Here is a 53,594-nt window from a genome sequence, read left to right as displayed (position 1 = left end):
AGCGGCCTCCGTCAGCAAGTACAGGCGTGAGCACGAGCTCGCCGGCGCAGGCGCGCGCTGCGCGGCGGGTCGTTCGCAATGTGTGGTTGTACTGGTTCATGTCAAAGCACCGGCTTTTGGTTATTGCGCGGATCCCTCCGCGCGGCGCGAATGCCCGGCCGGGCCGGCTGGGCATTCGCGCGGGGATCCGTTGCTGCTTGTCTGGTTCAGACCCGAAACACGCGCGCTCGCAGGTCTCGCCAGCGCGCGGCGAGTCGCGATTTCCGGCAGGGCGGCGGGGCGCTCGCGCGCTCACGCGCGCCGAGCACATCGGGATGGAGGGTGTGCTGCGTTTGCTGCAGTTTCGACAGGTGCGGCAAAAGAAGGCCGAAGTTCATACTGGTTCTCCTGGCGTCGCGGAGGACGCGTCGGGGAGGAAAGCCAGCAGACCCGGCAGAGCGCAATCTTTCAGCGCGCGGCGGCTCGCGTCTGCCCGCTTTCCTCAGTGCAATTCGAAAGGAAGCGGCATAACGGATAACTGTCACTGTCAGACATCGGAACTCCTTATCGTCACGGCGGCCGACCCGGGGGGCTTGCATCGAGCCGGCGGCTCGAACGCGAAGCGGCTTCAAGGGCCTCGAGGCGCGCAAGTGTCGATCCGCGCGTCGCGCTTGAGGGCGCAACGAACGAACCGTGCCGCAAGCGCGCATCGATCAGGGCGGGCTTACGGCGCGATGTCGGCCATCCGCGGCGCTTGACACGGTCAAAACGACCGTCAAAGCGCTGCGGCGTCGGTCGACGCTATTCAAGAGTGCACGAGGATTTACTGCTGGACGCGCACCATCTGCCTGGCTGGCAAGACGGCGGCTGAAAGAAAGGGAGCGCGGACGTCCTGCCGGTCAGGCAGCGAAACTGTTCGAAGATCGACAACTGCTACTGTCCAAGGCGTCAGCCCCTTTTGTTAAGACGGGCGAATTTTAGGCGCGCCACCTGTCCTAAGTCAACACGATTTGCGTCCCGCGTCAAATCTCGTGCCAATGTCGCCACAACAACCGCTGGCGGCCCGCGTCGGGCTCGTCCGAGGTTCGCTCCGGCGCGTCCCAGGCTCGGCCGGAGCGGCGATGTATTTTTTGGGGATGCATCGCCTGCGGCCTTCCGTCCATCGCCTCGATCCGGCTCGTCTCTCAAAGAGGGATCGTTCACCTCACCATACTGCCTGCCACTCCCTGCCTCTGTGCGACGGCTATCGAACCTGGCCGCAAGGTGCGTACCCGGCATACCTCGCGTCAGGCGCTCTTGCGCAAGGCCTGCTGGCTGGTTTCGCCGGCGCCCATGCGCTCGAGCCGCTCGCTCGCCTCGGTCAGCGCCCACAGCGGCGCGCCTTGCAACTGTCGGTCGTACACATTCACGAGCTGTGCAACAGCCTCGAAGCCCGCTTCGTCCAGCTGCCAGCCGCCGCCCGTGTTGCCGCGCTCGAAGCAGGCGATCAGCGCGGCGTCGGCCGCTCGCACCTGTTCCGGCCCGAGCACGCCATATCCGGCCTCCGCAATCGATTGCGCGAGCACATGAGCATGCAGCAAGGCGCGTGCGTCGTCGCCGGTGCCGCCGCGGCGCAGCGCGGCGAGCGCGAGATGCACCTGCAACGCGAGCTCATTGGCGACCGCGCGCGGGATCGGCAGCAACATCGACTTGCTGCGCCGGGGGCGACCGGCTTGCGAGCGCTGCGGAAAAGGGATGGTCCTGGCCATGGAAGGGCAAGTAAGAGTCTGTTCCGTGCAATAACGGCACGGCGCGCCGAAGGTTAAGCGCCGATCCTCAAATCGAATGTAACGATCAGTGACAGCCATGCGCCGCGCATCGCCTGACGGGCGGGCAACGGGTCGACCGTGGCCGCCTCAGCGCGGCTCGCGCTCGCCTGAGCCCTCTGCGCGCCGCGCGGCCATGAACGCCTCGATGTGGGCGATGGCCTGCTCGCATTGATCGAGACTCAGGAGATGGATCGACGGATTGGGCAGGTCGAAGCCCAGTTCCTCCCCCAGCCAGCGGATGGCCTTGCCGCGCGCCTCGAAGGCGTTGACCTTGTCGCGCCGCATCTTCGCGGCCACTAACGGTTCGAGCGCGTCGTGCAGGCGGCTCTTCGCGTCACGCAGGGCGGCGTTGGCAAGGCGGCCGAGCGGCACGTTGCGCGTGCTGCGCGCAGGCACGCCGATCCACGCCTCACAGGGCGTGCAGACCCAGAGCGGGCCGTGATCGTCGCGATACGGGTAGGCCTCGTCGGCGAAGCGCGCGAGCACCGCTTTCGCGCCGCAGTAGTCGCACAGCGGCTGCGGCAGCGCCTTGACGGGGCGGCCTACGCGCATGCGGCGCTCCTCGGGGCGATGGTCGATGGATGCATGAGTTGATGGATGAACGAGAAAAACGATGGTCCGCCGCTACGAGCGGGTCCTGGAGAAAGGATAACGGCAAACCCCGGCGCATGGCATTTGACGGCACGGGCGTTGCGGGCTGGCCGCGCGCGCGATCAGTTCGCGCTGGCGGCGGCGTGCGCCTCTTCGCGCTCGAGCGAGCGCGTGTCGCGCAGGGCGGGAAAGAGCCGCATCCACAGCAACGCGACGCAGATCGTTGCCACGCCGCCCACGAGCACGGCGCGCTGCGCGCCCCACCAGCCAGCCGTGAGCCCCGATTCGAATTCGCCAAGCTGGTTCGACGTGCCGATGAAAAGCGAATTGACCGCGCTCACGCGGCCGAGCTTTTCGTCGGGCGTGCGCAGCTGCACGAGCGACGTGCGCACGACCACGCTCACCACATCCGAAGCACCCAATATAGCCAGCGCCATGAGCGACACGCCGATGTTGTGCGAAAGCCCGAACGCGATCGTCGCGCAGCCGAACACGATCACGCCGCCGAACATCGCGAGGCCCGGCCGGCGCCGCAGCGGAAAGTGCGCGAGCCAGATCGAGCCCGACAGCGCGCCGGCGGCCGTCGCCGAGCGCAAGAGACCGAGCGCGACGGGTCCGGCGTGCAGGATGTCGCGGGCGAACACGGGCAAGAGCGCCGTCGCGCCGCCGAACAGCACCGCGAACAGATCGAGCGACAGCGCGCCGAGAATGACGGGCTGCGAACGGATGAACGCGATGCCCGAAAACACCGATTCGAGCGTGACAGGCGCCCGCGCGGGCGGTTTGGCGCGCAACGGGATCGTGCCCGAGAGCGTGGCCGCCGCCGCGAACGCGAGCGAGCAGGCCGCGTAGGCCGGCGTCGCGCCGATGCCGTACAGCAGGCCGCCCAGCGCGGGCCCGACGATGTTCGCAGTCTGGTTCGCCGAGGTCGACCACGCGGTCGCATTCGGCAGCTGCGCGCGCGGCACGACGCCCGGCAGCAAGGACGAAATGGCGGGCGACTCGAACGCACGAGCTGCGCCCACGCACGCGGCGAGCGCGTAGATGAGCGGTGCGCTCAGCCAGCCGCCGACCGTGCCGGCCGCGAAGGTCAGCGCAGCGGCGCATTCGATGAGCTGGCAGACGGATGCGATGCGTCTGCGGTCATACCGGTCCGCCACGTGACCGACGACGAGCGTCAGGCAGAACATCGGCAGGAACTGCGCGAGGCCGACGAGACCGAGCGCGAACGCGCTATGCGTGAGCGCGTAGATGTGCCAGCCCATGGCGACGGCGAGCATCTGGAACGCGAGCGACGACAGCACGCGCGCGCCATAGAAGCGCCGGAAACCGCGATTGCGCGAAAGGCTGGGCGGGTCGTCGGACGCCGCCTCCGGAGAAGGTGTGGTCATCGAACAGCGGGAAAAAGCGAAAAATCGGGTGCGCGCGCAACGAGCAGCAAGCGAGCCGCAAAGCGGCAATTTTAGTTCATGCGGCGTGGCGCCACAGGAACACGGGGGCCGCGATTGATGCGCTTTCTCTCCGATTCGTTATATCCTGTAGAATACATCGAACAATCATCCAGCAGATGGAGGCAGCAATTGGCGAGTAGTCGGCGCCTCGTAAGCGCAACACCGATAGCGCTGGTGCATCGCGCCCTCCCGCCGGCCGGCGCAGAGAGCCTGGCGGCCACGATCACCACGCTGCGTCCCGCGTCAGGGCACGAGCGCGCGGAGCTGATCCGCGACGTGATCGACGCGTTCCGGCGGCTGCGCAATAGCATCGAGCGCTTCGAGCGCATGCTCGCGCGTGGCGACGGCGCTGGCGCTGGCGCTGGCGCTGGCGCTGGCGCTGGCGCTGGCGCTGGCGCTGGCGCTGGCGCTGGCGCTGGCGCTGGCGGTAGCCATAGCGCGAGCGGCGCGAACGCGGCACCAGCCGGGGCGTCGCTGCAGCCGCTCCTCGTCGCGCTCTCGCGGCGCATCGATCTGGCCCGCTTCGCCCGACAGCGCGAACTCAAGCGCGCGATTCGCGACGCACGCCGGCTCGACAAGACGCGCGATGCGCTGTTCAGCGACGCGTTTTGCCTCGATACCAAAGCGCTGGGCCGCACCGTCGCTGAACTGGAGCGGCTCGATGCGGCCTTCGTCGGGCTCGGCGTGGAACACATGCTCGCGCAGCACGCAAGCGCGGCCGACACACACGCCGAAGCGCGATCGTCCGGGGCGGCCGCGGGCCACGCCGCCGCCCAAGGCGTCGCCGTCGCAACCACGCTCGTGCGCGAACCCGCCGCCTGAACCGCGTTGCTGGCCGCCATCCGCCCATCGTTATATCCTGTGGTATATTTCGATATCGACGCACGGCCAGCCGGGATCGAGGCACGGTCGCCGCACGCGCCCATGCACCGCCCCGCGTTTCGCAGTGGATCAGAGGTCACCATGCACGCACCGCCGTTCCACCTCGCCCGTCCGCCGGGCGGCACATCTGCCGAAGAGACCACGCTGCGCGTGCGGGCGCGCGCAGACTGCTGCGGCCCTTCGCAAGCCGAACTCGCCCGCGCGCGGCAGCGCACGCGCCTCGTCGATCTCGACGCCCATCTGCACTGCTCGATCATCGGCACCTGCCTGAGCACGCACGAGCTGCGCAAGCTCGTCCCGAAATTTACCCAGCTCGACGCCCAGCGCGCGAGCGATCTCGAGATCCACCACGCCGCGGTCGAACTGGCGATAGAAGGCGGCGCGGGCGGCAAGGCACTGCAAAAGGCCCTCGACACGCGCTATGCAGGCGCGGTGCGCCGTTTCGCCAGTGCGCGCGACACGCAAGCCGTGTTCGCGCTCTGGAACGAAGCGCTCGCGAACGGCGACATCCCGCCCGCATACTGGGCGGTGATGACACATCCGGCCACGACGATGGAAGTGCGCCAGGCCGCGTTCGGCGAGCTGCACATGCTCTCGCACCTGGTTGGCGCGGCCAATCGCGCGGACGTGTGCCGCCTCGTGGCGCTGGAAGCGGAAAACGCCGGATTGCGGGCCAAAATCGAGCGCCAGCAGGCGCGCCTGCACGAGATGAGCCGTGAGCGCGATGCCGCGCGCCACGCCCTCGATGCGCAATGCGCGCAACGGGCGGCGCAGCACGAAACAACGCCGCAGCACGCGCAGCTCGAAGCGCTGCAGGAAGCGCTCGCGGTACGCGACGCGCGGGTTGCGCTGCACACGAGCCGCCGCGAAATCGCCGAGCAGCGCGCGAATGCCGATGCCGCCGCGCTCCACACGCTGCGCGCGCAGCTCGACGAAGCTCACGCGCTGATCGACGTCTTGCGCGCCGAAGTCCATGCGATGGAGCAGACCACGCAAGCGTACGACGATCCGCAAGCCCAACGCGCGCTTCCCGAAAATGCGCTCAAGGGGCGCCGGATCGTCTACGTGGGTGGCCGGCCGGGTTCGAATCATGCGCTCAGGCGCTGGGTGGAGTCGGCGGGAGGCGAGCTGAGCTTGCACGACGGCGGCGTGGGAGATCGCAAGGGCCTGCTCGCCGCGGCGCTCGCCAACGCGGATCTCGCGGTGTTTCCCGTGGACTGCATCGACCACGATTCGATGAGCACGCTCAAGCGCGTGTGCGAACGGCATCAGGTCGCGTGGCACCCATTGCGCACGGCGAGTCTTGCCAGCTTCGTCGAGCTGATGATGCGGCTACATGCGAACGCGACGCCCACGCCCGCGGCGGTGCCCGTCTCGCGTTTCTGCCTGCGCCACGGCTAGGCGCGCGGACGTTGGCGGCAGTGCGCCGCCGCGTCACGTCAGGTCTTCACGAGCTTGACGAGCGCTGCGATCTCGGCCTCGCAGACCGCCGCCGCGCGCGCCTCGATGCTGCGATACAGGCGAACGATCTCCTCGCCCACGGGCGTGAGCATGCTGCCGCCGCCGCTCTGCCCGCCATGCTCCGAAACCGTGGCTGGCGACGCCAGCGCGCGGTTGAGTTCATCCATCAGCAGCCACGCGCGGCGGTACGACATGTTCAGGCTGCGCGCCGCAGCCGAGATCGAGCCATGCTCGCGAACCGCTTCGAGCAGCGACACCTTGCCTGGTCCGAGCGCGATCGTGCCGTCCTGGATGATGCGCATGCGAAAACGCACGTCGGGTCGGGCCGGTTTCTGCGTCTGTGCGGGCGCGGGCGCGTCTGCGCGCGGTTGATCGTGGGGGGACTTGGTCATGCGCGCAAGCATACACGATGCGTGCCGCGTGCCATTTCCCTCTGGACGACTAATGGCCGGCGGGGAAGCAGAAGCCGAAGTCCTCGCAGCCGGGGCAGCCGGGAGCCGGGCCCGGCGCAGCGCCCGACGCCAGCGCAAGTTCGCGCGCCAGCAGCTTCTTCCAGCGCAAGCCTTCCACGTTGCGCGCCACGACCTCGGGAAAGAAACGCTCCAGCGTGCTCGTCACGTCGTCGCGGCCACGCAGGCCGAGATCGCGCCACAGATGATCGGGGCGCAGGCACGCGTGGGCAATGATCGCGGCAAGGCAACGCACGTCGTCGGGGTCGGCTTGCGGCGCGGCAAGCGCAACGAGAAAGGCATGCATTGCCGTGGCAAATGCAGCGTGCGACGCATCCGCCATCACGTGCATGCGCGGCGCTTCACTCATCACCGCGCAGACGAAGTGCCGCGCACCGAGCGCGTCGATCTGCTCGTGCGTTAAACCGAGCAAAGGCAATTCGCCACGCACCTCGCGCGCCGCGACGAGCCGCGCGAAGAGCCACGCGTCAGGCGTGCGCGGCGCCTCCGGCGCCCCCGTCAGGGCGTCGCAGCGCGCGGCGGCCAACGCATCGACATCGCGCGACGGCACCACGCCGGAGTCCCCACTGCCCTGAGTCATCGCGCTCACGTGCACTCGCAGCGCATCAACCGTCTACGCCGACGATCACGCTCGACGCCTTGAAGAGCGCCGCAGCCTGTTTGCCCGCCGCGAGGCCGAGGCGATCGACGCTGTCGTTCGTCACGATGGCCGCGATCTGCGCGCCGCCCGGGGCCGCGAGCACGACTTCCGCATTCACGGCGCCCTTCGTGACCGACGCAACCGTGCCCGCCACGACATTGCGCGTGGACACCTTGCTGGCGTCGCCATCGACCATGAGGATCACCGACGATGCCTTCACGAGCGCGAAGGCCGGCTTGCCAGCGGCAAGACCCAGTGAAGCAGCGCTGCCATGCGTGATGATCGCGACGATCTCGAGACCGCCGTCGGCGCGCAGCGTGACTTCGTCGTTGACAGCACCGGCCTTGACCGCGCTGATCTGGCCGGAGAAATGGTTACGGGCGCTGGTACGCATGAGGGCCTCCACAATTGAACAGAACATTGAGCCGTCAAAAAACTGGACTCACAGTTTAGCCGTGTCAGTGTGACGCGCGCAGGCATTGATCGCCAAAATAGCCATCGGGATAAGCACATGAATACGGCAGTCCATCGTAATATATGGGCCTTTATAACGTACGGGGTATCGAACATGTTTATCCGCAAGCTGGTAGCCTCAGTCGTCGTGATGAGCGGTGTAATGGGTGCAATGGGCGCAAGCGCGAACGCATTCGCCGACGAATCCGATGTCAACGTGCTTTATGCAGGCTCGCTCGTGAACCTCATGGAAAAGAGCGTGGGCCCCGCGTTCGAAAAGGAAACGGGCCTGCATTTCAAGGGCTACGCGGCAGGCTCGAACAAGATCGCCAATGAAATCAAGGGCAAGCTGCGCCGCGGCGATGTGTTCATCAGCGCGAGCCCGAAGGTCAACGCGAGCCTCATGGGCGAGGCCAACGGCAATCACGTGACGTGGTACGTGAATTTCGCCGAATCGCCGCTCCTGATCGGCTACAACCCGAAGAGCCGTTTCGCCAGCGACTTCAGGACGAAGAAGTGGGATCAGGTGCTGCAGGAACCGGGCATCCGCCTTGGCCGAACCGATCCGAAACTCGACCCGAAGGGCGCCTTCACCGTCGAACTCATGACGAAGGCCGCGCAGGCGTATAACCAGCCTGATCTCGTCGAGAAGACGCTCGGCGCGCCGGAAAATCCCGAGCAGGTGCTGCCGGAAGAAACGCTCGTTGGCCGTCTGCAGTCGGGTCAGCTCGACGCGGGCTTCTTCTACTCGACCGAAACTTCGGACCTGAAGATTCCGGCGATCCACCCCGCGCCCGAACTGAAGATCAAGGCGAACTACACGCTCACGATACTCAACGACGCCCCCAACAGCGCCGGCGCCGCGCGCTTCGTGAACTTCCTGCTCTCGGCACAAGGCCGCAAGCTGCTCGCCGGGCACGGCGTGGATGTGACGAGGCCCGCCGTCAACGGTCAGACCCAGGCGATCCCGCCGTCGGTGCAAGCCGTGATCGACGCCGCACAGCCATGACACAAGCCGCCCAGCGTACCGGACAGGTTGCCGTGAAGCGCTCCCAGCCGCTCTGGTGGCTCGGCGCGCTGCTGGCGGTCTATCTGTGCGCGCCGTTCGTTGCAAGCATTCCGCAGATCGGGCAGGCCGACTGGACAGGCGTCGACTGGCACGCCACCTGGTCGGCGGTGGGCGTGTCGGTCGCGAGCGCTAGCGTGGCCGCGCTCATCATCCTGCTGGGCGGTGTGCCGCTCGGCTACTGGCTCGCGCGTTCGCGCGCGCGCGGCATTGCCCTGCTCGGCTTTGTCGTGCAGTTGCCGCTCGCGTTGCCGCCGCTCACGAGCGGCGTGCTGCTGCTGTTTCTCATCGGGCCGTATAGCGGCATCGGCCAGTTGTTCGGCGGCTCGCTCACCGACTCCTTCACGGGTATCGTGCTCGCCGAGACCTTCGTGGCGGCGCCCTTCCTGATCGTCGCGGCGCGCTCGGCGTTCAGCGCCGTCGATCCCGTCTACGACGACGTCGCCGCCACGCTCGGCCATCACGCCGCCAGCCGTTTCTTCCGGGTCACGCTGCCCATCGCATGGCCCGCCATCCGCGCGGGGCTCGCGCTCGCCTGGCTGCGCGCGTTCGGCGAATTCGGCGCGACCGTGATGGTCGCGTATCACCCGTATTCGCTGCCTGTGTATACCTACGTCGTGTTCGGCGGCCAGGGCCTGCCCGCGATGATGCCGCTGCTGCTGCCTACGCTCGGCATTGCGATCATCTGTGCGGTGCTCTCCGTCTATAGCCGCAGCGCACGCTCGACGCCGGCGGTGAACGTGGACAACGGCGACGAACTCACCAGTATTACGCCGGCCGCCACCGCGGCGGAGAACGCCGACCTGCGTCTTGCCTTCGCGGTACGTCGGCGGCTCGGCGCGTTCACGCTCGATGTGGCGTGGCAGCCGCAAACGCGCCGGCTCGCGATCATCGGCCCTTCGGGCTCGGGCAAGTCGCTCGCGCTGCGCATCGTCGCCGGGCTCGAACGCAACGACGCGGGCCGTGTCACGCTCGGGGCGGTCGACCTCGGCGCGCTGCCGCCCGAGCGACGACAGATCGGCTACATGCCGCAGGATTACGGCCTCTTTCCGCACATGACGGTGGCGCAGCAACTCGCGTTTCCCGTCGATGCCGACGCCGCCAGCGCACGCTACTGGCTCGCGCACCTCGGTCTCGACACGCTCACCGGGCGCCTGCCTCGCCAGCTCTCGTTCGGCCAGCGCCAGCGCGTGGCGCTCGCGCGGGCGCTCACGCGGCACACGCAGCTGCTGCTGTTCGACGAACCGTTCGCCGCGCTCGACACGCCTCGGCGGCGCCGTCTGCAGCAGTCGTTGCGGGCGCTGCAACGCGAAATAAGCGCGGTGACGGTGATCGTCACGCACGACCCCGACGAAGCGGCGCTGCTCGCCGACGAAGTGCTCGTGATCGAACAGGGAAACGTGCTGCAGGCGGGCGCCGTGGCCGACGTGTTCCAGCGGCCCGCCACGCTGCGCGTGGCCGAACTGCTCGGCCTGCACAACATCGGCGAAGGGATCGTGCGTGCTGACGGCGAGATCGAAACGCCGACGGGACTGCGCCTGCCCTGCGCCGATACATCGCTCGCGGCAGGCTCGCGCGTGATGTGGCGGGTCTCGCCGCGTGCGCTCGTCGCGACGCAGGAAGGCGCGTGGCAGGGGTGCATCGCGGGCACGTCGCTGCGTCACGGCGACCGCTACGTTACCGTCGAGATCGCTGGAGAAACCTTCGATATCGCCGCAGAAGATGCGCCGGCATCGCCTACCGGCATGCTGCGCTTCTCGATCAAGGCGAACGGGGTGCTCGCCTGGCCTGCGTCGCACGGCTCCTGACTCGCACTTCCTGAAAACGCTCACCCTTCGCGCCGACGTACCAGCACCGGTGTCGCAGCTGATGACAAAAGAGCCCCTGAAACAGGGCCTCTTTACACAAACGGTTAGCGACTGGACACGCAATTCCGCACCGTTTCTCACGGTTCCCGAATACGCTCACCTTTTGGCGTCTCGCGCCCGAGCACGCAAGGTTTCGACTGCCAACACCTGGTAGTCGGCAATATTCGCATCCCTTAACCTGGGACTACCAGGAAAATCTTGCGCGCCGGAACCAGGTTCTCCTGTCCATCGGGATCACGAAACTTCCGCGGTCAATCACGCGCGACGGTGATTTCGGCACGCTTCGTCGACGAACCGTCGTTATGCCACGCACGGGGCTCCCGGATCTTCTCACCCATGAACGCGACGCAGGGCTCAGATCATGAAGCGGCTGTCTTCCACGAGCACGCGCGGCAAGGGTTGAAGGTCGGTGCGCGCGAAGCGCACCAGAGAGAACGCACGCAAACCTTGCGGGCTCGACGGCAGCCGCGCGAGCGGGAACATGATCGAGGCGCTGTTGTCCGGGCCGCCGCTTGCGAGCACGACATTCATCGGACTCAGGCAGATCTCGCGCATTTCGACGTTCGTGTATTGCGCGGGAGCCGCGAGCACCCTGCAAATCACCGTGAGCTGGTGTTCGAGCGCTTCGCTCTTGAGGCCGAGCGCGGCGATCTCACTCTCGTTCTGCGCAATCTGTGCCTCGACCTTGGCCACTTCGGCAACGTTTTGCGCGGCGTGCTCGCCCAGCATGCGTTGCGTCCCCGCGCCTTGACGTGTGAGCAGCTGCAGGCGCGTTCTGAGCAGCGCGCGCTCCTGTTCGAGCAGCTCGCGGCGCGACTCGTCAGCGCCGATCTGCTCGAGGCCTGCCAGCGCGATCTGTTCGACCACGCGCTGCACGATCTGCTCGCGAAGATCGCTTTCGGTTTCGGCGCACACGCGCACCTGATGGTCGTCGAAGCTCAACGTCGTCTGCATGACATCGGTGTGCACCTCGTCGCCATGCTGCTCGGCACCGAAGGCGCGCCGCTCGTTCAGGGCCATGCCGAGCACCGCGTAAGTCTCACGCGCAAGCGGATGACTCTCGAACCAGGCATGCAGTTCAGGCGAGCGGCTCAACACATGGCCGACCTCGTCGGGTGCGGCGAAAAACGCGTGGATATAGGGGTCGCTCGACCACGTGGCGGCGCTCGCTTCGCGCGCGGGCGGCATGCGGTCCACCACGTCGCGCACATACGTGACCGATTGCGCGAGCGCGGGCGCAAGCCGCTCGCGCCACTCGGGCACCAGCTTGAGCGTAGGGGTGAGCACGAGCAGACGCTCGATCAGCGTCTGGATTTGCGGCGATTCCGGCACCTGCTTCGCGCGGGCGCGCGGCCAAAGCCTGTCCAGGATACCCATGGAAAACTCCGTTGCAGACCGCTCGAACGCGGCGGCGGTGAAGTGCAGGGCGCACAACGAGGCCTCTTGTCACGAATGACTATACCGCGAATCACGACCCGCCCGAGGCGACGCTGCCGCGGCGCAGCAATGGAACGCATTGCGTTCATGCTCCCGAAAACACTCACCTCTGGATTGCGTAATGCACGCTACATGGACCTGAACCTGGCCGCCGACGTGCGAAACGGTGCGACGACAAACCGGGCGGTGCACACCGCAGTGAGCCATTCAGCGCTGCCGCACGACGCCCGCTCCCGAATATCCTCACCCTCGAACGGCGCACGCATATTCATCTGTAATCCGAATTAATTGATGGGCCAATGCCAATCCATCCCTGGCTTTCCTCTGCCTTTCAGCGACCGTCGCGCACGCAACGAATCGCGATGACATGTCAACGAGGCGCTTTCAGGCACGCCAATTGCGCACGGGCGCACGGCGCGGGCGCGGCGGCCTCGGGAAAAACCCCGCTTGCTGCGCGCGCAAACCGCGAAGCATCGGGCAGGAGCGGTCTCGTCACGCGTTTTAGACGGTTCGTTCAATTGACAGTGGTCAATGTCATGATCCAATCTTCTGCGCATAAATACGAACAGGGAGGCAGACAAATGTTGGAGAGCATTGTCCGCAGCAGCTTGATGCTGGCCGCGGCCGCGACCCCTTTGCTGGTCGCCTGCGGTGGAGGTACCGCCAGTAATCCGGCACCCATCACCCCGGCGCAATGCTCGGGTTCGTCATGCGCGAACCAGGGCCCGCCCAGCAGCGCACCCACAGCCACGGCGCTGTGTCCCGCCGCTGCGGACATCGCGGCGAACACGTATCTGGGCGGTGCGGGCAGTGGCGAAGTCGTGAGCCTGAACATCGACCCGACGAAGATGACGTACAAGCTCACGTTTCTCGCCTCGCCCATTCCCGTGGCCGCGAGTTCGGTGCAAAACACGCGTGCGGGCCTGACGATCACGGGTGCCGTGCAGCATCCGCCCGCCGGCTCGCTGCCAACCGCGGCGCAGGTCACGTGTGCGTTCCAGCTGCAGGCGGGCACGGGCACGATCAACGGCAGCACCTACACCACGGCGTACAACGCCGGCAACCCGCCCACGATCTATGTCGGCTTTGGCGTGGCAGGCGGCGGCATTCCGGGCGCGACCGTGAACATTGACGGCGACACCACCGCGAATCTGCTCTTCAGCGGCGTCGCGCCGCGCACGTTCGACTTCTATCCGTTCATCGGCTTCTCGTCGGTGAGCACGAGCCTCGCCGATCTCAAAGGCTCGTATAACGCGCTGCTCTATCACATCCTGCCTTCCAGCAGTTTTGCGCCGGCGGCGAAGGTGACACAGGAGCAGTACGACGCAAGCGGCAATTGCAGCGTGCCAGGCGGCGCGACCAACACGAGTTGCGCAACCGCTGCGAAGGTATGGACGGCGAGCACGAGCGGCAACTATTTCGACAGCGCCGACGCACCGCAGATAGAGACGCCGACACCGCTGCCGTTCCCTTTGAGCCTCGGTAACAACGTCATCGTGAGCCGCCAGGGCGGCGTGGGGCACCTCATCCTCGGCAAGCTCAACGGCGCCATCGTGCCCGTGGTCGTACGCACCGGCTATGTGAACGAAACCCTCAGCCTGAGCAACCAGATCGCCGTGGACGACGAGTCCGGCATCGCGCTGCTCGCGCCCGCCACGACGCTCACGTCGGGCGCGTTCGACGGCAGCTACATTGGCGCGGACTCGAATTTCGCCTACACAGCAACGCTGATCAACGGCCAGCAGGCCGGCTTCCTCAAGCCCTCGACGATGACGACGCAAAGCCAGTTCACGCTCGACTACACGCAGACGCACCCCGGCCTGATCGGCGTAACCGATACCCAGGGCAAAGCGGGCAATCTGATTGCGGTGAGCGGCCTTTACGGCATCTTCATCAACGGCGAGGAGAACGGCGGCGTCACGGCCAGTTCGGCGAACAGCGCCACGCCCAATCAGCCTTACTTTGGTGTCGGTGCGCTGATCCAGCCACAGTAGTCCATCACGCGGTCATGGCAGTCCGATTTGTCGCGACCGCCATAACTTCGTACTACGAATGACTAGCTGACGTCATCGGCAACAACAACAGGACTCTGGAGACGCGGTATGAAATGGAAATTTTTCGCGGCGCTCTCGCTTGCCGCACCGATGATCGCAGCGCTCAGCGCATGCGGTGGCGGCAACGGCAGCAGCAGTAGCCCGCCGCTCGTGGAAGCGGCGCTTTGCCCCACCTCGCTCGACTACAGCACGGTGTACACCGGCGGCGGCGGCGACGGCGAACTCGTCAAGCTGCAGCTCGACACGGCCAAAATGACCTGGCAGATCACCTATGTCGAGTCGCCGATCCCGCAGACCACGGGCACCGTGACGCCCACCCGCAAAGGCCAGGTCGCCACCGGCACGCTGACGGCGGAAACCGGCCTCCCCACGGCGAAGCTCAACCAGTGCGCGTTCCGCCTGAATGGCGCGAGTCTCGATCCCAACCGCCCTGCGCGCGTATTCATTGGCGAAGGTGTGGCGGGCGGCACGATTCCGGGTGCCGAGATCGCGTACAAGGGCTCGGGCGGTATTGGCGTCGTGCCGGACACGACGTTCCCGTACTACCCGTTCATCGGCTTCTCGGCGATCGAAACGAATCTCGCGAACGTCGCCGGCACGTACAGCCAGCTCGGCTATCACCAGGTGCCTTCGCAGAACTTCCAGCCCGCTGCGGTCGACGCGAAGATCACGATCAACGCCGACGGCACCTGGACGGAATGCGACAACACGGGCGCAAACGCCGGCAATTGCCAGCAGCCCGGCACAAACTTCGCGCAGTCGGCCGATGGCAGCGGCGCGTTCGAAACCGATCACTTCCAGGGGCAGGTCAAGCCGACGCTCGTCACCACGGAGCCGGCCGCCAAAGGCTTCATGATCGTCGGGAAGCTGCGCGGCCAGCTCGTGCCCGTGCTCGTGCGCACCGGCGTGGCGTATCCGCAGATTGGCGTCGATCCGCAAAGCGGCGCAACGGGCCCGGTGGCCGACGACGAATCGGGCATCTCCGTGCTCGCGCCGCAATCGGCCATCGCGCTGGGCTCGCAGAACGGCGAGTACATCGGCGTGGACAGCCAGTTCGACTATCGCACGCTCGCGCTGGAAGGCACGCAAGCCACGCTGCTCGATCCGTTCAACGCCTCGCAGGCCGCGCTCGCCACGGCGCTCGATCTGAGTTTCGCCCAGACCGTACCGGGCACGGTGACGACCACGCACGTGGGCGCGTCCACCGGCACGACACCCACCGGCAAGATGATCTTCACGGGGGGCGTGTTCGGCTATCTCGACATGACGACGCCATCGAACCCGTACTTCACGGCTGGCGCGTTCGTTCAATAAGGATCACGAAGGGAACCGTCGAACAATAACGGCGCGGCGAACCGCGTCATTCACGAGGTGGCCACTCCCGGCCGTCGCGCAGTGCGGCGACGGCCGGGCCACAAAGGCGCACGCAGCCAAGGCGAACGACGCATGCCGGGCATCCCGAGGCATGCATCGCGCCGCCGCGCGCGGGTAAGGCACACCCGCACCTGGGAGGGACATCATGAGACGCATGGCAATGGCGGCGCTGACCGCCGGGCTGTCGGCGAGCGCGTATGCGCAGCATGCCGGCGACAACGTCGTCGCACTCGGCTGGTTTCACGTCACGACGCAGAATTCGAGCACGCCGCTCACCACGGACGTCGCGCCCGTGCCGATCAACACGCCGCTGCGGCTGCCCAGCTCGTTCACTTCGGCGGGCACGGGGCTTTCGGCATCGGATGCGGATACGGTCGGCCTCGTCATCAGCCACTTCTTCACGGACCATATCGCGCTAACGACCGTGGCGGGCGTACCGCCCACCTTCAAGCTCTACGGTCACGGCACGATCAAGCCGCCGGGACCGGCGGGCGCGCTCGGCAGCCAGAATCTCAGCGATCCGGCGACGAATCCCATTGTCGGCAGCGTGCGCCAGTGGAGCCCGGCGCTGATCTTCCAGTACTACTTTCGCGACGCCGATGCGAAATTCCGCCCATTCCTCGGTATCGGCGTGTCGTACAACTGGTTCTCGGACATCCAGCTCAATCCGAACTTCGTGAAGGCCACCCAGGACGACCTCGGTGCCGTGCTCGCGGCGGGCGCGGGCAAGGCCGGGCAAACGCAGATCAGCGCGAAGGCGTCGTCGTCGTGGTCGCCGGTTTTCAACCTCGGGGCCACCTACAACGTCACGAAGCACCTGGGCATCGTTGCGTCGGTCACCTATATTCCGCTGAAGACGACGTCCTCGGTAATCGTCAAGGCAGCGGACGGCAGCGAGCCTGGCGTGAGCCGGGCCAACCTCAAGGCCGATCCGATCATCTCATTCCTCGCACTTTCCTATCGCTTCTAGGGGCGTGCCGGGCCGGCGCAACGGCGATGCGGCGCATGCGCGTAAGGGCGGGACGCCATACCCGGGTACGGACCTGAGCATGTGCCGAGGCGCGCTCGCGCGTGCCGGGCAGCTCGCGCTAAAATCGCAGCATGCCGAAAACGCCCAAAGCCTCCGTGACCGATTCCGCGCCCGAGCGCGTCACCGACAGCGAATACACCGTCGACGAACTCGCGCGCGTGGCGGGCACGACGGTGCGCAACGTGCGCGCCTATCAGGACCGCGACCTGCTCATGCCGCCCGAGAAGCGCGGGCGCGTAGGTATTTACAACGACTCGCACGTTGCGCGGCTCAAGCTCATTCACCATCTGCTCGCACGCGGCTACACGCTCGCCAACATTCAGGATCTCATCCTGGCGATCGACGACGGCGGCGATCTGCGCTCGATCCTCGGCCTGGAGAATGCGATTGGCGGTCCATGGTCACACGCGCGGCCAAAAACGTATTCGCTGCCGCAGCTGATCAAGCTGTTCGGGCCGCAAGCGCCGAGCAGCCTTTCGCGTCTTGCGGATCTCGGCCTGCTCGAACGCCAGGGGCTGTCGTTCGTCTCGCGCAATCCAGGCATGCTCGACGCAGCGGCCGCAACGGTGCGCGAGGGCATTCCCGCGCGCGAGCTGCTCGATGTGCTCGAAGAAGCGCGTCCGCATTTCGACGCCATTGCGCGCGTGCTGGTGGAAATGGTCGTGCGCCATCTGGACCGCTACGATCGGGGCGCGCTGCCGCCCGCCACGGACATGCCCGCGCTCGTCGACGCAATCTGGCGGCTGCGGCCGCTTTCCACGGTGTTCGTCGAACACGAGATCCTGCGCGCGCTCGAAGAGCAGTCGAGCGACTACCTGGGCGGCCGGGTCGCGACGATCCTCGACAAGACGCTCGGCCGCGAACGTGCGAGCGAAGCCACGCCTTCGGCCGCTCCCGTGCCCGCCGGCGCCGCGAAGAAGCGCGCGCCCAAATCCGCGCCTCGCAAGAGCGCCGCACGCGCGCCGGCTGCGGCAAAATCGGCTCGCCCCGCGAAAAAAACCGCGCTCAAGAAGCGTTAAGCACGCCCGCCCACCCTCCTCGTCTTGCTTCGCAGAGCGCGCGAAAGGCCCCGCCAGGCAGCCTTTCGCGCGCTCGTGTCCCCTTGCGCCCAGACGGGTATTCATCTGTTAGAGCGCGGAGTCTAGCCCCTTGCGTATTGGCGTAGATCCTTCTATGTTTACATCCATCAATGTCACAGTGATAAATGGATCGACAACAGGGAGACGCCCCGGATGAACGCACCCGCCCGTACAAGCGACCCGCTCGGCATCGCCATCATCGGCACTGGCTTTGCGGGCCTTGGCATGGCGATCCGTCTGCTGCAAAGCGGCAACCAGGACTTTGCGGTGTTCGAGAAGGCCGACTCCGTGGGCGGCACCTGGCGCGACAATCATTACCCCGGTTGCGCCTGCGACGTGCAATCGCACGTGTACTCGTTCTCGTTCGCACCCAATCCGCGCTGGACGCGCATGTTCGCGCCGCAGCCCGAGATCCGCGCCTATTTGAACCGCTGCGTGGATGGCTTCCGGCTCGTTCCGTGGCTCAACTTCGGGCACGAACTCACGAACGCGACATGGGACGAGGCGGCGCATTGCTGGCGCATTGCGTTCGCCAACGGCCGGCGCGTCACCGCGCGCGTGCTGATCTCGGGCATGGGCGGGCTTTCGCGCCCCGCGTTGCCGGCGATCGCCGGACTCGACACCTTCGAAGGCAAGACCTTCCACTCGCAGCACTGGGACCACGACTATGCGCTCGAAGGCAAGCGCGTCGCCGTCATTGGCACGGGGGCGAGCGCTATCCAGTTCGTGCCGCAGATCGCGCCGCGCGTGGCGCAACTCTGGCTGTTCCAGCGCACGCCGCCGTGGATCATGCCCAAGCCCGATCGCGCCATTTCGGGTTTCGAACAATGGTTGTTCCGCACGCTGCCCTTCACGCAGGCGCTCGCGCGCGCAGGCCTTTACTGGCTGCTCGAAATGCGCGTGCTCGGCTTCGCGGTGCATCCCGCGCTCATGAAGAACGTGCAAAAGCTCGCGCTGCGCCATATCCGCCACCAGGTGCCCGATCCCGAACTGCGCGCAGCGGTCACGCCCGACTACACGATCGGCTGCAAGCGCGTGCTCATTTCGAACGACTACTATCCGGCGCTCTCGCGCAAGAACGTGCAGGTCGTGACGAACGCCATCGAGCGTGTGGACCGCACCGGCGTCGTGACCGCCGACGGCGTGCATCACGAGGTCGATTGCCTGATCTACGGCACCGGCTTTCAGGTGGCCGACCCATTCCCGCCGGGCACGATCGTGGGCCGCGGCGGCATCGATATCGTCGAGACCTGGCGCAACGGCGCGCACGCCTACCTCGGCACCAGCTTGCCTGGTTATCCGAATTTTTTCATGCTGGTCGGCCCGAACACCGGTCTTGGCCACAACTCGATGGTGTTCATGATCGAATCGCAGATCGAGTATGTACTCGGCGCGCTCGCCGCCATGAGGGACGACCGCGCCGATTCGATCGAGGTGCGGCCCTGTGTGGAAGCGCGCTACAACGAGCGCATCCAGAACAAGCTTGGCCGCGCGATCTGGTCGGTGGGCGGTTGCAGGAGCTGGTATCTCGACCCGCGCAACGGCAGGAACACGACGCTGTGGCCCGGTTTCACCTGGCGCTTTCGCCGCGCCACGGCGCACTTCTCCCTCGCCGATTACCAGGTCTATCGCGCACCGCACGCCGCGCAGCACGAAACGCCGCTCGTCGTCGCCACGCAGCCCACCGAGGCCGCCTGAACAGGCGCAATCGCCCCACCCGGAGCCCGCCCATGAAACGCTTTGACAACAAGGTCGCCGCCATCACCGGAGCCGGCTCCGGCATGGGCCGCGCGCTTGCGCTCCAGCTTGCCGGCGCCGGCTGCCACCTCGCGCTCGCAGACCGAAACGCCCCAGCGCTCGAGGAAACCGCTCGCATCGTGAGCGCGCTGGCCCCCTCGGCGCGCGTCAGCACGCGCGTGCTCGACGTGAGCGAGCGCGACGCCGTATTCGCATGGGCCGACGAGACGGCCACCACGCACGGCGGCATCAATCTCGTCTTCAACAACGCGGGCGTCGCGCTGTCGAGCACCATCGAAGGGATGGCGTACAGCGACCTCGAGTGGATCGTGAATATCAACTTCTGGGGCGTCGTGCACGGCACGAAGGCATTTCTGCCGCATCTGAAAGCAAGCGGCGACGGGCATATCGTCAATACGTCGAGCGTGTTCGGTCTCTTCGCACAACCAGGCATGGGCGGCTATAACGCGACCAAATATGCCGTACGCGGCTTCACCGAAGCGCTGCGTCAGGAACTCGACATGATGCGCTGCGGCGTGTCCGCGACCTGCGTGCATCCGGGCGGCATCCGCACGAACATCGCGCAGTCGAGCCGCGTGGCGCACAACATGGTGGGCTTCATGGTGGCGAGCGAGCAGCAGGGCAAGGACGACTTCGAGAAGTTCTTCATCACCACCGCCGACGACGCAGCCCGCGCCATCCTGAGCGGCGTGAAGCGCAACGCGCGGCGCGTGCTGATCGGCCGCGACGCGCGCGCGGCGGACTGGCTCGCGCGCACGTTGCCCGCCGCCTACCAGGCACTGGTCGTGATGAGCGCGCGGCGCGAAGCCGCGAAGTCGCGCCGCCGCGCCGCGCGCGGGTCCGCCGCCACGCAGTGAATAACAGCAGGCACACAACAGGGAGCCATAACATGATGCCGATACGGCGCGACATCCGCTTCGCATTACCGCCCGAAAGGGCTTGTGACTGGCACGTCGAGGGCGTGCCTGTCACTCACTTCTTCAACGCGCTTTCGCTGCTTTTCCCCGCGGGCGAGCGCTTCTTCATGGATTCGGTGCGGCACTATCGCGACCGCATCGAGGACCCCGAACTCAAGAAGCAGGTCATGGGCTTCATCGGCCAGGAGGCGATGCACACGCGCGAACACGTCGAGTACAACGACTTGCTGCAGGCGGCGGGCTTGCCCGCGCACAAGCTCGACAAGCGGCTGTGGGCCATCCTCAATTTCGCACGCAAGGTGTTGCCGCCTTCGCTGCAACTCGCGCAAACCGTCGCGCTCGAGCACTACACGGCCATGCTCGCCGACCTGCTGCTCGCCGATACGGGCACGCGCATCGAAGGCTCGGTGGCAGGCTACAAGCAGATGTGGCTCTGGCACGCGCTGGAGGAAACCGAGCACAAGTCGGTCTCGTTCGACGTCTGGAATATCGTGATCGAGCCGGGCATCAGGCGCTATCTCATGCGAACCGGTACGATGCTCGCCACCACGGCACTCTTCTGGCTCATCGTGTTCGACTATCACCTCGCGCTCCTGCGCGCGCACCGCCGCCACCAGGGCAAGGTGCGCGGCGTATGGAAGCTCGTGAAGTTTCTCTACGGGCCGCGTCACGGCGTCTTTCCCGGTATCGCACTCGAATGGCTGCGTTTTTTCAGGCCCGGCTTTCATCCGTGGGATCACGACAACCGGCGGCATCTCGCGCGCATCGACAGCCTCGTTGCGCAGATCGACGATACCAACGCGCAGTACGCCTCGCGCGCCGCCCCGCGCCGCGTGCCGCTGCATCCGGCGGGGACGCCGCGCGCAGTGTGAGGCGCGTCATGCGCGGTGCGCTTCATGCGTTTCGCCATGTAGTTTCGCGACGCGCATAAGACCTCGAACCCAACCTGCACATAGAGGACCGCCCGTGCCCCCCCTTGCCCTGCCTGCCGCGGTCGTTGCCGCCGGCGTTGCCCTCGCCGCAGCAAGCGCTGCGCTCGCCGCATTTTCGCGACGCGCCGCGCGCCGCATCGAAGCGGCCGTGCCGATGGACGGCCAACTGATCGACATCGATGGCGACCGCATTCATTACGTCGAATACGGCAGCGGACCGCCCATTGTGTTCGTTCACGGCCTGAGCGGGCAAATGCGCAACTTCGCGTGGCTGCCCCTGCGGGCGCTCGCGCGCGAACATCGCGTGATACTCGTCGACCGCCCGGGCTCCGGCTACTCCACACGCGGGCCGCACGCGTCGGCGAACATCCGCGCGCAGGCGCGCACGGTCGCGCGCTTCATCGAAGCACTGGGGCTCGAATCGCCGGTGCTCGTCGGGCATTCGCTCGGCGGTGCGATCGCGCTGGCCGTGGCGCTCGATCATCCGCACGCCGTTTCGCGGCTCGCGCTGATCGCGCCGCTCACGCATGTACAGACCGAGGTGCCCAGGGCCTTCCGCGCGCTCGTGCTGCGTTCGCACGCCGTGCGCCGCTTCGTGGCGCGCACGTTCGCTACGCCCATCGGACTCGCTACCAGCGCCGCCGTCCTCAAGCAGGTATTCGCGCCCGAGGCGGTACCGGGCGATTTCCGCACTCGCGGCGGCGGACTGCTGAGCCTGCGCCCCAGCGGCTTCTACCACGCCTCGGCCGACCTCGTTGCGATTGAAGACGCCGACGATCTCGCGCAAATGGAGCAACGCTATGCACAACTGAGCGTGCCCGTCGACGTATTGCTTGGACGCGACGACGCCGTGCTCGACTGGACCCGCCATGGCGAGACGCTTAGTCACCTCACGAGCCAGGTAACGCTCAAGGTGGTGAGCGGCGGCCATATGCTGCCCGTCACCGCGCCGTCCACGACCTACGACTGGCTGCTCTGCGCGCTTGCCGGCGCGGTGCATGCAAGCGACGTGCGCGCGATCGAAGCGGCTCAGCCGGGCGCGGAGACCGGTTCGACCGCACCGGGCGTGCTGGGCAATCCGTCCGCGCCCCAGGCGACCTCTTCACGCAGCATGCGCGGGTGAAGAGGAAATCGCGAAGCTGAAAATTGCGTCGGCTACGTGCGAATGGGTGGGCCGCAAGCCTTCGTCAAGGGAGACAGGAAATGAATAATCCTCAAGCACGCACACTCGTCGCGTGCGCCGCACTCGTGCTCGCCAGCGCCACGGCGTTCGCGCAGGGCGAGGACGCAGAAACAGGCAACGCTTCGCAACACGCAGCGCCCGCCGCCGAAGTCGCGAAACTCAGCGTCGATCAGCAGGTGCGCTGGCTGCAGCGCGCGCAGAAGAACGACACGCTCACGAAGCTGGACGACGCGCAGCTCACCGCGCTCTTCGAAGCATTCGATCCGCTCGTCGTGCCCACGCTCGTCAAGCTCGGCCCGGCAGGCTATCCCTCATACGAATTCGTGCTGTCGCGCTGGGAGCGCCTGAACGGCAAGTGGCCCGCGAAGCCCGCGCACATGCTCGTGAAGCTGGAGCACGAGCCGCTGCGCATCTACGCGAAGTGGCTGCCCGACGGCGATCATTCGGGCGAGGAGGTGGTTTACGACGCCTCGAAGCGCGGCGACGAAATGTACGGACACCTCGGCGGCCTGCTCGGCGTGATGCCGATGTGGACCGCGCTCGACGGCACACTCGCCCGCTCGCAGTCGAATCACAAGATCACGGATCTCGGCACCGAATTCATCGTGAGCCAGTTCATGACCGACGCGAAGAAGTACGTCGAAGCAGGCGCGCCATACAAGCCGCAAGTCGAGGCAAAAACGATAGACGGCGTGCGAGTGGTGGCACTGACCTACGTTTCGCCGAGCGGCAAGCCGCAGTTCTACGCGAAAAAGCAGACGCTCGGGCTCGACCTGCGGCATCCGTATTTCCGCACCGTCGAAGCCTACGGCGAGGACGGCCAGATGTTCGAGAAAATCGTCATCGACAGCATCACGCCGAAGTCCTTCGACGACGAAGCATTCGATCCGAAGAATCCCGATTACCAGTTCTGAAACCCGGCTCGCGAGAGCAAAGGTGAGGCTTTTCGGGAGGAGCACGCGGCGTTCGACTCCTGGAACTCCTCACCTATCGTTGTATCGGTGAACTCACGATGCGGTGAATGACTCACCGCCGCGCGCGCTCAACGATACTTCTGCAGCTCGGCATCGGTGATCGGTTGCGCCGGCAGATTCAGCATGCCCGGCAGGTCGTCCAGCTTCGGCAAGCCGCTGACATTGGCCCAGCGTCCGCCCGAACCCTGATAAACAAGCGTAGGCGTACCGTCGAAACCGAGGTCCTGAAAGAGCTTGATGTTGTTGTCGAGCTTGTTCTTGTCGGTGTCGGGAATGTGCGCGAGCGGGGCGATGCCGCCCGATTCGTCCTTCTCCGAGTAGTGCGTTTCCAGCTCTTTGAGCAGCGCGGCGCCGTCTTTCGCTTCCAGCAGCGCGGCCGCCTTGCCGGCCGAATCGGGCTTCAGAAAGCCCATAGGAATCCAATGCACCTGCAGGCCGACCGCTTCATACGGTTGCAGCGCTTTCCACACCAGGTGACAGTAAATACAGTTTGGGTCCATAAAGACATAAAGCGTCGACTTCACGTTCGACCCATGCGCGCCTTCGACGATCGCACTCGCATTCTGCAAACTTGCGGCTGCCGTTGCGGGCAACCAGGCAGGCTCAGGCGCCGCGGCAGCCATGGCGCCCGCGCTCATGGCCAGTGCGCCCGCGGCGATCAGCATGCGTGTGAACTTCTTCATTCTTTTCCTCTGACTTGGATAGCGCGTCACGTTTCGCGCCGGTGAAGCGAAGGTTCGTATCTTAGGGTCAGGCCGTGGCACGCCACTGACGCCAATATGACAAGGGCGTCAGGTTAACAGCAAAGGTGAGAGTTTGCGGGAGGACGCTGGATGTGGATCCTGGCAGCCCTAAAACTTGAATCGCAACTGAAACCCGATGGTAAACGGCAGATCGTCAGACGGTATCGGCGGGATGACGATGAAATTCACGCCCACGCGCTTGTACGCGACCATCACGATAGGCGCGACCACGGGCCCGATCGTATGGTCGTGGCCGAGGCCCCAGTTGCCATAGTTGTAGCCGGAGATGATGCCGCCCATCGCCGCGAGCCGCACGAAGCCCCAGTGCAGAAACTCAGGCGCCCACACTGCGCCGCCATAATAAGAGGGCCGGCGCAACGAATTGCGAAAACCGCCTGCCGTGAGCGCCCACGTGTCGCCGGGCCAGCATTCGATGCCGAGGCCCGGGTTGAATTGTTCGAAGTCCTTGTCGGGATGGATGTGGTACGAGCCCACCATCGCATCGACCCACAGGCCCGAACTACACCAGTTCGCCGCGTGCGCCGACTGCGCCGTGCCGATCAGCAGCGGCAAGAGCAGCAGGGCAGCCGCCGCGCCGCGTTTCCTTCCCTTCGCTTGCCTTGTCGCCGTCGTTGTCGTTCTGATTGCTGCGCCACCTTGCTTCTGCCAAAACCGCATGGGCTCTCCGTCCTTGCTTGCGCCGATCCCCCCCGGGGATCGTCGGTTTTCTGATTGCTGGTTCGCGGTGAATGACGAACTGTACCGCAACCCGATGCGTGCGCAATGGAGTCCAGGCTCGGATCGGGCAACTCGCTCGCCGCCGGCATGGTGCCAGCGTAGCGAGTCGTCCCGATGAAAGCGATGCGTCAGAGGCCGAGGTCGGAGAGGCCCGGATGATCGTCGGGACGGCGCCCGAGCGGCCAGTGATAGAGACGATCCGCCTCGCGGATCGGCAGGTCGTTGATCGATGCGTGACGGTGCGCCATCAGGCCGTTCGCGTCGAATTCCCAGTTCTCGTTGCCATACGAGCGGAACCAGCTGCCCGAATCGTCGCGCCATTCATAGGCGAAACGCACCGCGATGCGATTGTCCGTGTACGCCCATAGCTCCTTGATCAGGCGATAGTCGAGTTCGCGCGCCCACTTGCGCGTGAGAAATCCGACGATGGCCTCACGGCCCGTCACGAACTCGGCGCGATTGCGCCACACGCTTTGCGGCGTGTACGCAAGCGAAACGCGTTGCGGGTCGCGTGTGTTCCAGCCGTCTTCCGCTGCGCGCACTTTCTGCATGGCGCTCTCGCGCGTGAACGGCGGCAGCGGCGGACGCACTTCGGGCGAATCACTCATGGTCTTGCTCCTTGCGTTGGGCGGCGCGCCGGGACGGTGCGCGCGATGGGGATCGGTTTTGGAAATCGGAACCGCTTTTCGGTGCGAGGGCGGCGAGTAACGATCGGCCGGCCGCACGTGCGTCGAGCGCCGCATCGGCGTCGCCGCTGACCAGCGCCACGCCGATCGCCCCGTCGATCAGGATCAGCCATTGGCGCGCGAGGCGTGCGGCGGTCCGGCGATCTGCGCCGACGCTCGCGGCCCACGCATCGCTCTGTTCGCACACGAAGTCGAGCAGGCGCGCCTTGTGCTCGCGCGAGACCACGCGCACGGGGTCGTCGGGCGACGCGATTTCGCCGGCGGCGTTGAGAAACGCGCAGCCGTGGAAGCCTTCGGACGCGAACCACTCGCGCAAGACGTCGAACATGCCGGCAAGGCGTGCCTGCGGCGTGCGCCCGTGTGCGAGCGTGCCGGCGACGAACCAGCGCATCCAGCGCTCGTCGCGCCGCGCAAGCGCAGCCGCCACTAACGCGTTCTTCGATTCGAAATACGTGTAGAAACTCTTGCGCGCCGCACCCGCCGCGCGAACGATCGCATCGACGCCCGTTGCGTGAATGCCGCCCGCGTAGATCAACGCCTCGGCGGCATCGAGCAGGCGCTCGCGCGCGTCGGCCTGCGGCGCGTCTGTGTCTGAGTTTGCTTCGGGGTTCGTTACTGCGTGCGGGCTCATGGCCAGGGCCTGTTCAGCGATTGCGGCGGAATATCGAAGATCAGCGGGAGAATGATCGTTCTCCCATCCCAGCAATGTAGAACGATCATTCTCCCAAGTCAAGAGACCTTGCTGTCGCGCGCGCCGCGCTGGGTGCTTATGCGATCCCACAGCGCGCGCCCGGATTGCGCGAACACGGCGGCCACGACCAGCGTGAGGCCCAGCGCGCGCGTGAGCGTAAGCGGCTCGCCGAGCAGCATCGTGGCAAGCGCCACACTCGACACCGGCGCCACCGCAGTAAAGACCGCAGCCTCGCCGCCCGGCACGCGCGCCGCGCCTGCGTACCAGAGCCAGAATCCGCCCACGGTCGGCACGAGCGCGTAATACGCCACGCCGAGCACGGCGTTCAGCGGCACGGCGTGGGCCGCGCCAAGCCACCCCGGCAGCGCACACAAGCCCGACACGACGAAACCGATTCCCGTCATCGCGCCGGCCTGCGCAAGCGGCGGCCACGGCCGCGAAAGCCGTTTGTTCAGCAACACGAACAGGCTTTCGCACACGACGGCGCCGAGGATCATCGCGTCGCCCGTGAGCGAGCGTGCGCCTTCGCGATGCGCCCCGGGTGCGAGTGTGACCATCGCCACGCCGAGGCTCGCGACCGTCACCGAAACGAGCGTGCCTGCACGCAGCCGCTCGCCGAGCACGAGCGCCGCCGTCAACGCGCAAACGGCTGGCAGGGTGCCGAGGATGATTCCGGCGTCGCTCGCCGAAGTCCGCTGCGTGCCCGCGATCAGCAAGACCGTATAGCCGACGCTGCCGATGGCAGCCTGTGCGACGAGCAGCAGCGCGTCGCGCAGGCCGGGACGCGGAAACGCCGTACCGGTGAGACGCATGAGCAGCAGAAAAACCGGCAACGCGATCCCGAAGCGCAGCGCGGTGGCGGGCAGCGGATCGAGCCCGGCGCCGATGGCCTTGCTCGCAATGACCGTGCTGCCTACGGTGAGCATGGCCGCCGTCAGTTGCGCCTGCGGCGACTGCGCGACGGATCGGGGGGAGAGGGTCAAGCGCTGCGCGTTTTCGCGCGACAGCAATCGTATCGACATGAAGCGCTCCTCGTGGTGATACGCCTGTATAGGCTCACCACGACGCGCCGTCTTGGATCGTTGTGCGTCAGCGCCTGACGCGCGTGCGATTCATGCCGCGCGCGCGAGCCGGTAACGCCCCGGCGATACGCCGAACTGTCGCGCGAACGCGCGGTTCAGGTGGCTCTGGTCGCAGAAACCGGCGGCCAGCGCGGTCTGCGCCGGGGCACGGCCCGCCTTGAGCAGGCGTCGCGCGAGCGCCACGCGGCGATGCAGGATGTAACCGTGCGGCGCGACGCCGAACGCACGCAGGAAGCCGCGATGGAGCTGGAAACGGCTCAGCCCCGCCGTCTGCGCGAGTTCAGCGAGCGAGAACGGCTGGGCCGGATCGGTGTCGATCATGTCGCGCACGCGCGCAAGCGACGCCGGTGAGCACTGCGGGAGCGCACGCCGGTGGCCGAGCGCCTCGACGAGCCGCGTCGTCAACTCGAGCGCGGCGGCATCGAAGGCCATCTGCGAAAGGTCATGGCCTCGGTCGGTGACGTGCGTGAAAGCCGCATCGAACAGCGCGCGCAAACGCGGTTCGCTGATTACCGGCGCATGCAGCGCAAAGGCAGCGTCGTCGCCTTGCGTGATGTCGGCTTGCAGCGCGTCGACCCAACGCGGTTCGAAATACAGCATGCGCCACGTGCGCCCGGCGGCATCGAGCGGCCGGCCGTCGTGCACCTCGCCCGGATTGACGAGGATGAGGTCGCCCGGCACGGCCTCGACCTGGCCCGCATCGCTGAGCGAAACATGGCCGCCGCGATCGATCACGCCAATGCCGTACTGGTCGTGCGTATGACGCCCGAACGAGCGCGTCGTGGCAGCCGTCATCGCATCGACGTCGCGCACGGGCGTAGCGTGAAAACGCACGGCGTGGTTCGTGGCTGGCATGGTCGGCTCTCCGCTCGTTCGGGCTCCAATCGGCGTATGAGACCCGAGTTTCGCGCGGCGCGCAATGTGCGCGTGTCCGGTATCGGAAACCGCGGTGTCGCCGCGATCCGACCCCGCCGCGCTATGCTTCGCAAATCGTGCGGAAGAAACGCACGTCGCCCAACGTTGTTACAGGTGTCGACGAGTCAAAGGGAGATGGAATGAAAGACCGGCCGTTCGTGGCGCTTGCGCCTCTCGTTCGCGGCTCGCGCCGCGCCTTCTGCGTGGCGCTGTGCGCAGCGAGTCTTGCCGCGTGCACGCCGCTGCGCGTGGTCACGCACAGCGTAAGCCGCACGGAAGCCGACGTGCCGCCGGGGCACTACGCGATGGACGCGCATCACTGGAGCATCGTGTTCGACGTCGATCACTTCCACTACACGCGCTTCGTCATGCGCTTCGACCGCGCGCAGGCGACGCTCGACTGGCAGGCCGGCGGCCTCGAGGCGGCCACGGTCGACGCGGCCATCGACGCCACGAGCCTCGACACCAACGTCAGCGCACTCGACGCCATGGTGAAAGGACCGCAGATGCTCGATGTGCAGCGCTATGCGCAGATCCGCTTTACGAGCACGCACTTCGAGCGCACGGGCGAAGGGCGCGGCACGCTCACCGGTAATCTCACGATACGCGGCGTGACGCAGCCGGTCACGCTCGACGTGACCTTGAATGGCTACGCGCCGAATCCGCTCACAAAGCAGCCCACGTTAGGCTTCACCGCAACGGGCCATTTCAATCGCTCGGCGTTCGGTCTGACGAGCTGGTATCCCGCTGTCGGCGACGAGATCGACGTGCGCATCGAGGCCGAATTCGAGCAGCCGGCGCCGGGCGCGGCGCCGTAGAAGCCTCACCGAATCAATGCGCGTTCAGGCCGCGGTCCAGTCGAGAATCACTTTGCCGCTCTCTCCCGAGAGCATGGCCGCGAAGCCTTTCTCGTAGTCGTCCACATTGAAGCGGTGCGTGATGATGGGCGAGAGATCGAGGCCGCTCTGCAGCATCGCGACCATCTTGTACCAGGTCTCGAACATCTCGCGGCCGTAAATGCCCTTGATTTCCAGCCCCTTGAAGATGACCTGGTTCCAGTCGATGGATGTTTGCGCGGGCGGAATGCCGAGCAGCGCGACCTTGCCGCCGTGGTTCATCGACTCGAGCAGCGCCGTGAACGCGCTCGGCACGCCCGACATTTCGAGGCCGACGTCGAAGCCTTCGGCCATGTGCAGTTCGTTCATCACGTCGCGCAGCGACTCGCGCGCAACGTTCACGGCGCGCGTCGCGCCCATCTTGCGCGCAAGCCCGAGCCGGTAGTCGTTGACGTCCGTGATGACGACGTTGCGCGCACCCACGTGCTTCGCGATCGCCACGGCCATGATGCCGATCGGCCCCGCGCCCGTAATCAGCACGTCCTCCCCCACGAGGTTGAACGATAGCGCCGTGTGGGTGGCATTGCCGAACGGATCGAAGATCGCGGCGAGATCGTCCGAGATCCCGGGAGGAATCTTGAACGCGTTGAAGGCCGGAATCACGAGGTATTCTGCGAACGCGCCTTCGCGGTTCACGCCCACGCCGGTGGTATTGCGGCACAGGTGGCGCCGCCCCGCACGGCAGTTGCGGCAAAAGCCGCAAGTGATATGCCCTTCGCCCGACACGCGGTCGCCAATCTGGAAGCCGCGCACCTCCTGGCCCATTTCGACGATCTCGCCCACGTATTCGTGGCCCACGTGCATCGGCACCGGAATGGTCTTCTGCGCCCAGTCGTCCCATTTCCAGATATGGATGTCCGTGCCGCAGATCGCGGTCTTGCGGATCCTGATCATCACGTCGTTATGGCCGACTTCGGGCTTCTTCACGCGCGTGAGCGTGAGTCCGGGCGCGCGTTCGAGTTTGGCGAGTGCTTTCATTTGATTCGCAATCCTTGTTAAATCACGCCGAGCTGCCTGCCTACGCGCGCAAACGCCTCGACGGCGCGCCCGATCTGCCCGGACGTGTGTGCGGCGCTCATCTGCGTGCGAATGCGCGCGCGGCCCTTGGGCACCACCGGGTACGAAAAGCCGATCACGTAGACGCCCTCGTGGAGTAGCGCGTCGGCCATTTTCGAGGCGACCTGGGCGTCGCCGAGCATCACCGGAATGATCGGGTGTTCGCCGGGCACGAGCGTGAAGCCGAGCGCGCTCATTTCGCGGCGGAACTGCGCGCCGTTCTCGCGCACCCGGCGGCGCAGTTGCGCGCCTTCGTCGCTCGCAATCAACTCGAGCACCGCAAGCGTGGCGGCCGCGATGCTCGGCGTCAGCGTGTTCGAGAAAAGATAAGGGCGCGAGCGCTGGCGCAGCAAATCGACGACCTCCTGCTTCGCCGCGATATAACCGCCCGACGCGCCGCCCAGCGCCTTGCCGAGCGTGCCGGTAATGATGTCCACGCGCTGCAGGACGCCGCAGTGCTCGGGCGTGCCGCGCCCATGCTCGCCGATGAAGCCCACCGCGTGCGAGTCGTCGACCATCACGAGCGCGCCGTAGCGGTCCGCGAGATCGCAGATGCCCTTGAGGTCGGCGATAATGCCGTCCATCGAGAACACGCCGTCGGTGGCGATCAATTTGTAGCGCGCGCCGGCTTCGTCGGCTTCTTTCAGCTTGGCTTCGAGGTCCGAAAGATCGTTGTTCTTGTAGCGATAGCGGCGCGCCTTCGAAAGGCGCACGCCGTCGATGATGCTCGCGTGATTGAGTTCGTCGCTGATGATGGCGTCTTCTTCGCCGAGCAGCGTTTCGAAGAGGCCGCCGTTCGCGTCGAAACAGCTGGAATAGAGAATGCAGTCTTCGGTTTGCAGGAACTTGGCGAGCGCGCTTTCGAGCTGCTTGTGCACGGTTTGCGTGCCGCAGATGAAACGCACCGACGCCATGCCGAAGCCATCGCGATCGAGGCCGTCTTTCGCGGCGGCGATGAGACGCGCGTCATTGGCAAGGCCGAGGTAGTTGTTCGCGCAGAAGTTGAGCACCTCGCTGCCGTCTGCGAGCCGGATATCGGCCGACTGCGGCGTGGCGATCACACGCTCGTTCTTGTAGAAGCCATCGGCGCGGATCTGCTCGAGCGTCGCGCGCAAGTGGTCGAGATACGGGGTACGCATGAATCGTGCTCCTCACATCGCTGCGGCGTGCCGCAGGTTTGCTGCGGCTTGCGGTGGTTTGCTATAGTCGCCGTCAGCCGTTGGCGAAAATTTCCGTTATTTCGAACCTAAATTCGATATGTCGAACGAACTCTAATCGATGAGGCCGTGAATGGCAAGCACCCGCAAACCGCGCACCGCCCCGACGGGCACCGTTCCTGACACACCGGCACCGGCTGCATCGGCCGCCACCACCGCACCGTCTGCATCCGCCATACCCGCCACCGCGCCGCCGCGCGTGGGCGAGCAGATCCAGCGGCTACGCACCGAGCGCAAGCTGACACTTGACGACCTCTCGCGCGCCGCAGGCGTCTCGAAATCCATGCTATCGGAAATCGAGCGCGACAAGGCGAACCCGACCATTGCCGTGGCCTGGCGGCTGACGAACGCGCTCGGCGTCAAGCTCGATTCGCTGTTCGCCGCCCCGAAGGCGCCCGAGGCGATTGCCGTGGCCGGACCGCACGACATCCCGACGCTACACGGCCACGACGCGGGCTACCAGTTGCGCGTGTGGGGACCCATCGAACTGGCTGGGCACTTCGAATGGTACGAGCTGACGCTCAAACCTGGCGGGGCGCTGGTGTCGGCCGCGCACGAGCCAGGCACGCGCGAGCATCTCACGGTGCTGCAGGGGAGCATCGAGGTCGAGGCGGCCGGGGCAACACAGCGCCTGAAGGCGGCGGAGACAGCGCGCTATATCGCCGACCAGCCGCATGCGATTCGCAATGCCGGCAAGGGCGAGGCGCGCGCGCTGCTGGTGGTCATTCACGGCTGACAGTCCGCTTCGCCGCGCGCCCTGGCCGAACGGACGAGGCTGCGCGATCGGCCCGACTACTGTATATTCATACAGTGATAGTACGACTGGAGCCGCCGATGTCCCTCCCAACCGAACTGCCGCATGAACACGCTTTGGCGGCCTTGCGTTTTCAGGCCGCCGCGCGCGACCTCGAGCACATCGTGCGCAACATCGCGCAGCGCTATATCGCGCGGCAGGTGCCGCTCACCTGGCGCCTGCTGCATGCCATCGAGGCCGAAGCCCTTGCGGATCTCGGCTTCGCCAGCCGCCACGACGCCCTCATGCTTGGCCTCTTTCAGCGGCCGGGCGACCTCGCGTGGCCGGAAACGGACGAGACCGTCGACTTCGGACAATCCAACGCGCTGCCGGCCGTATTCGCGTTCGCAGTCTCGGCCTACGAACGTGCCGCGCAGGGCGCGGAAGAATCGCGCCGGCGGGCAAGACGCAACGACGCTGTGCGGCGTGCGAGGGTTTGGGGTGGCTGATCGCAGGCAGGCGAGGCCGGAACAATAGCGGCAGCCATGATCCCGCTATCGCTATAATGGTCGGGTAACGCAACTAACGGAGTGATAGAAATGGCGTCTTCCACTTCTTCACGCGACCTCTTCGACCAAAAACGCCAAGACTGGCAGCGCGACCCCGTCGCCGCGTTCGACGCCTGGCTCGCGTCGCAGGACTTGCGCCGTTCTTCCGCCGAGGTCTACCGCGTGCAATGGGGACGCTTTCTCGAATGGCTCGCGCTCAAGCGCAAGACAATCATGACCGTGGATACGGGCACGATCGCCGAATTTGTCGCGAGCCTCGACGTGAAGAAGCCGCAACGGCTTCGCTACCTGCGGCTCATCGAGCGCGTGCTCGATCACGTGCGTGAAATCGAACTCGCCTCTACGAATCCGGCGCGCTTTATCGCCCAGGACGGCGAAGCCGCATGGCGCAACGCGCGCGAAAACGAACCGACCGGTTTCCTTACGCCGGCGGAGCGTGCCGCGATCATCGGCCAGCTGTTCTCGCCGCTTGTCGAGCCATCGGCCGCGAAGCGATGGCGCGAACGCCGCGACCGGGCGCTCGTCGCCATCTTTCTGGGCGGCGGACTGAAAACGGGAGACGCCATCGCACTCACGCTCGATGGCGTGGCGATCGGCTCGGAGTGGGTCACGATCGAAGCTGCCAACCCGGCGTTTACGCGCGTCACGCGACTGACACCATTTGCCGTCGACGTGCTTGGCGCCTGGCTCGAAGCGCGCCGGCTGGCCGAACTGCCCGGGCAACTTGTGTTTCCGGGCTCGCCCTCGGGGCGCCCCATGCACAAGGCAACGGTGCTGCGCGCCATCGACGCATTGATGGAGGCAGCCGGCGTGGCGCAAACGCGCGCCGAACGTGCGAGTCCGCAGACCTTGCGCAATACGTTCGCGGCGGACCTGTTCGAGCGCGGCGTGGATACCGATCAGGTGGGGCAATGGCTCGGTTTCCTGCAGCCGATCTCCGCAGGGCGCCTCCATCGCGCATGGAAAACGTGGGCGGAACGCGAGGCGTCCCAGCATGTATCAACACAAGCGGACGAAGCGTGAAACGCCGCGTCCGCCGGCGATTGTGCGTTCGGGAGGCGCGTGCGCGCCTCCCGTAAAAGCTCACATCAAGCCTGTTCGTGCGAATGCTTGCCGGCCATGAAGCGCGCGTATGCGGCAAGCTTCGACGCTCCTGTTCCCGAGGTGTGCTCGCACTCCGGGCACGTGAATTCGAAGCCATCGTCCACTTCGGACAACTCCGGTTCCCCTTCGTGACAGTTTGGACAACGCGCTGGCAAGGCAACGTGACCGTCGACCACGGTGCCGAGACTCGCCAGTTCGGCCGCGCCCAGCCGGCCCGCGGCGGCGAGCGAACAAAGCAATGACGCGACCGGGGTGTCGAGTCCCTGCTGCCCGCGTAGTGCCGTGACCTGCCGCGTGAGCCCGTCCACCTCGTCGGACCGTTCGCGCAGTATGGCGTCGAGCCGGTCGGCGCGGGCCTTCGCCGTCGCGAGCTGCTGGATGAAATCGAATTCCTTCTTGCTGGCATCACGCTGGGCCGCCTGCCAGGTCGACGACATCGAGCGCAGCGAATCCAGTTCGACCAGCATGGGCTTGACGCGCCGTTCGGCCTCGGCGAGCGCGTCCTTGATCTGCTGCGCGTAGTGCTCGGTGCTCTTGCGCATTTCCTCGTGCAAGCCGTCGATGCGATCGCGCAACCCCGCGTTGGTGGTCTGCTCCGCTTCGACCCGTTTGCGCAGGGCCTCGTTTTCCATCTCCAAACGCTGTACCAGCACTTCACGGTTGCCATGCGCCGCAACGCCCTGCGCGGATGCCGCGGCGAGTTGGCTTTCGAGTTCGCGCACCCGCTCATAGGCCGCTTCCAGGCGCGCTTCGCTGCGTTGCAGCATTTCGTCGGCAGCCAAACGCCGGGCCTCGGCCTCCCGGGTTGCGTGCTCGGCATTGAGGCGGCCGGCTTCGAATTCCGTGCGTTCGGCCTGCAGGGCTTCGCCCGCGAGCGCCAGCGCTTCCTCGAACAGTGCGCCTAGCAGCTCGCCGGCGCGCTCTTCCAGCGCGGGCGGAATCGCGCCAGCGCCCACACGCACCTTGGAGGTCGCGCGAATGCGCTGCCAGAAAAGCTCGATGTCTTTGGGGATGTCGCTGGCGCTTCCGGTTTGGGTCAACTCACGGACGGCAGCCATCGAGGGCTTGATCTCGAAATCGAAGAACAAGCGTTTGCAGGCATGTAAGGACAGTTCCTGCCTGCGTGCTCCGTTTTTACGCAAACCCTCAATTTCTTCGCGGATTGCCTGGCGGTCCTGGTCTCGCATATTCGTCTTCTCGGCAGGGGAGTGGACGAATAATAACAAATTACGTTCTATTTGTTACGTTTTTGAATATCGAGATTGCCAGCGGCAGTAAAACGGCCATCGAGGGGTCTTTCATCTCGTCGTGGGAGGCGATCGACTTGGGTTTTCCGTGAAACAAATCGAACTTTGTTTCATAAGCGCTTGTAAACGCGCGAATTTCTTGTTTAATTCTACTGCCATCCGTTGTTTCACGCGAGCGGATTCAGGGACTTGCCGTGATGGCTGGTTTGGAGTGTGGATATCACGGATAGCTCGCGGGGGGATTCTTGCTTGAGAGATATAAAAGTAAACACCCTTGATACCGGTTAAAAACGTTAACGCCACGGCAAACCCTTACTTGGCGGGGCTTTCCGGCCGATCAGGTGAAGCTTTACGGGACCTTGGGTGAGCGCTTGCGGGACGGATGGGTGGCGGGCTTCGGGAACACCGGTGAGCCACTGCAGGAGAGGACGTGAGCGGGTTCGGGAGCGGGAAGATTCTTGACTTCCCGGCAAGGGTGAGACGATACGGGAGGCTCCAGCCGGGCAGATCGCGTGGGGCCGGCCTCGGCCTCGATGTTGCGGAAAATGCAACGGTGAGCGGATTCGGGAGCGGCGATTCGTGCCGTTTTTCAGCGAAATCGAGGGGCTGAAATACGTGGGGTGAGAAGGATCGGGAAAAAATGCAGATTGAAGGTGAAGTTTTTCGGGAGCCGAAGCCCGAAATCGGGCAAAACAGGCGCTTTTGGGGTCCCGAGGTGAGCTTTTACGGGGGCCTGCACGCGAGCCGCGCGGATCTGCCGCTTTGTGCGCAGGACGTTACTGAGGACTTTTCGCGTACAAGGTGAGGATTTTCGGGAGATTGCCGCAGTGCCGCGAAACCAGCAGCATCCGCCGCGGCCCGAATGGGTAAGGTGAGACTTTCCGGGAGCGGTTTTTGGCAGATTTTCTGCCGCGGGTGAGCCGATTCGGGGGAGAGTTGGCGTTCACTGCGCTGTAGACGCCGAGATTACGGGCTCGTGGAGGGTCCTTTCCCCGCCTGGAATCCTGCGAGGGTGAGACGATACAGGAGCGTTTTTTCGGCAAACTCCCACTTGGCTAAACCTCGCGCCGCCCTCTGAGGTGAGCGAATTCGGGAGCCGATATTACCTTCCTCCGTCTGCGACGCATGTGGATAAGTCACGGAATCCATTGGTTTTTTCTTTTCGGTGCCGCGAACGGTGAGGATTTCCGGGAGGCGCCACGACGGTGCAGCGCAACCGTACTTCGACGCAATGGTGAGGGTTTTCAGGAGCGATTGTGGCGTGGCAGTCGCCACGACGGCCTTCGGGAGCGGGTCGCTGTGCTTGGCCAGGGCGACGACAGGTGAGAATTTTCGGGATACATGAGGCGCGTGCCAGCGCCTACTCGATGAATGGGGCCTTCGATCGCCGTGCCGCGCAGCCTTTCCCGCGGCAATTGGGACGGTTTGATCGCTTTGTCCGGACAATGCACCTTGTCTTGTTGCAGCGAGATCGCATCATCACGGAATTTGTAGGCGGCATCCGGTCGCTCGCCAGGATGCCGCGACCCTCGACGGACTTTTTCGCTGGCCGCATGAAAATATTTGAGGTGAGCGAATACGGGAGTCGATGGCGACCCTTGGCGCACCGCCCGAAATGCCGCATCCGGTCGGATCGTGCATGACACAAAGCGCCCCGCCGGATGGGCGTCTGGCCAAAGGTGAGGCGATACGGGAAGGTGTCGCGGTGAGCGAGGCGCGCGAGATGCGCATCACCGGCAATGGTGAGGGCGGCCCTATAGACGCCTATCACCACAGACGGTATCCTTTCGCGAAATTCTCTCCTCGACCCGACGCATGGCCACGAAGCGCGTGAAAAAGACCGATGTGGTAAGCCCCAGCTCGGCGGAATTGCGCAAGGCCGTCGAGGCGATCGCGATCCAGCCGAAGAGCGGCAAGATCACCCTGCTGACCCGCAAGCTGTTCAACGTCCTGCTGGCCGTCGCCCAGCAGGCCGACGAGTCTGGCGATACCTACCGTGCGCTGCTGTCCGACATCGTCGCCAATTCCGCGTTCGATTCGAACGATACGGCGCTCGTGAAGGAGCACCTGCGCCGCATGGTGTCGGTGCAGGTCGAATGGAGCCAGGGCACGTCGAGCCAGAAGCCCGGCCGCAAGTGGGGGATCTCCACGCTGATTGCGGACGCGGAAATTCTCGAGGATCCGCAAACCCGTCGGGTCTGGGTGGAGTTCTCGTTTGCGCCGAAGATCAAGAAGAAGCTGCTGGATCCGGTCCAGTACGCCCGCCTGAGCCTGCAATTCCAGAGTCAGTTGCGCAGCAGCGCGGGGCTGGCGCTCTACGAGATCTGCGTGCGCTATCTGACCAACCCCAGCCATCTGACGATGCGCGAGACCTGGGAGTGGTGGCGTCCGATCCTGTCCGGTACCCCGGACACCGAAGCGGGCGACGAAGCCAAACGCGAATACAAGTATTTCAAGCGCGATTATCTGCGGCCTGCGATTGCCGAAGTCAACGCGGTGACGAACATCTTCGTCGAATTGATTGAGCATCGCGAAGGGCGCCGGGTCGCCGAAATCCAGTTTCGCGTGACGGAGCGCAAACAGCCGATGCTCGCGCTCGACGAGCATCCGAATGTGTTCGACAGCACGCTCGTCGACCGCATGGTCAAGATCGGGATTCCGCTCAAGGAAGCACAGTCGCTTTACGCCGACAGCGAGGAAAACCGCATTCGCGCCGCGTTGCAGCTGACCGAACAGCGCATGCGCAGTACGAGCTTGCCGCCGGTACGCAGCGCCGCGGCGCTGTTCAAGGACGCGTTGAAGAAGGGCTACGCGCCGCCGGTCGAGACGGCTGCAGGCACCACACCGGCTGTCGGCCGCGGCGCCGCGGCAGCGGTGACGGCAGACGATCCGAAGGCACGGCTGCTCGACGAATATGCGGCGTATCGGCGTAAGGAAGCACGCTCGCTCTACGAGGAGCAGGGCGACATGGAGCGCGAACTGGCACGTCAGTCGTTTGAGACGGATGAATTGCCGGGGCTGGGCTCGCATTTGCGCGACGACTGGCGTCGTCGCGGGCTGGAATCGAAACTGGCCGATACCGCGTTTTTTGACTGGCTCGCGCGCAAGACCTGGGGCGAGCCGACCGATGGCGATCTGCTCGCGTTCACGCTGAGCCAGACGCGCGCTGCCTGAATGTCAGGAGTGGCCGGCCCCGTGCAATGCGGGGCGGTGGTGGTGGGGCCTGTCGGACCGTTCGGACTGTTCGGACGATTGGGAGGCATGAAACGAACCTGCCTCTCTATCGTCGACGGTCCGCCCATCAATCCATGGCAGCCGTCGACATATTTCCAACTTTATTTCGTCTTCAGGATCTGCTCGATCTGCTGAAGTATCGCGTCGCGTCGATCTTTGGTGAGTCCTTTAAGGCGTAGCTCCAGCCGGTCGTCGCCATACGACTTCAGGTCACCGACGGCGACTCCATCCAGTTTGATCTCCAGCCGTTGCGCGTAGCGCTGCCGCCCAGCCGGCTTCGGGCTTTCCTGGGCGTTTGCCCGGCCTTTGACGATATCCGCCACCTGACGCGTACTGAGGTCGTCGGCCACGATGCGGTTGATGAGACGCAGCGTGGCCTCGGTGCCGCGCGCGCCGTGATAGCGCCCGACCTGATAGGCCATGTTCGAGCCGAAGCGGTCCGGGCGTGCCACCATTTCCTGCATGACAGACTCCGGCAACTTGCCGATTGATAGCGCAACCGCCACCGTCGATTCGTCGAGGCCGAGGTGATCGGCAAGTTCGCGTTGACTCTGAAAATGCTTTTCGTCGATGAATCGCTTCCACACCACCGCGTTATCGAAAACGGTTTGCGAATCGCGCTGGACGTTCAGGTCGTAGCCGAGTTTGTAGCTCTGAATGCCGATCGGCAGGTCGACGACGATTGCCTTGACGACTTCCTTGTTCGCTTCTTTCAGGGCACGCACGCGACGGCCGCCATCGCTCACGTAGTAGCTGCCCGGCGCCGTGTAATCGGGGATCACATGAATCGCTTGCTGCTGCCCTTGCTTCGCGAGATTGACAGCGAGTTCGGCGATCGACGCCTTTAGATAAAAGTGACGCGGATTGAAGGGGCTCGGCTTGATGTCCTTGAGTGGCAACTCGATGATCTGCCCCGGACGATAGCCTTGCGCGATGCGCCAGGTGCGGTATTCGGCCGACTCGTTTTCGAGGCCGGGTGCGTCGTCGAGAATCTGCTCGATGGCAGGTTCAAGGCCAGTCACAAGCGCAGGCTGACTCGAGCGCCCAGCAACTTCGCGCGTTTTTGGCTTGTCCTGGACGAGCCCGTCGATGGCGTTGAGGCGGTCGAGCGCGGTGCGCTTCTCGCTGCTCGTCGTATCAGGGCGAGCCTGAAAGCCTTTGGCGAATTGGGAGGGTTTCATTCAGGGTCCTTTATGCGCATAAAGTCAGGGGAGCATGGCCGCAATCTCGTCGGCGCATGCGCGCACTTCCACTGCGGCGAGTCGAGCGCCGCGGTCGTTCATTTGCAGAACGGTCTGGCCCAATGCCATCGCCTGCTTGTACGCCTCACGTGTGGGGATCTGCGTTCTGAGCAGAGGAAAACCAAGCTCTTCGAGGGCGCGCTTCAGCTCGCGGGTGAGCATGCGCTTTTCTTCGGTCTTGTTCAGCAGGAATACCGCTCGCAGATCTTCGTTCATGACCTGGGCCTGTTGGATAAGCTTTACGAGACCGACACTCGACCAGTAATCAGCTGGAGAAGAAGAAGTCGGAATGACGGCGACGGTCGCGGCCAGCAACACCACGCCCGAGACCTTTTCCGTGATCGACGGCGGGCAGTCCACGACGATCACGTCGTAGTCGTTGACGAACTTCTTGATCTCCCGGTGGATCTGGCCACCGGCTTCGGAAAGATTGACGACCGGGAACGGGATGCCGGTGTCACCATCGGCTGACGCACTGGCCCAATGGACCAGTGTGTTTTGGCCGTCGGCATCCACGACGAGAACCCGCTTTCCCTTCTCGTGGAAGGCAGCGCCGAGATGCATCGCGATCGTGCTCTTGCCGACCCCGCCCTTTTGCTGCGTGACTGCGATTATCTCTGCTGCCAATTGGTATTCTCCTTTTTGCTATTAGGTTGGGATTTTACCTGGAATGTTTTTTAGTTCAATGATTTTTGGCGTAATTCGTGGCTGAATTAGCCATTCGGACAAGGTTTATGCGCATAAAGCTCGGGCACAGATGGAGATGCCGTGCGGCGGTCGTGTGCGGCACATGAATCCGCTCGGCGATGCCCTTCAATGTCGATCGGCGGCGTAACGGGCGCACCGAAAGATGACCACGCGCACCTCACCGCTTTATGCGCATAAAGTCCCACCATCCCCCCATCACATCGCCTTCGAGCACAAGCGCAACCCGAAGACCTCAGCGCGGGACCATACACGAGACCCACAGGCAGCAAGCCGTGGCAAGAGAGCCAGGCCTCGTCGGCTGAAGCTCCCTACGCGCGCCAACACGCCCCCCGGTAAAATCGCAGCGATGCTCCGGTCTCGCCGTGACTCACCCACCACTCCTCTCTCGCACTTTCGACGTCATGATCACGATCTACCACAACCCCCGCTGCTCCAAGTCCCGCGCGGCTTACGAGCTGGTTTCCGCCGCGAAGGCGAAGGAGCCAGTCGAGGTGATTGAATACCTGAAGCAGCCGCTCACCGTCGACCAGCTGAAGGCGCTGCATGCGATGCTGGGCGGCCCGCTGCTCGACATGATCCGCACCGGCGAAACCGAGTACGCGGAACTCGGCCTCAACACACCCGGCGTCACAGATGATCAGCTCTACGAAGCAATTGTGCGGCACCCGATTCTGCTGCAGCGGCCCGTCGTCGTACGCGATGGCCGCGCCGTGATTGGCCGCCCGCCCGAAAACGTTGCGGCGCTGTTCGGTTGAAATCGCTGCGATAAATGCGTTGGCTTGCTCACGCGCCAAAAGCGAGCGAATCGCGAGCGCCAATGCCCGCATGCATGGACGAGGTGCAATCCTCGCCATGTACGCATGGAATCTGCATCTTTGCTAACCTGCAGACGCATCCGATGCGAGGCCCGTGTTCATCGGCTCTCCACGCAAGTTGTCCACAAGCTTATGCCCAAAATCTGTGGATAAATTCGCGCTACCCCCGGTTATCCACAACGCCACGCCGAACCACGCGGCACCGATATCGGGCTGGCCCCGGGTGAGCGCGCGCGCATCGCCGCAACGCGCAGGCGTCTATGATGATGGTTCCTTCCACTGCGCTTCGTGCGCGCTTTCGAGGAAACCGAAATGGCCTACAAGATCGCGGTTGTGGTCGGCAGTCTGCGCAAGGATTCATTCAATCGGCAACTCGCCCACGCGGTGACTTCGCTGGCCCCCGCCGATTTTACTTTTGAATATCTCGACATTGGCGTGCTGCCGCTCTACAGCCAGGAATACGACGCCGACTATCCCGAAGTGGCGCGCCGCTTCAAGCAGCAGATCGAAGCGGCCGACGCCCTGCTGTTCGTCACGCCCGAATACAACCGCTCGATTCCGGGCGTGCTGAAAAACGCGCTCGACTGGGGTTCGCGGCCGTGGGGCACGAATTCGTGGCGCGGCAAGCCGGGCGCGGTGCTCGGCACGTCGGTGGGGGCGACCGGCACAGCGCTCGCGCAGCAACATCTGCGCAATGTGCTCGCCTATCTCGACGTCGCGCTGCTCGGTCAGCCCGAGATGTTCATCAAGCACGACGCGAGCCGCATCAACGAAAAAGGCGAGATCGTCAACGAGGATACGCGCAAGTTCCTGCAGGGCTTCGTCGATACCTACGTGGCCTGGGTCAAGCGCCAGCTTGGCCGCTGACGCCTGATCAGGACCCCCGCACTGGCGCGGGCGGCTCAGTGCAACGTGCGCCGCTGCCCCGGCATGTCCTTGTGATGCTCGGGCGTGTCTTCCTCGTACTCGAGGAATTCGTCCGGAATTTGCGGCGCGACGCCTGCTGCGGGTCGCGTCGCTTCGGGCGCGCCGGGAACGTCCACGTGATGCGCGCCCATCACCGCTCCGGCACCGGGTGCGCTTGCGGATGTGAGCACGGTCGCTTCGGCCTCGCTCGTCGGCCGCATCGGTTCGACTGCGGGGTCGACGCTCGAGCTAGCGGGGGCTTGTTCGCGCGCGCCTTGCGTTTGCGCGGCGCGGCGGCGCATGGCGTCGGCGAACTCGGAGAGGCCCAGTTCGTCGAGTGCCGAATGCTCGCGCGCGACCGGACGGTCCGCCGCGGGCCACGCCCACGGCGTGCCGCGCAGCGCGACTTCCGTCGCATGCTCCTCGCGCAGCGTCTCGTACGCGAGGTTGGCGTGCGCCTCGTCGCTCACATGCACGCCGATGCGCACCGCTTCGCCCGGGGGAGGTGTCATGCCCGTCTGGGTCTCGGTGGCGCGACGCAGATCGCCCGTCGAGGAGAATAAACTTCCCACGAGCCGCTCGATGCCGGCGAGCACGCCCTCGCTGCGCGCCGGCAGGTCGATGTCGCCCGCCGCGAACCCGCGTTGCAGCAGCGCGTCCTGCGCGTGGCGTGCTTCGTCGTAGGTCTGGAAAACGCCGGTCACGGTCTGTTTCATGGCAGCCTCCTTCGCCAGATGGCGACGCCTGCTCACATCATGCACCGATTGCGCGAGGCTCGTGCATGCTGCGCACAAGGTCGAACCGCCTGATTCTGCACCTCGTGTGGTCTGCCGCAAGCCCCGTGCCGCTAGGCGTGACGCTTGCGGCCGGTCATGCACGCGGGCTCGGGAGTGTGGCGCCGTGCTCGCGTTTCGCGCGCGCCTCGCGGTCCTCGCGAATCGCTTCGAGCATTTTCTCCAGCAGCGCGATGTCGAATGGCTTCGATAGCACGCGCACATCGGCATTGCGCGTGCGCTCGAGTTCCTCCGCGTAGCCTGTCACGAGTATCACGGGCAGCTCCGGCTCGAGGCCCTGCAGGGCCTCGGCCAGATCGATGCCGTTCATCGTCCCCGGCATGTGGATGTCGGACAGCACGAGGTCGAAGCGCGGCGTGGGCTCACCCTCGCCAGGCGGCGCTTCGACCCGTTCCAGCGCGCTCGCCGCGTCGCTCGCGCAAGTCACGCGGTGGCCCATCATCTGCAGGAGTGCCTCGGTGCCGGCCGCGACTTCGTCGTTGTCCTCCACGAGCAGCACGTTCAGCCCGTGCTGCACCTGGGCGCGCTCCTCGCGTGGCTCGCTCGGACGCTGCGCGGGCGGCTCGGCGAGCGAGCGCGGCAGATACAGATGCACCGTCGTGCCCGCGCCGATCGCACTGTCGATCGCGGCGAGTCCGCCGCTGCGCTCGCAGAACGCAAATACCTGCGGGAGCCCGAGGCCGGTCCCCGTGCCCTTCGACTTGGTCGTATAGAGCGGCTCGAACGCGCGCGCGAGCACGTCAGGCGGCATGCCTGTGCCAGTGTCTTCGAGGGCGACGTGCACGAAGTCGCCCTCGAGCGGGAAGCCTTCGTCGGACCGGAATCGGATGTTGCGCGCGCGCACCGTGAAGCGGCCGCCGTTGGGCATCGCGTCGCGTGCGTTCACGGCGAGATTGATGAGCGCGAGCTCGAATTCGGCCACGTCGACGAGAACGGGCCACACGTCGTCGTCGACTTCGACGACGAGCGACACCTTCGCGCCGAGCGACGCGCGCAGCAGCTCGCGGGCCGCCGGCAGCCAGCGCCCCACATGGATCGTCTCGTTGCGCAGCGGTTGCTTGCGCGCCACGCCGAGCAGCTGGCGCGTGAGCGACTGGCCGCTCTTGAGCGCGCGCTCGATCGCCGACAGCTCGCGCTCGAAGCCCGCGGCGCCGCGCCGCCGCGCGATCTGCACGTTGGCCGAGACGATCATCAGCAGGTTGTTGAAGTCGTGCGCGACGCTGCCCACGAGGTTGCCGAGCGCTTCCATCTTGCGCGACTGCCGGTAGGCGGATTCGATCGAGCGGCGCATCGAAGCCTCGGCCTGCCAGCGCTCCCACGCCTCCTCTTCGGCGGCGAGGCGCCGCAGCGACAGCCAGATCACGCACCAGAGGGCAATCGACGGCGTGAACATCGAGATGATGAGCACGCTCAGGTGCCGGTACCAGGCGGCCCAGATCGCCGGCGTGCGATACGCGCAGGTCACGTAGACGGGGTACGCGCCCACGCGCCGGAACGCGAGGATCACGTTGCTGCCCAGCAGCGCGGAATGCATGCGCACGACGCCGGACTCGGTGCCGCGCTGGAGCGCGGCGACAAGCGGCGAGTGCGGCGTGATGACCGTGGCGCCGGCGCGCGGCGGCGGATCGAAAGCGAGGATCGTGCCGTCGCTGCGCATGAGGCCGAGCGACATCGGCGAGCCGGGGCCCAGCAGGTCGCGGTAGAACGAGCTGAAATAGCCGGGGCGCAGGGCGACGGAGACGAGACCCGCGAACGCGCCGGCGTCGTTCAGGCGCGCCACGCCCATGTTGAACACGGTCTCGCCGCTTACCTGGCCCTGCATCACCCGCGAGACGTGGTCGAGCACGCGGCCGTCGCGAATGCCGGTGAAGTCGTCGCGCGCGGCGATGGACATTGGCGGCGGCGGCGAATAGCGGCTGCTCGCGAGCAGGTCGCCGTCGGTCCCGAAAATTGACACCGCGGCCACCTGCGGATATCCGCCGCCGATCGCATCGAGTTTCTGGTGGATCTGCGGCTCGCTGGCGCGGATGCCGTCGTCGTTCAGGTCGCGCACGAGGTCGACCACGCGCGCGTCGAGCGCCTCGTTCATGTCGAACACCTTGAGCGCGTGCTCTTCGGCCACGCGCACGGTGCGCAGCGTCGTGTCGGTGGCGTCGGCCTCGCGCGCGCGCAAGTCGTTGTACGCCATGGCGGCGACATAGAGGCACGGCAGAACGATCGCAGCGACGAGCAGCGCCAGCAGTGTGCGTCGGCGCACCGTGAAGTCGTGGCCCGGCGCGGCCGGAAACGGCGCGTCGTCGGCGGGGGGCGGCAGGGGTGTGCGTTCGTCTGGCCGTTCGGGCCGGTCGGCAATCATCGTACGGAAAAGCAGGCAAAAGGCGGCATGGCAGCCGACATGATAAACGACCGCGATGACGCCCCGCCGGCTAGCGCATACCGTGCGCGCCGCAGGCGTCGTCGGCAGGCAGGGCCGCCCAGGGGTTTTCCTCTCGCTGAATGCCGAATGCGCGAAAATCGGCGAAGCGCAAACGTACCACAAAGGGATAATCGACGTTCTTTATTTAGGGGGTGATTAATTCATTCCAATAAATTGTTAAAAATGAGTTGATTTTGTTCGTTGATCGATTAACGGCGAGTTGCATTTGATTCAATTTGATTCGAGAATCGCGGACACGATAAATAACGCATTCGCATGAACGCCATGTCTGCCGTCACGGCGCATGGCCATGCTACGGGGTGGCTGCAGGCATGCAGACGAGGCCTTCACAGCCGGCGCATGGGTTGCCGGCAGCCATCGGGCAACGGCGCGGCCATGCGCCTTGCGCCGGCGCGCCAGCGCGCGGGTCCGTTCATGCGTTACGAATGATTCGGCCGGCGCGCAATTTTTCTTTGAAGTTTCCCTAAAGTAATTGCCCGCGCCGCCGTTAATCCGTCGAAACGCACTCCGTCCAACGCACACTCATTCAGCATATCCATGTCCTTGCCCATCGTGATCGCCGATGACTCGCTGTTAGCCCGCAAGGTGCTCACGAAGGCGCTGCCCGAGGACTGGGACGTGGCGATTTCGTACGCATCGAACGGACACGAAGCGCTTGCCCATTACCGCGCCGGCCGCGCGGCTGTGATGTTCCTCGACCTCACGATGCCCGACATGACAGGCTTCCAGGTCCTCGAGGCATTGCAGCACGAAGACCTGAATACGTTCGTGATCGTCGTTTCTGCGGACGTCCAGCCTCGCGCCCGCGAGCGCGTGCACGCGCTGGGCGCGGCGGCGTTCGTCGCAAAGCCGGTAACCCAGGAGGCGCTGCTGCCCATCCTGAAGGAGTACGGGTTGTATGCCTGATCGAGTGTTCACGGAACTCCAGCGCGACGCGCTGCAGGAGATCGCCAATCTCGGCATGGGGCAGGCCGCGACGCGACTGTCGGGGCTGCTAAACGCCTTCATCGAGCTGTCGGTGCCGCGCGTGCGCGTGGTCGCCGTCTCCGAGGCCGCGGAGGCGCTGCGCGAGATGACCGGTATCGACGGCCCGGTTGCGGCCGTGCGCCAGGGCTTTCGCTCGGAGATCAAGGGCGAGGCGCTGGTGATCTGTCGCAGCGGCGAGATCGCCGAACTTGGCGGCCTGGTCGGCGGACCTTACGCGACGATCGGCGACGATGCCCTCACCGAGGAAGAGTTGATGTTCGACGTCGCCAACGCGCTCACGGGCGCGTGCGTGTCGTCGATGCTCGACCAGCTCGGGCGCATGCCCGTGTTTTCGCAGCCGGGCCTGCTCGGCGAGGCGATCATGCTCGACGAGGTGTTCCAGCCGGGTTTGCTTGCCTGGGACGTCGCGCTGCTCGTCGAAGTGAATTTCGCGCTGGAAGACCAGCGCTTTCGCGCCCACCTCGTCATGCTGATGGCCGAGGAGTCGATCCACGTCGTGAGCCGGGCTATCGACGCGTTGCTACATAGCCTATGAACGAGCCAGCCGGGTTGCCAACGCTAGCGGACCTCGTGGTCGAACGGGTGGGTTTCGGCATATTCGTGGTCGATCGCGACATGAAGGTGCTGAGCTGGAACCGCTTCATGCAGGATCACAGCGGCGTGACCGCCGGGGACGTGATCGGCCGCTCCCTCTTCGAACGCTTCCCCGACCTGCCGCGCGCGTGGCTCACGCGCAAGGTGGAAAGCGTGTTCCAGCTGGGCAGCTTCGCATTCAGCTCATGGGAGCAGCGCCCGTATCTGTTCCAGTTCGACCATGACCGGCCGATCACGGGCGGCGTGGACTACATGCAGCAGGACTGCACCTTCATGCCGCTCATGCGCGGGCGCGACGTCATTGCCGTCTGCGTGACCATCTCGGATGTCACGCACGTGAGCATCATGCAGCGCGAGCGCGAGGACGCCGTGGCCAGGCTGCGCGAATACGCCGACCGCGACGGCCTCACCGGCATCGCGAACCGGCGCTTCTTCGAAACGCGCCTCGCCGACGAATTCCTGCGCTGGCAGCGCTACGGCGGCGAGCTGTCGATGCTGCTGTTCGACCTCGACCACTTCAAGCGCATCAACGACGAATTTGGCCACGTGGCTGGCGACACTGTGCTGCGCTCGATGGCACAGCGCGTGTCGGGCGTGGTGCGTAAGCAGGATGTGTTCGGCCGCTTCGGCGGCGAGGAGTTCGCGCTGCTCCTGCCGTGCACGCCGCTCGACGACGCGCTCTACGTCGCGGAGAAGATCCGCCGCACGATCGGCGACGAGCCGATCGAGGTGCAGGGCGTGATCGTGTCCGTGACCGCCAGCGTTGGCGCTTCCACCGCGCGCGCGGGTGCGCCCGACTACGAAGGCATGATCAACGAGGCGGACGCCGCCCTGTACACAGCGAAGCGCCAGGGGCGCAACCGCTCGGTCGCGCTCGCCTGATACCTGCCGGGGCGCAGCTGGCCCCCGCCTCTTCAATCTGCCTCATCGTCCGCGTGCCCAGGGGCTGCGCGCTCCGGTTCCGGCTGCGGGCGCCCTGCGCGGGCCGCCCCAAAGGTTGCTATACTTTTGGCCGTTTCCGGCCTCGCACGCCTCCTGGCGAGCAATTTCAGGGTCGGGTGCCTCGCGCGTGTCCGCGCGCGCGGGCGACCCGCGGCAATGCGGGCCCGAATAGAGTCGAACGCCCGTTGAGGGCGCCCCCAGCGGAGATCGTCTTGGCTGTTTCCAATCTCGTCGTGGACGATACAAAACAAACCGACGCTGCCGCCGCTTCGTCGGGCAGTTCGTTTTATCTGGCGATGCGGATCCTGCCTCCTGCGCAGCGCGACGCCATGTATCAGGTCTACGCCTTCTGCCGCGCTGTCGACGACATCGCGGACAGCGACCTGCCGCGTGCCGAGCGCGCGGCAGGGCTCGACCAATGGCGCGCCGACATCGACGCGTGTTATGCCGGCACGCCGCGCGCCTCGCTCGCGGCGCTCACGCGCCACATCCATACGTTCGGGCTCCAGCGCGAAGATTTTCACGCGATGATCGACGGCATGGCCATGGACGCCGCCGAGGACATCTGCGCCCCCAACGAGGACACGCTCGACCTGTACTGCGACCGCGTGGCGAGTGCCGCAGGCCGGCTGTCGGTGAGGATTTTCGGGATGCAGGAGGAGCCGGGCCGCTTGCTGTCGCACCACCTGGGGCGCGCGCTGCAGCTCACCAACATCCTGCGCGACATCGACGAAGACGCGGACATCAACCGCTGCTATCTGCCGCGCGAACTGCTGGCACGCGAAGGGATCGCGGCCGGCAATCCGCACACGATCGCCGCCGATCCGTCGCTTCCGCGTGTGTGCGAGACGCTCGTGCAGCGCGCACGCGCACACTTCGCGCAGGCCGACGCGATCATGAACGCGGCGCCGCGCGCGCAGGTGAAAGCGCCGCGCATCATGTCGGGCGTTTATCGCGTGCTGCTCGAGCGCACCGTGGATCGCGGCTTCGACCTGCCGCGCACGAAAGTCAGCAAGCCGCGCGCACGCCTCATGTGGATCGTCGCGCGTTACGCGCTGTTCTGATGCCTCGGCTAGTCCACGTCATCGGCGCTGGGCTTGCGGGCCTCGCGACGGCCGTGCGGCTTCAGAGGCGCGGCGTGCAGGTGGCGCTCTACGAGGCCGCCGGCCAGGCAGGGGGACGCTGCCGCTCGTACTACGACCGCACGCTCTCGGCGACGCTCGATACGGGCAATCATCTGGTGCTGGCGGGACATGCGCGCACGCTCGAATACGTGCGCACGATCGGCGCCGGCGACGCGCTCTGCGGCCCCGCCGAGCCGGGCTTTGCGTTCATGGATCTCGCCGCGCGCTCGCGCTGGACGGTGCGCTTCTCGCGTTCGCGCATGCCGTTCTGGATCGGCGACCCGCGCTCGCGCGTGCCGGGTACGCGCGCCGCCGACTATCTGGGGCTGCTGCCGCTCCTGTTCGCCAAGCCGGGCCGCACGATGGCGCAGACCATGCGCTGCGAAGGCGTGCTGTGGGACCGGCTGCTGTACCCGTTCTTTCTCACGGCGCTCAATGTCGAGCCGCGCGTGGGCAGCGCGGAGCTGGCGGGCGCGATGCTGCGCGAGTCGCTCGCGGCGGGCGGCGACTCGTTCCGGCCGCTGGCGGCGCGCGCGGGCCTTTCCAGCGCGTTCGTCGATCCGGCCTTGCGCATGCTTCAGCACGGCGGCGCGGCGATTCGCCTCGACTCGCCGCTCAGGGAGATCGTGTACGACGACGCGGCGGGCCGCGTCGCCGCACTCGATTTTCCGGACGGGCGCATCACGCTCGCTCCCGGCGAGGCCGTGGTGCTGGCCGTGCCCGGCTCGGCCGCCGCGGTGCTCGTGCCGGCGCTGCAGGCGCCGCAGCGCCATACTGCGATCGTCACGGTGCACTATGTGGTGCCGCCACCGTCAGGCCTCGTGACGCCGATGGCGCTCGTCAACGGCACGGCCCACTGGCTGTGCACGGCCGAAGGGCGGCTCTCGGCGACGATTCACGACGCGCACGGCGTGCTCGACCTCGATCCCGAGGAGATCGCGCGCCGCGTATGGGCCGACGTAGCCGAGGCGGCCTCGCTGCCGCTCGAGCCGCTGCCCGCCTGGCGCGTGTACGCCGATGCGCGCGCGACCTTCGCCGCGGTGCCCGACGAGGAGTGGCGCCGCCCCGCGACGCGCACGCGCTGGAACAATCTGATGCTTGCTGGCGACTGGACGGCTACCGGTCTGCCCGCGACGATCGAAGGAGCGATCCGCTCGGGCCGCAAGGCCGCCGAACTGCTCCTGACCGAAAATTTGGAACGTAGATGAACGATTTATCCCTGGACACGCCCGGCGTTGCTACGCCGGCCGTGGCGATGCCCGCTCCCGCGTTTGCCGATGAGACGGCCGTACCGCTCGCAACGCTCGACGCCGCCGTCGCGCGCGCGACCGACGCGATCCTCGCCGACCAGCGCGCCGACGGCCATTGGGTCTACGAACTCGAAGCGGACGCCACGATCCCCGCCGAATACGTGCTGCTCGTGCATTACCTGGGCGAAACCGCGAACCTCGAGCTCGAGCAGAAGATCGCGCGCTACCTGCGCCGCATCCAGCTGCCGGACGGCGGCTGGCCGCTCTTCACCGACGGCGCGATGGACGTGAGCGCCAGCGTGAAGGCTTACTTCGCGCTCAAGATGATCGGCGACGCCGAAGACGCCGCGCACATGGTGCGTGCGCGCGAGGCGATTCTCGCGGCGGGCGGCGCGGAGCAGGTCAACGTGTTCACGCGCATCCTGCTCGCGCTCTTTGGCGTGGTGACGTGGTACGCAGTCCCGATGATGCCCGTCGAGATCACGTTGCTGCCGAAGTGGTTCCCGTTCCATCTTTCGAAGGTGTCGTACTGGGCGCGCACGGTGATCGTGCCGCTGCTCGTGCTGGGCGCGAAGCGCCCGGTGGCGCGCAACCCGCGTGGCGTGCGCATCGACGAGCTGTTCCGCGGCGCGCCCGTGAGCGTGGGCCTGAACGCCCGCTCCCCGCATCAGAGCAAGGGCTGGTTCGGCTTCTTCCGCGCCGTGGACGGCGTGCTGCGCGTGACCGATCCGCTCTTTCCGGCCTACCTGCGCCAGCGCGCGATCGACGCCGCGGTGGCGTTCGTCGACGAGCGCCTGAACGGCGAGGACGGCTTGGGCGCGATCTTCCCGGCCATGGCCAACGCCGTGATGATGTACGACGTGCTTGGCTATCCTGCCGATCATCCGCATCGCGCGATCGCGCGGCAGTCGCTCGAAAAGCTGGTGACGGTTCGCACGGAGGAAGCGTACGTCCAGCCCTGCCTGTCGCCCGTGTGGGACACGTCGCTGGCGGCACACGCCCTGCTGGAGACCGGTGACGCCCGCGCCAGGGAGGCCGCGCGCCGCGGCCTCGAATGGCTGCGCCCGCTGCAGATTCTCGACGTGCGCGGCGACTGGATCTCGCGCCGCGAGGCGGTTCGCCCGGGCGGCTGGGCGTTCCAGTACGCGAACCCGCACTACCCCGATGTCGACGACACGGCTGTGGTCGTGGCCGCGATGGACCGCGTGGACAAGCTCGACAACACGAAGGCCTACGACGCCGCGATCGAGCGCGCGCGCGAATGGGTGGTCGGCATGCAAAGCAGCAACGGCGGCTGGGGCGCGTTCGAGCCGGAGAACACGCAGTACTACCTGAACAACATCCCGTTCTCGGACCACGGCGCACTGCTCGATCCGCCGACCGCGGACGTCTCGGGCCGCTGCCTGTCGATGCTCGCGCAGCTCGGCGAACTGCCGGCCGCAAACGAGCACGCGCGCCGCGCATACCACTACCTGCTCGAGGAGCAGGAAGCCGATGGCAGCTGGTACGGCCGCTGGGGCATGAACTACATCTACGGCACGTGGACGGCGCTGTGCGCGCTCAATGCGGCCGGTCTCGATCACGACGACCCGCGCATGAAGCGCGCGGTGCAATGGCTCGAGCAGATCCAGAACGACGACGGCGGCTGGGGCGAGGACGGCACGAGCTACAAGCTCGAATACCGCGGCTACGAGCGCGCCACCAGCACCGCATCGCAAACGGCCTGGGCGCTGCTCGGCCTGATGGCCGCGGGCGCGGTCGATCATCCGGCGGTTGCACGCGGCATCGCGTATCTCCAGAAGACGCAGCAGGAACACGGTCTCTGGGACGAAACGCGCTTCACGGCCACGGGTTTTCCGCGCGTGTTCTATCTGCGCTACCACGGTTATCGCAAGTTTTTCCCGCTGTGGGCGCTTGCGCGCTACCGCAACCTCAAGCGCGCGGGCGTGACGCGCGTCACGGTCGGTCTGTGAGCGTGGCGGCCAGCGTCAAGGCGCGCGCCCTGCCCGTGATCGCCGTGACGGGCATGGCCTTCGAGGCGGGCATTGCCGCGGGCAAGGGCCGGGACGGCGTGCGCGCCGTCTACGCCGCGCGCGCCGATCTGCTGCAGAGCGCGCTCGCGGCGGCGCTCGAGGACGGCGCGGCGGGCATCGTGAGCTTCGGCACGGCGGGCGGCCTTGCGCCCGATCTCGAGCCGGGCACCCTGGTGATCGCACGAGCGATCGAAGGGCCGTTCGGGCGCGTCGAGGCCGATGCCGACTGGAGCGCGCGCATGGCCGACGCGCTGATGGCCTCGCCGCTCGCCGCGAAGACGCGGCGCGGCGTGGAGGCAGCCGTTGCCGCGCCGCTCACCGGCGCGGCGGACAAGGCAGCGTTGTTCGGCGCGTGCGGAGCGCTCGCCGTCGACATGGAATCGCATCTGGCTGCGGCTGCGGCGGCCGCGCATGGTGTGCCGTTCGCCGTGTGCCGCGCGATCGTCGACCCGGCGTGGCGCAGCTTGCCGAAAGCAGCCATGGCCGGCTTGCGCGACGACGGCACGACGGCAGTGCTCCCGGTCCTGCGCGAGCTGGCGCGCGACCCGGCGCAACTGGGCGGCCTGCTGCGCGTGGCGGCGGACGCGAAAGCGGCACGCCAGTCGCTGCGCGCCGCGCGGCAGGTGCTGACGGCCACCGGCGCCTTTTTCCCCACATGACCCTGGCGGATTATTGAAATATTCAGGGTAAACCCCTATCTCTGATAGCATCTCGGTGTTAACCCCAGGCTCGTTCTCGCAAACTGGGGGCAAATCACATTTCGGGGAGCTATCAGCCGTGAATTTTCATACTCGCAAGTGGGTCAAGCCTGAAGACCTGAATCCGAACGGCACGCTGTTCGGCGGCAGCCTGCTGCGCTGGATCGACGAAGAAGCGGCGATCTACGCGATCTGCCAGCTCGACAACCAGCGTGTGGTGACCAAGTTCATCTCGGAGATCAACTTCGTGAGTTCGGCGCGTCAGGGCGACATCATCGAGCTCGGCATAACGGCCACGGACTTCGGCCGGACGTCGGTCACGCTGCGCGCCGAAGTGCGCAACAAGATCACGCGCAAGAGCATCCTGACGATCGAAAAGATGGTGTTCGTGAACCTGGACGCCGACGGCGTGCCCGTCCCGCACGGCCGCGAACGCATCCGCTACGCCGACGAAGCCTACGAGCGCTATCGCCAGACCGTGCAGACGACGGCGGACGCCACGGCGCTGGCGGCGGCGAACGAGGCCCGCCGCCAGGCCGAGAGCGAGGACGCTTCGGTGCATTGAGCGGCGCGTATGGAAGGACAAAAAAACCCGGCAACCTGAATGAAAGGTTGCCGGGTTTTTTCGCGTTGATGCGCGGCTCGCCCGCAGACGGGCGGCCGCGATATCGCGTTCAGGGCGCCGATGCCGGCTTCGCAGGCTCTGCCTTCACATCCGCCGCCGGTGCGGAAGCCGCTGGCGGCGGG

At 65.9% G+C, this 53,594-nt stretch carries 49 protein-coding genes; 28 read left to right on the top strand and 21 right to left on the bottom strand.

Annotated elements, in window-relative coordinates; translation table 11 throughout:
* Window positions 1–206 precede the first annotated feature (206 nt).
* The 4 genes from BHE01S_RS38195 to BHE01S_RS33385 all read right to left on the bottom strand — a co-directional run bounded on the left by BHE01S_RS38195 (window position 207) and on the right by BHE01S_RS33385 (window position 3,769).
* A complete protein-coding gene (locus tag BHE01S_RS38195; RefSeq protein WP_157025796.1) occupies window positions 207–377 on the bottom strand; it encodes a hypothetical protein in 171 nt (56 codons plus the stop codon).
* A gap of 888 nt (window positions 378–1,265) precedes the next feature.
* Window positions 1,266–1,664, bottom strand: a complete 399-nt coding sequence (locus BHE01S_RS33395) for a hypothetical protein (protein ID WP_245639937.1) — start codon at window positions 1,662–1,664, stop codon at window positions 1,266–1,268.
* A 210-nt stretch (window positions 1,665–1,874) separates the two neighbouring features.
* Window positions 1,875–2,339 (bottom strand): zinc-finger-containing protein, encoded by a 465-nt coding sequence (locus BHE01S_RS33390; RefSeq protein ID WP_042272050.1) that lies wholly within the window; start codon window positions 2,337–2,339, stop codon window positions 1,875–1,877.
* Between the two features lie 161 nt (window positions 2,340–2,500).
* Entirely contained in the window at window positions 2,501–3,769 is a 1,269-nt protein-coding gene (locus BHE01S_RS33385; protein ID WP_042272047.1) for an MFS transporter, read from the bottom strand.
* Window positions 3,770–4,003: 234 nt separating this feature from the next.
* Here BHE01S_RS33385 and BHE01S_RS38730 point away from each other — a divergent pair, with 234 nt between their 5' ends.
* Window positions 4,004–4,651 carry a hypothetical protein gene (locus BHE01S_RS38730; RefSeq protein ID WP_052406224.1) on the top strand — a complete coding sequence of 216 codons (648 nt, stop codon included), beginning with the start codon at window positions 4,004–4,006 and terminating at the stop codon, window positions 4,649–4,651.
* A gap of 141 nt (window positions 4,652–4,792) precedes the next feature.
* Window positions 4,793–6,112 (top strand): DUF2325 domain-containing protein, encoded by a 1,320-nt coding sequence (locus BHE01S_RS33375; RefSeq protein WP_042272044.1) that lies wholly within the window; start codon window positions 4,793–4,795, stop codon window positions 6,110–6,112.
* Window positions 6,113–6,150: 38 nt separating this feature from the next.
* Here BHE01S_RS33375 and BHE01S_RS33370 read toward each other — a convergent pair whose 3' ends face one another.
* From BHE01S_RS33370 to BHE01S_RS33360, 3 genes are read right to left on the bottom strand one after another with little or no spacing between them, the layout of a single operon-like run.
* Entirely contained in the window at window positions 6,151–6,564 is a 414-nt protein-coding gene (locus tag BHE01S_RS33370) for a winged helix-turn-helix domain-containing protein (RefSeq protein ID WP_407669583.1), read from the bottom strand.
* Between the two features lie 49 nt (window positions 6,565–6,613).
* Window positions 6,614–7,222 carry a nitrogen fixation protein NifQ gene (locus BHE01S_RS33365; protein WP_052406223.1) on the bottom strand — a complete coding sequence of 203 codons (609 nt, stop codon included), beginning with the start codon at window positions 7,220–7,222 and terminating at the stop codon, window positions 6,614–6,616.
* A 25-nt stretch (window positions 7,223–7,247) separates the two neighbouring features.
* On the bottom strand, window positions 7,248–7,676 hold the full coding sequence (locus BHE01S_RS33360) for a TOBE domain-containing protein (RefSeq protein ID WP_042272041.1): 429 nt from the start codon (window positions 7,674–7,676) through the stop codon (window positions 7,248–7,250).
* Between the two features lie 174 nt (window positions 7,677–7,850).
* On the opposite strand from BHE01S_RS33360, the gene BHE01S_RS33355 reads away from it, so the two are divergent.
* Together BHE01S_RS33355 and BHE01S_RS33350 are read left to right on the top strand one after the other, a co-directional pair.
* Complete coding sequence (locus tag BHE01S_RS33355) at window positions 7,851–8,744, top strand: extracellular solute-binding protein (protein WP_042272039.1); 894 nt, start codon at window positions 7,851–7,853, stop codon at window positions 8,742–8,744.
* Window positions 8,741–10,609, top strand: a complete 1,869-nt coding sequence (locus BHE01S_RS33350; protein WP_042272035.1) for an ABC transporter ATP-binding protein/permease — start codon at window positions 8,741–8,743, stop codon at window positions 10,607–10,609. The genes BHE01S_RS33355 and BHE01S_RS33350 overlap by 4 nt, the downstream gene beginning before the upstream one ends.
* A gap of 414 nt (window positions 10,610–11,023) precedes the next feature.
* Here the strand turns inward: BHE01S_RS33350 and BHE01S_RS33345 are convergent, their stop codons facing one another.
* Entirely contained in the window at window positions 11,024–12,046 is a 1,023-nt protein-coding gene (locus BHE01S_RS33345; RefSeq protein ID WP_042272079.1) for a hypothetical protein, read from the bottom strand.
* Window positions 12,047–12,687: 641 nt separating this feature from the next.
* Between BHE01S_RS33345 and BHE01S_RS33340 the strand changes: the two genes are divergently transcribed.
* The 9 genes from BHE01S_RS33340 to BHE01S_RS33300 all read left to right on the top strand — a co-directional run bounded on the left by BHE01S_RS33340 (window position 12,688) and on the right by BHE01S_RS33300 (window position 23,347).
* Window positions 12,688–14,100, top strand: a complete 1,413-nt coding sequence (locus BHE01S_RS33340) for a DUF2957 domain-containing protein (protein ID WP_042272032.1) — start codon at window positions 12,688–12,690, stop codon at window positions 14,098–14,100.
* Window positions 14,101–14,208: 108 nt separating this feature from the next.
* On the top strand, window positions 14,209–15,474 hold the full coding sequence (locus BHE01S_RS33335) for a DUF2957 domain-containing protein (RefSeq protein ID WP_042272029.1): 1,266 nt from the start codon (window positions 14,209–14,211) through the stop codon (window positions 15,472–15,474).
* 205 nt (window positions 15,475–15,679) lie between these two features.
* A complete protein-coding gene (locus BHE01S_RS33330; protein ID WP_042272027.1) occupies window positions 15,680–16,504 on the top strand; it encodes an OmpW/AlkL family protein in 825 nt (274 codons plus the stop codon).
* A 131-nt stretch (window positions 16,505–16,635) separates the two neighbouring features.
* Window positions 16,636–17,583, top strand: a complete 948-nt coding sequence (locus tag BHE01S_RS33325) for a MerR family transcriptional regulator (RefSeq protein WP_084069532.1) — start codon at window positions 16,636–16,638, stop codon at window positions 17,581–17,583.
* Window positions 17,584–17,796: 213 nt separating this feature from the next.
* On the top strand, window positions 17,797–19,341 hold the full coding sequence (locus tag BHE01S_RS33320; protein ID WP_042272024.1) for a flavin-containing monooxygenase: 1,545 nt from the start codon (window positions 17,797–17,799) through the stop codon (window positions 19,339–19,341).
* Window positions 19,342–19,373: 32 nt separating this feature from the next.
* Window positions 19,374–20,258 (top strand): SDR family NAD(P)-dependent oxidoreductase, encoded by an 885-nt coding sequence (locus tag BHE01S_RS33315; RefSeq protein ID WP_042272021.1) that lies wholly within the window; start codon window positions 19,374–19,376, stop codon window positions 20,256–20,258.
* A gap of 32 nt (window positions 20,259–20,290) precedes the next feature.
* Complete coding sequence (locus tag BHE01S_RS33310; protein ID WP_042272017.1) at window positions 20,291–21,190, top strand: metal-dependent hydrolase; 900 nt, start codon at window positions 20,291–20,293, stop codon at window positions 21,188–21,190.
* A 94-nt stretch (window positions 21,191–21,284) separates the two neighbouring features.
* A complete protein-coding gene (locus BHE01S_RS33305) occupies window positions 21,285–22,373 on the top strand; it encodes an alpha/beta fold hydrolase (protein ID WP_063769119.1) in 1,089 nt (362 codons plus the stop codon).
* 80 nt (window positions 22,374–22,453) lie between these two features.
* Window positions 22,454–23,347, top strand: a complete 894-nt coding sequence (locus BHE01S_RS33300; protein WP_042272014.1) for a DUF1571 domain-containing protein — start codon at window positions 22,454–22,456, stop codon at window positions 23,345–23,347.
* A 128-nt stretch (window positions 23,348–23,475) separates the two neighbouring features.
* Here BHE01S_RS33300 and BHE01S_RS33295 read toward each other — a convergent pair whose 3' ends face one another.
* From BHE01S_RS33295 to BHE01S_RS33270, 6 genes are all read right to left on the bottom strand, one after another.
* The gene (locus tag BHE01S_RS33295; RefSeq protein WP_052406221.1) at window positions 23,476–24,090 is read right to left on the bottom strand and encodes a thioredoxin fold domain-containing protein; all 615 of its coding nucleotides are present in this window, start codon (window positions 24,088–24,090) and stop codon (window positions 23,476–23,478) included.
* A 168-nt stretch (window positions 24,091–24,258) separates the two neighbouring features.
* A complete protein-coding gene (locus BHE01S_RS33290) occupies window positions 24,259–24,828 on the bottom strand; it encodes a hypothetical protein (protein WP_245639936.1) in 570 nt (189 codons plus the stop codon).
* 188 nt (window positions 24,829–25,016) lie between these two features.
* Window positions 25,017–25,496, bottom strand: a complete 480-nt coding sequence (locus BHE01S_RS33285; RefSeq protein WP_042272011.1) for a nuclear transport factor 2 family protein — start codon at window positions 25,494–25,496, stop codon at window positions 25,017–25,019.
* Window positions 25,489–26,205, bottom strand: coding sequence for a TetR/AcrR family transcriptional regulator (locus BHE01S_RS33280; RefSeq protein WP_084069530.1), 717 nt, complete (start codon window positions 26,203–26,205; stop codon window positions 25,489–25,491). Before BHE01S_RS33280 ends, BHE01S_RS33285 begins: the two co-directional genes overlap by 8 nt.
* A gap of 98 nt (window positions 26,206–26,303) precedes the next feature.
* Entirely contained in the window at window positions 26,304–27,287 is a 984-nt protein-coding gene (locus BHE01S_RS33275) for a DMT family transporter (protein WP_084069528.1), read from the bottom strand.
* 90 nt (window positions 27,288–27,377) lie between these two features.
* The gene (locus BHE01S_RS33270) at window positions 27,378–28,202 is read right to left on the bottom strand and encodes an AraC family transcriptional regulator (RefSeq protein ID WP_042272008.1); all 825 of its coding nucleotides are present in this window, start codon (window positions 28,200–28,202) and stop codon (window positions 27,378–27,380) included.
* Between the two features lie 200 nt (window positions 28,203–28,402).
* Between BHE01S_RS33270 and BHE01S_RS33265 the strand changes: the two genes are divergently transcribed.
* On the top strand, window positions 28,403–29,080 hold the full coding sequence (locus BHE01S_RS33265; protein ID WP_042272006.1) for a YceI family protein: 678 nt from the start codon (window positions 28,403–28,405) through the stop codon (window positions 29,078–29,080).
* Between the two features lie 24 nt (window positions 29,081–29,104).
* On the opposite strand, the gene tdh is transcribed toward BHE01S_RS33265, so the two are convergent.
* Both tdh and BHE01S_RS33255 read right to left on the bottom strand, forming a co-directional pair.
* A complete protein-coding gene (tdh, locus tag BHE01S_RS33260) occupies window positions 29,105–30,136 on the bottom strand; it encodes an L-threonine 3-dehydrogenase (RefSeq protein WP_042272005.1) in 1,032 nt (343 codons plus the stop codon).
* 17 nt (window positions 30,137–30,153) lie between these two features.
* Entirely contained in the window at window positions 30,154–31,353 is a 1,200-nt protein-coding gene (locus tag BHE01S_RS33255; protein WP_042272004.1) for a glycine C-acetyltransferase, read from the bottom strand.
* 151 nt (window positions 31,354–31,504) lie between these two features.
* On the opposite strand from BHE01S_RS33255, the gene BHE01S_RS33250 reads away from it, so the two are divergent.
* The 3 genes from BHE01S_RS33250 to BHE01S_RS33240 all read left to right on the top strand — a co-directional run bounded on the left by BHE01S_RS33250 (window position 31,505) and on the right by BHE01S_RS33240 (window position 33,756).
* Window positions 31,505–32,167, top strand: coding sequence for a helix-turn-helix domain-containing protein (locus tag BHE01S_RS33250; RefSeq protein WP_042272003.1), 663 nt, complete (start codon window positions 31,505–31,507; stop codon window positions 32,165–32,167).
* Window positions 32,168–32,265: 98 nt separating this feature from the next.
* Window positions 32,266–32,673, top strand: coding sequence for a DUF2471 family protein (locus tag BHE01S_RS33245; protein WP_042272001.1), 408 nt, complete (start codon window positions 32,266–32,268; stop codon window positions 32,671–32,673).
* A 90-nt stretch (window positions 32,674–32,763) separates the two neighbouring features.
* The gene (locus tag BHE01S_RS33240; protein ID WP_042271997.1) at window positions 32,764–33,756 is read left to right on the top strand and encodes a tyrosine-type recombinase/integrase; all 993 of its coding nucleotides are present in this window, start codon (window positions 32,764–32,766) and stop codon (window positions 33,754–33,756) included.
* A gap of 65 nt (window positions 33,757–33,821) precedes the next feature.
* Here BHE01S_RS33240 and BHE01S_RS33235 read toward each other — a convergent pair whose 3' ends face one another.
* Window positions 33,822–35,024, bottom strand: a complete 1,203-nt coding sequence (locus BHE01S_RS33235; RefSeq protein WP_042271994.1) for a DNA-binding protein — start codon at window positions 35,022–35,024, stop codon at window positions 33,822–33,824.
* Between the two features lie 1,875 nt (window positions 35,025–36,899).
* On the opposite strand from BHE01S_RS33235, the gene BHE01S_RS33230 reads away from it, so the two are divergent.
* Entirely contained in the window at window positions 36,900–38,258 is a 1,359-nt protein-coding gene (locus BHE01S_RS33230; RefSeq protein ID WP_042271991.1) for a replication initiation protein, read from the top strand.
* A gap of 161 nt (window positions 38,259–38,419) precedes the next feature.
* Here BHE01S_RS33230 and BHE01S_RS33225 read toward each other — a convergent pair whose 3' ends face one another.
* Both BHE01S_RS33225 and parA read right to left on the bottom strand, forming a co-directional pair.
* The gene (locus BHE01S_RS33225; RefSeq protein WP_042271987.1) at window positions 38,420–39,499 is read right to left on the bottom strand and encodes a ParB/RepB/Spo0J family partition protein; all 1,080 of its coding nucleotides are present in this window, start codon (window positions 39,497–39,499) and stop codon (window positions 38,420–38,422) included.
* A gap of 24 nt (window positions 39,500–39,523) precedes the next feature.
* Window positions 39,524–40,186, bottom strand: a complete 663-nt coding sequence (gene parA / locus BHE01S_RS33220) for a ParA family partition ATPase (protein ID WP_042271984.1) — start codon at window positions 40,184–40,186, stop codon at window positions 39,524–39,526.
* Window positions 40,187–40,668: 482 nt separating this feature from the next.
* Here parA and arsC point away from each other — a divergent pair, with 482 nt between their 5' ends.
* Window positions 40,669–41,022 (top strand): arsenate reductase (glutaredoxin), encoded by a 354-nt coding sequence (gene arsC, locus BHE01S_RS33215; protein WP_042271982.1) that lies wholly within the window; start codon window positions 40,669–40,671, stop codon window positions 41,020–41,022.
* A 372-nt stretch (window positions 41,023–41,394) separates the two neighbouring features.
* Complete coding sequence (locus tag BHE01S_RS33210) at window positions 41,395–41,949, top strand: NADPH-dependent FMN reductase (RefSeq protein WP_042272058.1); 555 nt, start codon at window positions 41,395–41,397, stop codon at window positions 41,947–41,949.
* Window positions 41,950–41,984: 35 nt separating this feature from the next.
* On the opposite strand, the gene BHE01S_RS33205 is transcribed toward BHE01S_RS33210, so the two are convergent.
* A complete protein-coding gene (locus BHE01S_RS33205) occupies window positions 41,985–42,704 on the bottom strand; it encodes a hypothetical protein (protein WP_042271979.1) in 720 nt (239 codons plus the stop codon).
* A gap of 154 nt (window positions 42,705–42,858) precedes the next feature.
* The gene (locus BHE01S_RS33200; protein ID WP_042271976.1) at window positions 42,859–45,138 is read right to left on the bottom strand and encodes a hybrid sensor histidine kinase/response regulator; all 2,280 of its coding nucleotides are present in this window, start codon (window positions 45,136–45,138) and stop codon (window positions 42,859–42,861) included.
* A 618-nt stretch (window positions 45,139–45,756) separates the two neighbouring features.
* On the opposite strand from BHE01S_RS33200, the gene BHE01S_RS33195 reads away from it, so the two are divergent.
* The 8 genes from BHE01S_RS33195 (at window position 45,757) to BHE01S_RS33160 (ending at window position 53,412) form a co-directional block, all read left to right on the top strand.
* Window positions 45,757–46,125: a response regulator gene (locus tag BHE01S_RS33195; protein ID WP_042271973.1), complete on the top strand. Its 369-nt coding sequence runs from the start codon at window positions 45,757–45,759 to the stop codon at window positions 46,123–46,125.
* Entirely contained in the window at window positions 46,118–46,741 is a 624-nt protein-coding gene (locus BHE01S_RS33190) for a chemotaxis protein CheC (protein WP_042271970.1), read from the top strand. The genes BHE01S_RS33195 and BHE01S_RS33190 overlap by 8 nt, the downstream gene beginning before the upstream one ends.
* On the top strand, window positions 46,738–47,682 hold the full coding sequence (locus BHE01S_RS33185) for a sensor domain-containing diguanylate cyclase (protein ID WP_042271968.1): 945 nt from the start codon (window positions 46,738–46,740) through the stop codon (window positions 47,680–47,682). Before BHE01S_RS33190 ends, BHE01S_RS33185 begins: the two co-directional genes overlap by 4 nt.
* A gap of 272 nt (window positions 47,683–47,954) precedes the next feature.
* A complete protein-coding gene (gene hpnD, locus BHE01S_RS33180) occupies window positions 47,955–48,806 on the top strand; it encodes a presqualene diphosphate synthase HpnD (RefSeq protein ID WP_042271965.1) in 852 nt (283 codons plus the stop codon).
* Window positions 48,806–50,074 (top strand): hydroxysqualene dehydroxylase HpnE, encoded by a 1,269-nt coding sequence (hpnE, locus tag BHE01S_RS33175; protein WP_042271962.1) that lies wholly within the window; start codon window positions 48,806–48,808, stop codon window positions 50,072–50,074. Before hpnD ends, hpnE begins: the two co-directional genes overlap by 1 nt.
* Before the next feature lie 47 nt (window positions 50,075–50,121).
* On the top strand, window positions 50,122–52,089 hold the full coding sequence (gene shc / locus BHE01S_RS33170) for a squalene--hopene cyclase (RefSeq protein ID WP_157025798.1): 1,968 nt from the start codon (window positions 50,122–50,124) through the stop codon (window positions 52,087–52,089).
* 2 nt (window positions 52,090–52,091) lie between these two features.
* Window positions 52,092–52,808, top strand: a complete 717-nt coding sequence (locus BHE01S_RS33165) for a phosphorylase (RefSeq protein WP_407669581.1) — start codon at window positions 52,092–52,094, stop codon at window positions 52,806–52,808.
* A 118-nt stretch (window positions 52,809–52,926) separates the two neighbouring features.
* The gene (locus tag BHE01S_RS33160) at window positions 52,927–53,412 is read left to right on the top strand and encodes an acyl-CoA thioesterase (protein ID WP_042271956.1); all 486 of its coding nucleotides are present in this window, start codon (window positions 52,927–52,929) and stop codon (window positions 53,410–53,412) included.
* Window positions 53,413–53,594: the final 182 nt, after the last annotated feature.

This window comes from Paraburkholderia heleia NBRC 101817 (genome assembly GCF_000739775.1).
GTDB lineage: Bacteria > Pseudomonadota > Gammaproteobacteria > Burkholderiales > Burkholderiaceae > Paraburkholderia > Paraburkholderia heleia.
Note: the sequence above shows the minus strand (reverse complement) of the source record. Positions and strands in the feature narration are given on the sequence as shown.

Coding starts and splice junctions, on each gene's coding strand:
- BHE01S_RS38195 (WP_157025796.1), bottom strand. CDS start 377: ATGAACTTCGGCCTTCTTTTGCCGCACCTGTCGAAACTGCAGCAAACG.
- BHE01S_RS33395 (WP_245639937.1), bottom strand. CDS start 1,664: ATGTTGCTGCCGATCCCGCGCGCGGTCGCCAATGAGCTCGCGTTGCAG.
- BHE01S_RS33390 (WP_042272050.1), bottom strand. CDS start 2,339: ATGCGCGTAGGCCGCCCCGTCAAGGCGCTGCCGCAGCCGCTGTGCGAC.
- BHE01S_RS33385 (WP_042272047.1), bottom strand. CDS start 3,769: ATGACCACACCTTCTCCGGAGGCGGCGTCCGACGACCCGCCCAGCCTT.
- BHE01S_RS33375 (WP_042272044.1), top strand. CDS start 4,793: ATGCACGCACCGCCGTTCCACCTCGCCCGTCCGCCGGGCGGCACATCT.
- BHE01S_RS33370 (WP_407669583.1), bottom strand. CDS start 6,564: ATGACCAAGTCCCCCCACGATCAACCGCGCGCAGACGCGCCCGCGCCC.
- BHE01S_RS33365 (WP_052406223.1), bottom strand. CDS start 7,222: ATGACTCAGGGCAGTGGGGACTCCGGCGTGGTGCCGTCGCGCGATGTC.
- BHE01S_RS33360 (WP_042272041.1), bottom strand. CDS start 7,676: ATGCGTACCAGCGCCCGTAACCATTTCTCCGGCCAGATCAGCGCGGTC.
- BHE01S_RS33355 (WP_042272039.1), top strand. CDS start 7,851: ATGTTTATCCGCAAGCTGGTAGCCTCAGTCGTCGTGATGAGCGGTGTA.
- BHE01S_RS33350 (WP_042272035.1), top strand. CDS start 8,741: ATGACACAAGCCGCCCAGCGTACCGGACAGGTTGCCGTGAAGCGCTCC.
- BHE01S_RS33345 (WP_042272079.1), bottom strand. CDS start 12,046: ATGGGTATCCTGGACAGGCTTTGGCCGCGCGCCCGCGCGAAGCAGGTG.
- BHE01S_RS33340 (WP_042272032.1), top strand. CDS start 12,688: ATGTTGGAGAGCATTGTCCGCAGCAGCTTGATGCTGGCCGCGGCCGCG.
- BHE01S_RS33335 (WP_042272029.1), top strand. CDS start 14,209: ATGAAATGGAAATTTTTCGCGGCGCTCTCGCTTGCCGCACCGATGATC.
- BHE01S_RS33330 (WP_042272027.1), top strand. CDS start 15,680: ATGAGACGCATGGCAATGGCGGCGCTGACCGCCGGGCTGTCGGCGAGC.
- BHE01S_RS33325 (WP_084069532.1), top strand. CDS start 16,636: ATGCCGAAAACGCCCAAAGCCTCCGTGACCGATTCCGCGCCCGAGCGC.
- BHE01S_RS33320 (WP_042272024.1), top strand. CDS start 17,797: ATGAACGCACCCGCCCGTACAAGCGACCCGCTCGGCATCGCCATCATC.
- BHE01S_RS33315 (WP_042272021.1), top strand. CDS start 19,374: ATGAAACGCTTTGACAACAAGGTCGCCGCCATCACCGGAGCCGGCTCC.
- BHE01S_RS33310 (WP_042272017.1), top strand. CDS start 20,291: ATGATGCCGATACGGCGCGACATCCGCTTCGCATTACCGCCCGAAAGG.
- BHE01S_RS33300 (WP_042272014.1), top strand. CDS start 22,454: ATGAATAATCCTCAAGCACGCACACTCGTCGCGTGCGCCGCACTCGTG.
- BHE01S_RS33295 (WP_052406221.1), bottom strand. CDS start 24,090: ATGAAGAAGTTCACACGCATGCTGATCGCCGCGGGCGCACTGGCCATG.
- BHE01S_RS33290 (WP_245639936.1), bottom strand. CDS start 24,828: ATGCGGTTTTGGCAGAAGCAAGGTGGCGCAGCAATCAGAACGACAACG.
- BHE01S_RS33285 (WP_042272011.1), bottom strand. CDS start 25,496: ATGAGTGATTCGCCCGAAGTGCGTCCGCCGCTGCCGCCGTTCACGCGC.
- BHE01S_RS33280 (WP_084069530.1), bottom strand. CDS start 26,205: ATGAGCCCGCACGCAGTAACGAACCCCGAAGCAAACTCAGACACAGAC.
- BHE01S_RS33275 (WP_084069528.1), bottom strand. CDS start 27,287: ATGTCGATACGATTGCTGTCGCGCGAAAACGCGCAGCGCTTGACCCTC.
- BHE01S_RS33270 (WP_042272008.1), bottom strand. CDS start 28,202: ATGCCAGCCACGAACCACGCCGTGCGTTTTCACGCTACGCCCGTGCGC.
- BHE01S_RS33265 (WP_042272006.1), top strand. CDS start 28,403: ATGAAAGACCGGCCGTTCGTGGCGCTTGCGCCTCTCGTTCGCGGCTCG.
- tdh (WP_042272005.1), bottom strand. CDS start 30,136: ATGAAAGCACTCGCCAAACTCGAACGCGCGCCCGGACTCACGCTCACG.
- BHE01S_RS33255 (WP_042272004.1), bottom strand. CDS start 31,353: ATGCGTACCCCGTATCTCGACCACTTGCGCGCGACGCTCGAGCAGATC.
- BHE01S_RS33250 (WP_042272003.1), top strand. CDS start 31,505: ATGGCAAGCACCCGCAAACCGCGCACCGCCCCGACGGGCACCGTTCCT.
- BHE01S_RS33245 (WP_042272001.1), top strand. CDS start 32,266: ATGTCCCTCCCAACCGAACTGCCGCATGAACACGCTTTGGCGGCCTTG.
- BHE01S_RS33240 (WP_042271997.1), top strand. CDS start 32,764: ATGGCGTCTTCCACTTCTTCACGCGACCTCTTCGACCAAAAACGCCAA.
- BHE01S_RS33235 (WP_042271994.1), bottom strand. CDS start 35,024: ATGCGAGACCAGGACCGCCAGGCAATCCGCGAAGAAATTGAGGGTTTG.
- BHE01S_RS33230 (WP_042271991.1), top strand. CDS start 36,900: ATGGCCACGAAGCGCGTGAAAAAGACCGATGTGGTAAGCCCCAGCTCG.
- BHE01S_RS33225 (WP_042271987.1), bottom strand. CDS start 39,499: ATGAAACCCTCCCAATTCGCCAAAGGCTTTCAGGCTCGCCCTGATACG.
- arsC (WP_042271982.1), top strand. CDS start 40,669: ATGATCACGATCTACCACAACCCCCGCTGCTCCAAGTCCCGCGCGGCT.
- BHE01S_RS33210 (WP_042272058.1), top strand. CDS start 41,395: ATGGCCTACAAGATCGCGGTTGTGGTCGGCAGTCTGCGCAAGGATTCA.
- BHE01S_RS33205 (WP_042271979.1), bottom strand. CDS start 42,704: ATGAAACAGACCGTGACCGGCGTTTTCCAGACCTACGACGAAGCACGC.
- BHE01S_RS33200 (WP_042271976.1), bottom strand. CDS start 45,138: ATGATTGCCGACCGGCCCGAACGGCCAGACGAACGCACACCCCTGCCG.
- BHE01S_RS33195 (WP_042271973.1), top strand. CDS start 45,757: ATGTCCTTGCCCATCGTGATCGCCGATGACTCGCTGTTAGCCCGCAAG.
- BHE01S_RS33190 (WP_042271970.1), top strand. CDS start 46,118: ATGCCTGATCGAGTGTTCACGGAACTCCAGCGCGACGCGCTGCAGGAG.
- BHE01S_RS33185 (WP_042271968.1), top strand. CDS start 46,738: ATGAACGAGCCAGCCGGGTTGCCAACGCTAGCGGACCTCGTGGTCGAA.
- hpnE (WP_042271962.1), top strand. CDS start 48,806: ATGCCTCGGCTAGTCCACGTCATCGGCGCTGGGCTTGCGGGCCTCGCG.
- shc (WP_157025798.1), top strand. CDS start 50,122: ATGCCCGCTCCCGCGTTTGCCGATGAGACGGCCGTACCGCTCGCAACG.